Raw genomic sequence first — 57,671 nt, 5'->3', positions numbered from 1 at the left:
ATAGACTCTCTGGTTCTTTATTCATGAGCAGAGCTTATCCAGAATCACGTCCACCACATCTGAAGCCATGCACTGAAGTTCGGCGTCGCTGTAGGATTTGCCTACTCCTGCCAAAAGGCGGTCCAGAACATCTCCGGTCAACGAATCGTGAAGAATTACTGCCATCCTCTCTATCGAAACGCTGGTTCGGCACACTTCTTTTCGATGATTTTCCAGCAAGGTTCGTACGATGGAGATTGTCTTTGCTGGTCCGTGGACATACCATGCTTCCCCGAGTTCCGGGCAGTTTGCCGCTTCACCGATCACGAGACGGTGTAGTTCAACAGATCGTTTATCTGTGATCTTTTTCAGGATATGGAAGGCGAGCTTCTTCAGGCTTTGTTCGAACGTGAGTCCGGCGTAATCGATTTTTGACAGAGGCTCATTGAACTCCCGGCAAAGCTTCGCGATGCTGCTGATGAACAGGCCGCATTTCCCGCCAAATTCGATATAGACAGTGCTCTTCGATCCTCCGGCCACTTGTACGATCTGATCGACCGTGACTCCCTCGTAGCCCTTCTTTAAAAAGAGGTTAGCTGCTACTTTTTGTAATTTGTCATTGCGAACCTCACCGCGTGAGCGCTTTTCAGGCATTCCTCTCCATTCCCTAAAAATCCATAAGCATATTTTAGAAAATTACATCAGGGCTGCTGGATTAAATCTATTATGATGTACTGTACATTACAGTACTAGTACGATGGAACGTGACGCACAGTGAAACCGCTGACGAGTATATGAGAAATTATCTGCAGTAACCCATCCTCATGTAAGTCTACGTAATTAGATCAATTGGAGCTGAAGAGATATGAGAGTTACACCGATTCTGCAGGTCTTGCTGGCAATCGCCCCCGCATTTCTTCCTTCCGCACAGGCACAGCAGGTCGTCACAGGTCAGGCTGCCTTCGGCGACTGGAATCAACAGCAGCCTGGTACCCGTCGCAAGATTACGGTCGCCGATCTGCCCGCACCCAAGCCTCAGGAGGCTGTTAATAATACGCCTCACTTGATTCCGCGTCCAAAGGATGCCTGGCCAATTGCGCCTGCGGGTTTCAAGGTGACGCTTTATGCCGGAGGCGATGCCGTTCCCATGCAACGTGCTGACAATAAGGAGCACATGCAGCTGAGTGGGGGAACATTCACCATGCCTCGCCTGCTCAGAACAGCGCCCAACGGCGATATCTTTGTCGCTGATTCAGGCGCAGGCGCCATCCTGATCCTTCGCGGCGTAGGCGCCGATGGCAAAGCGGCGCACATCGAAAAGTTTGCTACGGGCCTCGATCATCCGTTTGGCCTCGCCTTTTATCCTGCCAGAAACCCCCAGTATCTTTACGTCGGCAATGCCACGACCATACAACGATTTCCCTATCACACCGGAGACCTGCACGCGACCGGCACTCCTGAAACGATCGTTCCCGATATTCCTGGATATGCCCAGTTGATGGGCGGGGGTCATTGGACTCGCGATGTGGTCTTCACCAAAGACGGCAAAAGCATGCTGGTTTCAGTAGGTTCAGGATCGAATGCTGACGATCCTGACACGCATCCTAAAGAGTTTCACCGGGCCGATGTCCTGGAATATACGCCGGAAGGGAAATTCGTTAAAGTGTATGCCTCCGGTATCCGCAACTGCGTCGGCGAGGCGATCAACCCCATCACCGGACAGCTGTGGTGCTCGACCAACGAACGCGACAATCTCGGCAACCATCTTGTTCCCGACTATGTGACTTCGGTCAAGGAAGGCGGTTTCTACGGCTGGCCCTGGTACTATATCGGCAATCACCAGGACCCGCGTCTTCCTCAGCCATGCGCAAATGGCACCGGACCCAATCCACAGGCGCAAGCATTGACTCCGGAACAGGCCAACAATTGCAAGCGGGTAGACATCGGCTCCAAAGTGATTGTGCCGGATGTTCTCGTTCAGCCGCACATGGCTTCGTTGGAGGTGCTGTTTTATCCACCTGGGGGCAATTTCCCCCACGAGTTTGATGGCGATGCCTTTGCTGCGGAACACGGCTCCTGGAACCGTGCGAACCGCGCTGGCTATGAAATCATCAGAATCCCGATGCACAATGGCCACGCATCGGATGGCAGCTATGAAGATTTCCTTTCTGGCTTCGTCACCCAGGACGGACAGGTGTGGGGCCGGCCTGTAGGAGTGGCAGTAGGCAGTGACGGCGCACTATACGTCAGCGACGACGGTTCGCGCAGCATATGGCGCGTGGCCTACACCGGCAAGTGACTCAAGATCGGCCTTCGCCAAAGGAGTAACTATGAACTTGAAACGTCGTAGCGTGGGGATAGCCGCCATGCTGGCAGGAGTTTCCTTGATGGCCGTGCTTGCTCAAAACAACGCAGGCAACGTTGCAACGGGTCATCGCGAAATCCTGCTGGAGACTACCAAATCGTGGAATGGCAAGCCATATGAGCACTATCCGGCGGGCCAGCCGCAACTCACCACAATCAGACTGACAATCGCACCGCATACTGCTTTACCCTGGCACACTCATCCATTTCCGAATTCGGTCTATGTGCTTTCCGGCACTCTCACGCTCCATGACCGGGACAGCGGCAAGATTCAAGTGGTTCACCAGGGACAAGCATTTGGAGAGTCGGTCGACGATGTCCATCGCGGCGAGTCAGGTGACGAGCCAACTGTGCTTCTGATCACATATGCCGGCACTCCTGGTGTTCCGACTTCGATCCCTGCGAAGGGCGAGAAACCGGAATATTGAGAGTAGAGACGGTTGTGGTCATAACTACAGAAGATATCTACGCTTTGTCCTGCGTCCGCTTGCTGCATCCGCACCGTGTTGGTTGGAGCGATGCAGCAAGCTAAATGAAATGAGTTAGAAGAGGAGTTTCAACGCAAGCTGTCCAACCCTCTGGTTCGCTTTTGCGCTGGTGATGACGCCAAAGGTTGATGCCGTATCGACACTGGCGGCCGGGTTATTGAAAGAGGGCGTATTCGTTGCGTTGTAGAATTCACCGCGTTCCTGAAGTTTGAACCGTTCTCCAATGCTGAATTCGCGGAACAGCGAAAAGTCGTATTGCTTAAAGCTGGGCCCGCGAATCGAGCTTGTTCCCGCATTCCCGAACTGATTTGCCGGTGGCGCAGTGTAGGAAGCGGGATCGAACCAGCGATTGCCTGATCCAATGCCATGCAGGTAGTGGATAGGCGCTACCTGCTGCGCAAACTGGCTGTTGCCCGGGCAGTTGCAGCTTGTTGCAACTGCTGTAGGGGTAAAAGGCATTCCGGAGTGGAATCGAAATACTCCGTTCGTCTGCCATCCGCCGACCAGGAGCGACACAAGTCCTCCCTTGTTCAGGAATGGCTTCCCTTTTCCAAAAGGCAGTTCGTAGACATGGCCGATGGATAGATTGTGCGTTGTATCGAAACTCGACGGCCCATAGTTCCGCGAGAGAGTGATGTTGTCCATGACTCCGGCTTGATTGCTTTCAATGGCCAGGGCTTTCGAGTAGGCGTAGCCAACATGGAGAAAAAGCCCGTTTGCAAAGTGCCGCGACAGATTCGCCTGCAGCGCGTTGTAGTTGGTGTCGTTAATCTGGCCACGAAGAGTAGTGGTAGCAGTTCAACCGAATGCTGCATTCAGGAGCTGCCCCGCGGCGCCTGTACCCGGAGGGGCCGCGTTGAGTGCGAGATTCAAGGGACCGTGCTTGCCTACGTTGCCAACATATCCGACGTTAAAAGTGAACCCCGACTGAATAGACCTCTCATAGAAGAGATTCCAGGATTCTACGTACGGTATCTTGGGGTTCTTATCCATTGTAATGAACACAAGATTGGGAGCAGGGTTCATGATGCCACTGTCAGGAATCTGCGGCGATGGCGCTGCGGGAATGCCGGTAAAGTCCCCGGTATATCCATAGCCGCTCACCACACCTTCCTGCACACTCGTCAGCGTAGGGAAATTGCCCGTCAACTGTGCTCCTGTGAAGCCATACTCCCCTGTCCATGCACTCATCGCAAAGCCGCTGCGGATCACCGAATCCTTATCAAGCATGTAAGAGAGGCCTACACGGGGTTCAACAAGAGACTGGCTCGAAACATTTGCTGCGAGATTGTTAGCGCCGTATCCAGCAACATACAGGCTGTCTGTGTTCCAGTCATAGCGGGCCATGCCTCCCTTACTCTTCGTAACCCCGGGCCCATAGTATTCTTCGCGAATTCCCAGGTCCAGCGTGAGCTTCGGAGTTGGATGCCATATGTCCTCAAAAAATGCCTGAATCTGATTCTGACGGGCTCGCTGTGACTGATTCAGCAATGCGCGCGCCCGCTCCTGCGGAGTCCCGAGGAGATACGCTGCGAAGGCATTGATGTAGGCTCCATCCGCGCCATAGCTCGGTGCAGCACCCGAAGTCACTTTCAGTTCCGTAGTGGCTGGTTCAAAGTAAAATGCACCCCTGCCTCCGAAACCAGTGGTATAGGCTTCCGCAATAATCAACGAATACCTATGGAATTCAGCACCCCACTTGAGGGTCTGATTAGGAAGCTCCTTAGTCCAGGTATCGATGATCTGAGACAGGTGCGTGATGATATCGCAAGGAGAATTCTGAGCTCCTCCGATCGTGATCCCCGCGACAATATAGGCCAATCCTGTATCGGAGTAGGGATTTGGCGTCGGATCCACAATACCGACGCTTGCATTCGACGCCTGAGTAGTATTCCGGTCTTTCCAATGAATTCCATAGTAGTCATATGCAAGCCGAAGTTCAGTCAGCAAATGCGGGTTGAAGCTGTGCGTCAGATTGACGATCGGCGCTACCACCGTGTCGTGTGCTGTTTGGCCCGAGCCCAACGGCTGGGGCAGCGCGCCACTTGTCAGGAAGTCAGTTTTCTGGACGCCTGTCTCGGCGAATAACTTGGTAGATTCAGTGAAGTTATAGTCTCCACGCCCGAAATAAGTATTTGCCGTATAATTACTCGGCGCATTCCATACGTAGTTGTTTTCAATTCCGGAGTTAGTCGGCGTCGGAAAATATTGGTTGATCGCCTTGGCTTGCGGGACAATCAGGTTACTCGGAATCTTGTTGCCGAACGCGGTGCGTCCAGTACCGTCTGGATTCCCGGTGAAGGGGTTATAGATCAGCGCACCTGGAACATTGCTGAAGTCGCCAGTGAAAAACTCGGGCCTGGGCACTGTCGTCGTCGTGAGCGTCGACTGCGCGTTTCGCTGCCCACGATAGGACCCCGTAAAAAAGGCCTTGTTTCTCAGGATCGGTCCGTCAACAACCACACCAAAGTCGTTGTACACAAGCGGGGGCACTGCCAGCTTTCCCGAGAAGTAGTTCTTCGCCCCGAATGCAGCATTCCTGTTGTATTCCCATAAGCTGCCGTGAAAGTCATTCGTTCCCTGACGTGTAGAGATATTGATGACTCCCCCCGCAACGCGGCCAAATTCAGCGCTGTAATTGCTTGTAGCTATATGGACTTGTTCAATCAATTCCGGCGCAGGCACGTAAGCGGTGCCGCCATCCGCCGGGTCTCGAGTATCGACACCGTCAATCACAGTACTGTTGCCGGAAACACTCTGCCCATTCGCGTTGTACCAGATCGTGCCCGCCGGATCCCCGTTGCTAGGTGTGCCTCCCGAGTCAATATTGACTCCAGCCGATAGCTCCACAAGGCCTTCAGCCTGCCGGTACTCCAGGGGAATATCGTTGATCTCGCGTCTCTCGAGGTTCACATTGACCTCGGCACTTTCTGTTTGGATCGGCGGAGGAGCTGCCGTGACCCGAACTTCTCCCTTAGTGCTTTCAGGAGTAAGAACCGCGTCCACGCGAGCCACAGTCTCTACAGAGATCGTTATGTTTTCCTGGATTAAGGTTGCGAACCCGGGCGCAGAAATTTTGACCTGATAGTTGCCCGGAGATAGATACGGGAAGTTGAAATAACCTTGTGAAGTAGTAGTACCCGTGCGCTGCACATTCGTGGATGTCTGGATTGCTACAACCGCGGCATTGGGTATAACCGCACCGCTCGAATCCTTAACGACACCCACCAATGTACCCGTTACTACTTGAGCCAAGCAGCTGGTTGCTGCAAAAAGGCCCAGAAAAAGAGCTACAAAATTTAGAGCAAGACTCTTTCGTGACATCAATGACCCCTCAGGAAAGCAAAAAATTTATCTGGAGACAGTTCAGCGAGAACATTACGAGCGGCCATTGATGATGGCCGCGACGACACAAAGGTTCCTCGTCTGTATGTGTTCCTGAAGGTATAGAGCCGCTATTTTTGACGCCTTGACAGGAAAATTATTAAGGGACAATAAAAAGTTTGGCCGAGGGCTCGCAGCAAATACGCACAAATCTTGCGTCGCTACAAAAAGCGCTAAACTTGGTCTCTCGCATACAAGTTTTGGGATGAATGTTACAGGACACTACGAATTTGCTGAATACGTGCGTCAAACGCTGCCTCGTCCTGACCGGTAGAAGCTGAAAAGAGATCTTCCAGCGCCTTATCCAGATCTCGTGCCTCCGCAAGATGCAATGGCCGTAAAGGCGAATTCGAAACCGAACCGATCAACGGCTCCAGCGAGTGATACAAGTCCCCTTGTAGACCAGATAACGCCTGCTTTTCACTACGGACGAGCTCAGAGAGGTCTCCTGCGCAGGAACAATGCTTCAATGCGAGTTGCCGCTGTTGAAGCTTGCTGACAAAGAATGCGCGCCCAACAATCTGTTGGGAAAGATGCAGCGCATTGTTACTGAATCTCGCCCGAACATCGTCCTCCGGAAATTGTTGCTCCAGCCATTGTTCAGCCAGCCCAGGCTCATTTCCTGCTGGACGGGCTCGATCGGGCAGAATGTCCTCGTAGGAGGACTTATCTGTCAAAAGATGGACCTCTAACCCGATGTCATGGTTTGCCGCAAAACCTTTTAATAGCTGCTGCCTTCGCTCTTCATCGTTTACTACTGCTTTGACTTGTACCTGGGGGCCGTTGCGGAACACGATGGCTTCCCATCCGGAGTCGGCATTCAGTTGGCGCAATGTCATCCATGCCTGGACCTCCAGGAGATCGCCAGGATCTTCGATGTGCTGGGGCGTCGCTGGTTCTCTCCTGGTGGTGATGTCGGCAACCGGAGCAGGCGATGGCTCTGCATCTTCCGATATGCTGATTTCCTCATCGCCGGAGAAGTCAAGCGTCAACTTTGTTGTGTGATAGTCGGTGGTGCGCAACTGGAGAGTCGCTTCACGAATTGCATCTTCGTCCGTCGTGGTCCTGATTTCGTAAGACGCTTCCCGTTTCGTCACTTGGTCATGATGTCGACGCAAGGAGTTCCGCCACTTCACATATGTTTTCGCGGAAAGAGGATTTCCGTGCCCCCATGGAGACTTCTGTATTTGTTGTAGTACCCGGCTGCAGCGAACAGAATTCTCGAAGGACACCATCTTTTCGCTCTGTTGTCCTCCCGCACAGGTTTCCCCACTTACCTGGACTCTAAAGGCTCTGGCAGCGCCGATACTGTCTTCGTACTGCACTGCATTCGATAGCAGTTCGGTCGCACTCACCGTTGGAATTGTTCGAGGATAGAAGAGGAAGGCAAACACGCAAACACAGCCCAGTGCGATTGCGACAATCGGCTTCCAGGGAAATGCAGATGCTCTCGGAGACGGCACAACAAACTCTGACTCCGAAGTTCTCATTGCCTCCTTAAGGCCGACTTTAGCCACACTGAGAAAGGCTGAGGATGCGAATGCAACTTGCTCATGACGTTCACGGCAAAACCCACATTCCTCGAGATGTGCCTCTACAGCAAGCTGATCGCGATGAGACAGTCTTCCTGTAACCAGTTCGAACAGCGCTTCCTCAGTCAAATGTACGGGCTTCGTCACTATCGCGGTCGATTCATCCGGGCTTGAAATCGATGGAACGCCTTTAGTGTAAGCCTGCGCGCCCGCCAGTGCGGAGTCCTCAGCGCTGATCCTATCTGCTGAAAGCTGTATCCGCTCAAGTACATCAGGATGCACTCCCGATCACATTCAGAAAACTCCGACAGCACCTTTGCTGTCAGCCGAAGTACGCTCTGGTCGATAATGCGTTTTTCGGGAAGAGACCGGGTATCTGCCAATTCACTTGGAACACGATCCGTATCGTGTTCCAGTGCATCCAGAGATATATGCAAATCCGGGCGCAACCTGCGATATCGACGATAGGCCAGGTGCTTAGTGACCGTATACATCCAGGCGCTGAACTGCTCGACCGGGCGACCCGCTTTCTGCTCACGAAATAACACTACAAATGTTTCCTGCGTCAGGTCTTCCGCTTCTGTCCAGTCATGTACCAGGGAGTAAGCATAAAGGAGGACCTTCTTCCACGACGCTGAATCTATACTCTTCGCAATGGATTCGATATCACTTTTCGGTTCGTCATCGCCCGCCTCAAACGGGACTGCCCGACTCACCGCGGCACTGCCGTCCATCAAGAATCTCCAGTCTGATTCATCAAAAAAAGTGAATATATCAGCTTGATAACGCAAGATGATTAACAGCAATTCACAAATAGAAATCAACCTTTATTCATAAACTGGAGGGAGGATACTGACAATAATGGCTCTCATGACCTGGGCCATTAGTATCAATAAAATCCTTTATTTCATGGTGCCTGGAAGAGGTCGAAACCCCACGACCACAAGGGTCGACGGATTTTGAGTTTATATTGCGCGCGTCACGAGTTGAATCAGGCTTTCCGTCGTGCCGGTCTTTATTTCGAGCGAGCGGCTCATTCCGTCACAGTTTGTGCGGAGTGAGTCCCATTTTTTATGGGCTAATCTATATGGCTCCCTTGACCCAGTTGATTGTGCAACCAGGTGAGTATTTTTCCTTCTTGCGCAGCTGTTCTTTTATAGTTCTCTACCGTGTCATATTGCACAAACTGGGCATCGATTGGAAGAACTGTGCGAATACGCCGTTTCGCAACCTCTGGTGTTATCGGATCGAAAGCAGTCTCCTGCACCCGTAAAGTACGGTGGTCTAATTGTGGCAACAATTTGAGAGGGTCAAGGTCGGCAATACGCGCTTGAAACTCTGAAGTCAGATATTGAGAGCGTTGTGAATCCTCAATGATTGGTGACAGCGTAAACCAATCACGCCAGTCTCCCCAGGGATCGAGCACGTCTACGGCTCTTAGGCGTGGATCTGCCACTGCGGCAAGAAGAGCAATCGTCCCTCCCGACCCTTGGCCGAACATACCGACGCGGTTCATGTCTATATCATCCCGCATGCTCAGGTGGTTCAGGATCATTTGCACATCGTGCACAGATGTTACTAAGGATTCCTGTAGTTCACTTATGAACCATTGCTTCCAGGGGCGGTCATGATAGCGCTGGCCTGTAAGTGCAGAAACAAAGCCAACAGCAGTGAAGCCATATTTTGTAACTGTTCTGCAATACAGATCATCACGGAAGCGGTCTGTATCTGCCGGATAACCATATAAAAAAAGCATAACTGGAGATTTCTTCACATTGGGAGGCTTGATGATATAGAGATCGATGGGATCGTCACCACGCCACTGGACCTGCCATAGTTCGCGTGTGAATTCGGGCAAGGTGGTTTTTTCTAACAGGAGAGGCTGTTTGGGTTTCAGCTCCGAACCCTGGAGAGACGACACGTCATAACGCTCGCTAAGCCCGGAGGTCCCGCTATGGAGATCGGCGAAGGGTGTTCCCAAGGATGAATCAACCGCGCTGTTATTCGCACTGGTCTTCTCTTGTGCGTAAGTTGTGCCTAAAAGAAAGACAACCCAGATGACAAAGATGGACAAGTTACGAGTCATACGTTAGTCCCTGAAGCCCTTTACAGGACAAAGGCAGACCAGATAACACCGGTCTGCCTTTGCAGTTAAGACATTGCTTTATTGATGTCCGCCGACGTGTGTCGAAGGCACTGGAAGAGGCGATGATTGCGGAGGAGTATAGATGATTGTGCCGCCTACGTCGCCGCCGGATTCGTTTTCTGTTGTGCTGAATCCGCCATAGGTGCGAGCGGTGAGAGTACGCGCACCACCAGTAGTGCAGTGAACCTGTGCCGGAGTTGGTCCATCATTTTCTGTGGAAGAAACAAGCCGGCCATCGGTCCAGGTTTCGAAGTGCTCACGATAAACGCTCAAACCCGGATCGTCATGGAGCGGGCTGCTGCTGCAGATCGCGCCAAAGGGAACGAAGTCCGGAAGTGTGGTAAAGGCCACCCTATCCGCCTGGCTAACAAGCGTCTGTGCATTGGCAAAGTCGCTGCCGTTTCCATCGCTGATGACGCGATAGACTGACCAGGAACGGTAGGTGCCAGCACGCAAGGTATAGAACGAACCTGAAGTGATGCTGCTGTTGGCTCCGGTCAGGGTTGGCGTGATCGGGCAGCTGAAAGCTGCGCTCGATCCGCAGGCCGGCAAGTTTCCAGTGTAGGTGGAAGAAGCGGATGTGGCTAGCGGATCAACGCCATCCAGTTTCAGATATTTCACATTGGCTGCATTATTTCCAGTTCCAGGAATGAGTGCTTCATAGCTAAAGAAGACATAGCCGAGAGAATCCGTATTGCCGTTGACGCCTTTCACGACATCGCCGGTGCCGATGCCGCGAATGCGCTTGCCGCCGCCCGAAGAGCAGAACATGTTGAGTGGGTTAAAGCTTCCGCTGGTTCCATTCACTCCTTTTTCCTGCGAGTCGGCTGGAGTTCCAGCGAGACGGATATTCGTAAATTCAAAGGTGTTCATTGTGCCTGAGAGCGGCTCGCGTTGAATCACGGTAACCGGCACGCTGAAGGTGCCACCCACAAGGTCGGCATCGCATTGAGTGCCGTCAAAGAGCCTGGCGAGATTGGCATGAGTTACATTGTTGACCGAACTGTTGCCCAAATGCCCAGTAGCTGTGTTCGAGCGATTCGCGATGATGATGATTGGTGCAGCTCCGGCAGGAATTGTCCGGAATTGATTAGCTGCAGGAATGGCTTGGTGGCTGCAGGGATCCGTTCCAGAAAGGGCAAAATTCACAGGAGTAGCCGTCGGACCATTCGAGGTTGACACTTCGCTCAGATAGCTGACGCCTGGGCAACCGCTATTGGGGCCGGCATAGCCGAGACCATCGTAGTTCGAGGTATTGAGAGCAGCCAGAGCACGTTCTGTCGCACCGAGAGCATCTTCAGGGCGAATGTCTGTATTGGCGGCCGTCAAAGGATGCCCTTGAAGAACCGAATAGAGATTGGGATCCAATGCGCTATCACTCGATTTGTCATCCCAGACCGCCAGAGCATTCGATCCGGCAGACGGCAATGCGCTTTGGGCGACGAACCCTAGTCTAGCGCGTGGAAAAGCACTGAAGGCGCGAACGCCAACCGTGGAATCGACACTGATATAGGCCCATGCCCGACCTGAGGTTGCACTCCAGACAATCCAGATATTGCCGGACTCGTCAAGGATATTGCTGGTGCGCGTGTCATGAAGAAAGACACAGCCGCCATTGCCGGTTGAGCCGCAAGTTTTAGCGCCGCCTTTGATGGTGTAGTGATGAGCATTTCCATCGGCTTTCGCAAGCTCATATGCAGCTTCGGCGAAGACGCCCCACTGAGCTGATGAGCCGGCAGTAACAACCTGAGGGTTATACGTAACCGCGTACATTGGCGCCACGGCAACAACTGCAACTGCAAGCAGCCGTGTGAACGCCTGTGCAAAGTTCATTTTCAACATTGCAAGCTCCTAAGTACTACCGGGGTAGTACACAGGTGAGGGCAAGGAGTAATCCTTGCTGCGTTGATGTCGCTATGCGCCGCATTGCGCACAGACGGGCACGCGTCCTCAAAGAAAGGACAAAGTGTGTGAAGGAATTCAAGCCGTAATCAACGTAGTGTTCGATGAGTCGAGGGCGTCGCGCGCCCGCGCCAAAAACCAGCACTCGATGTGGTACCGGCGAAACGGACTATGAGCTTGGAGGGGGAGTGAAAACATCAAACGAAAATGAAGTTTGCATGAATTACATATCAAATAATCATCCGTAAATTTTCAGTTTTCCAATGTGGGATGAAGCCAACTCAGTGCACATTTAGGATGCAGCAAAAAACAAATATCACGACTACTCCTCATGCACCCACTTCCTTTTCCAGATCGCGCGGCCACGACGCCTGAATCTGTCTACGCCTCCAAGTATGACTGGTTATTTCGCTGGGCGATGCATTTCTGCGGCAATGACCACCACGAAGCTGAAGACCTGGTGCAGGACGTATTTATGCAGTTGCTGGTGTCGTGGATGTCTGTGCGCGATATCGAGCACCCGGAAAAATTTCTCTATACGTATCTGAAATATGCCTATCTCATGAGCTGCCGGCGCAAGCGCCGCTATTCATTTCAGACACTTTCAATAGTAGATTTTGAGTCTTTCCACTTGAGCCTGCGCTTCGGAAAAGATTCTGACCCGGCGGAAATGCAAGATCAGTTGTACCGCATCGCGGCCTATTTGAACTGGAGAAAACTATCCACAAAATCTGCGAGCATTCTTCTTCTTCGCTTCTTTCACGGATTCTTTCCTACAGAAATCATGCAGATCGGCCAGCTTACCAGAAAGGCTGTAGACAGGAGTCTGGCACAGGCGCGGGATGAGGTGAGGGGCTACCTTGCAACTCCTGACCGTCTGCACATTATGCATCACGGAGCCCCGCCTGCATCGCGTTCGATTCGCGTTGCATTGCCTACCGTTGAATTTGAACAAGCGCTACGCGATTCAATTTTCCAGGCTCGCGTTGGAGAATGTCTGCCAATAGATGCGCTGAAAGCTCGCTACGGAACAGGCACGCCAATCGAGTGTGAGTTGCTCGCACACATTGTCAGCTGTGAGAGATGTCTCGATCTCATCTGCAAGCGGACAGGGCTGTCGTCGTATTCGGAGCGGTCTTTGTATGAGGCTTCCGGGTTTTCGCAGAGGGAAAAGCCAAAGCAGTGGTCAAACACTTATTCAGCAAAACACGATCCACAGAGCGAAATTTCCATGCGGAAAGGGCACGGCCGCTTCCGTGAGGCCTATGAACATCGCCCGAAAGCATTGGTGGTAGCGGTGGATGGCGAAGTACTGGCTGCAAGGGATGTGAACTCAAAGATCAGCGAACTAAAAGTGGGGATGAATCGCGCGATTCCTACCGAACTCATCGAGATTATGAGCGAGCAGGAGCTGCCGCTGTTGACTCTTCCCATTCCTGGATTGCCGCCAGAAATTCCTCCCTCATTGAGGCAGGAAGCGACTCTGGCTGATGGGCGGTCTATCACTCTAGTGGTCACGTTCACTGCCTCTGGAGCGCTGCTTGAGATCACCTATGTTGATCCTCAGTTTGAGACAGACAATGAGCCGGCGTATAACAACTCGCAATCAGGACAGGTCGCTGAGGCCACGCAGACTCATTCCAGTGAAAGGCCCCCTCGAAAAGCACTGGATGCGAAGATGCCCTGGTGGAGACGCACCAGGGCCCGGCTCTCCAGTCTGCTGGAAAGGGCCCGGCGGCCAAAGTTTTTTGCAGCGGTAATGACTGCTGCACTGACGGTTGCTGGCGTGCTGTTCTTCATTCATCGGCCAAATTCAATTAAGCCAGACAGATTGTTACAGCAAGCAATTGCCGCAGAAAACCCCGTCCCAGAGAAGTCAGCTGATGTCATTCACCAGAAAGTAAAGATCACATCCAAGCATCGCACTATTGAGCGCGACATTTACCGTGATCAGGCACACCGAGCACGCCCTCGACACAAACATCTCAACACTGACGAAAACCAATTAGAAGCAACGCTGGCTGTTGCCAACATGAATTGGGACGATCCACTTTCATCAGTGAGTTATCGCGACTGGCGTGATCATGCTGTTGTAGTGCATGACACTGTGGAGCGTACAAAGGATAATCTTCTCACTCTAACGACAACTGTACGGGGCAGTGCGATTGCCCAGGAAACTCTTACCCTGCGTCCATCTGATTTCCATCCTGTAGAACGGACTGTTCAGTTCCGGGATGATGAACATATCGAAGTAGCAGAGCTGGAATACGAGGTGATGCCCTGGTCCAAAGCCAACCCGGATTGGTTTGAACCCTCAGTAGCAGGCATATCAGTAAGCGTGCATTCCGTCATACCGGCGCCGCACAGCCTAACCATTCTATTGACCGAAGCAGAACTCAATGAAACCGAGTTGCACACACGCTTTGTTTTGAGAAGCCTGAATGATGACATAACCCAACGGCTCGAAATCGAGCGAACATTAAGCGGAATGCAAGTGAAAGGTATTGTCGCAAATGAGGCGCAGAGAAAAACTCTACTGGCGCAGCTCTCCGGGATCGCCCATATCACAACAGCTGTGCGCACGTTTGACGAATTAGCAACAGAGCCAGCTCCGATTGAGCACCCCCGCAGCCTCGTCGTCACAAACAAAGGACCGGATCCAAGTCCGCTCGACATCCTGTTTGAATCCAAAGGCACGTCTGCTCAGATCGCAGGCCGGATAGCCCATCAGATTTTCGAGAGCAGCTCTGCAATTGAGCAGAGCTGTCGTGTGCTGGATGAGCTCGAACATCGTTTCCGTTCGTCCTCTTTAACACCGGAAGGGAAGCAACTCCTGCAAGCGTTTGAGCAACAGGAGCGCGAGCGACTGAACGCAGCCATTGCCCTGGAAAATCAATCACTGGCACAAGCATTTCATGAGAGTGGGATTTCCAACTCACCTATGGAAAGTAAAACTCAGGTATCTGACGGCCTGGCACAAGTAGCTCACGCAAATGCCGATTTCTGCCGTGAACTCCTTTCACAGAAGGACAGGAATCCACGGTCTGCCGTCGATATTTTGAAGGACATCTCCGCGTCTGTAGCGCGGCTTGAGCAAACAATAAACCAAAGTGATCCAACTGCTGCACTTGTAAGACCTTCTCTTTCGTCGGGGATCCAAGACCACAAATAAACGGAAGGTACATGTGCGTTCTCTACTCCTAAGACTATTCGCGGTCATGGTGTGCCTCCTTGCATGCCCCGCGGCGCACGCACAGACGGCTCGCTTCTCCGGACAGGTCACGGACCCGCAAGGCGCTGCTATACGCCGTGCGCAGGTACAGGTGCTGAATCTCGATACACAGGCCAAGCTTGCAGTGGAGACAAACGATTCAGGACAGTTTTCTGTTCCGTATCTTCCCGCAGGGCATTACGCAATCGAGGTGCAGGCGCCTGATTTCAACACCGCAGTAAGTAACACCATTGATCTCAACGTAGGGCAGGCATATGTCTACAACGTGCAGCTGAGCGTAGGGGCTCAGGCAACGCAAGTCAACGTAACGGCGAGCACAGTCACTGAAGTCCAGACAGAAAATGCTGAAGTTACGGGCACCGTCACGGGCAAAGAGGTCACGAGCATAGGTCTAAATGGCCGGAACTTTACACAATTCATCGACCTCGTAGCCGGAGTTAGCAACCAGACTCAACAGGATGAAGCCAAGGTAGGGATGGCCGGAAGTGTGGCCTACAGCGTCAACGGCGGGCGCACCGAATACAACAGCTTTTCCATAGATGGCTCCGACGTGCTGAATACCGGGCTCAACAGAGACCACAGTACCCTTGTCGTTTATCCAAGCCTCGATGCAATTCAGGAGATTAAGGTACTCACTTCCAATTACGGCGCCATGTACCCCAGCACCGGCAATGCAACAACGATTGTCACGACGAAGTCAGGAACCGACAGTTTTCATGGAGTGTTGTATGAATTTCTGCGCAATGAGGCATTCAATTCGAAGGGATATTTTGACGTAACCAAGGGAGCGCCTCTCTATCGCCGCAACGATTTTGGCGGAACGATTGGAGGGCCCATCCGCATTCCTCACATCTACGACGGGCGCGGCAAAACACACTTCTTTTTTTCTGAAGAGGCGCGCATTGAGAAAACACCAACTGCGTACCGACAACCGGTGCCTTCATTGGCTGAGCGGAATGGCGATTTCAGTGATGTGTGCCCTGCCAGCCAAGGCAATGGGACCGGCAGTGGCTTCGACAGAACGCAGTTCCCTGACTGTCCAGGTGGCGGAACTCCTGTACAAGGCTTCACCGGCAACTTTGTGCCCGAGAACCGCAATGCGATAGCCATTCTCAACACAGGTGTTATTCCCTATCCAAATGCTACGTCCGGATGCAATTCGCGTGTCGGATCCTGCTACAACGTGGATGTGTCGCTGCCCACATATTGGAGAGAAGAGTTGTTCCGCATTGACCACTCACTCAACGATAAATGGCAGGCGAGCTTCCGCTATATCCACGATGAATGGGACCAGACAACGCCTGTTCCTCCGTATGCTTTTGTGCAAAACAGCTTTCCTACGATTAATTCTCGCTATTATGGACCCGGTCTTAGTCTCGTGGCGCGTCTTACAGGAGCGTTTTCCTCAACATGGTTGAATGAATTCGTTGCGAGCTACACAAATTCACATATTCGCCTGACGAATATTGCGGGGACTGGAGTAAGCATTCAGCGTCCTGCAGACCTTGATGCTCCCTGCTCAAGTGACGGCCAATGTCCTCTGACAACCATCTTTAATAACGGCAGTAAGGGACTGGATGGAGTGCCAAAGCTGCCCGGCGTCGTAATCGGGGGAAACAACGCCGAGTATGGCGGTAATGGGTTTGCGGTAGATCCGGGCTATATCCCATGGTCACACACCAACCCTACTTATAGTCTTAGCGACAATGTAAACAAGATATTCCAGCGGCATAACTTGCAGTTTGGCCTGCAATGGATTATCTACCAGCGGAACCAGGACAACACTCCTATTGGCGCAGCTACAGGCGATGCCCAGGGAATCCTTAGCTTCAACAATGTCAAATGTGCGAGTTATACGGGGAACGCCTTCGCCGATTTCCTGTACTTCAACCCCGGTAACCCGAGCGCAGGAGACATTTGCAGTTTTCAGCAAGACAGTGGACAGTCCCGTTACAGGCAGCGATATCAAGTTGTCGAACCCTACATTCAGGATGACTGGAAAGTCACGCCGCATCTTACCCTGAATGCCGGCCTTCGTTTAAGCTTTCTGGGGACCTTCCACACTGTCGACAACAACATCTACAACTGGACAGGAAGCCAATATCAGAAGGGCAATGCTCTCGCCGTCGATCCAGGTAGCGGGCAGTTGCTCGATCCTTCCACACTGAACCCTATTCAGATCAATCCTAACAATCCACAGCAGGGCCTGGATCCGCGCATTCTTAATGGTATTGAGCAGTGCGGCAAGAATGGCGTCCCTTCAAGCTGCATGTCAAGCCATCTCTTCAATCCATCGCCGAGGGTTGGCCTAGCCTGGGATATTTTCGGTAATGGCAAGACCGCGCTGCGCGCAGGCTACGGTATTTTCTTCGAGCATGGAACAGCGGATGAAGCAAACTCAGGATCGCTGGAAGGCAGTTCGCCTATAGTGCTGGACATGACTGCGCTCTATCCAGGGGGATGGAGCAGCATAGGCAATGGAATTGCTTACCCAATCAATGTCACAGCCATCCCAACCAAAGCTGTCTGGCCCTATGTGCAGCAATGGAGCACAAGCATCGAACACGAATTGCCGAAGAACATCCTGGCTTCCTTCGCCTATGTCGGCAGCAAAGGAACACACCTGGCAACCGAGCGTCAGATCAACCAGCTAAAACCTCTCGACCCTGCGGCCAACCCTTTCGGTCTGCACCAGCCACTGATCCGGGTTTATGGTGCGGGGAACTATACAGGCGACTGTACGTACACCACTGTTAACAACACCAGCTTTTATACATTATCTACTGGGGCGACAGTTGCATCGGATGCACCTGTTTTTGTCAATATGCAGGCCGCATGTTTTGGCACAAATGCTCAATCAGCAGATAACTTTAATCCGAACAGTCTTCGCCAGTTCGCGCCCGGCATTGGAGAAATATACTCTCTCGAAAATATCGCTACCTCTTCCTACAATGGCTTTCAGGCAACCCTGCGGAGGGTGCAAGGCCCGCTTAGTCTCGGGGTAGCTTATACATACAGCCATTCTTTCGACGATGCTTCCGATCGCTCAGACACGACGTTTGTTAATTCCTTTGATCTGAGGGCGAATCGCGCCAGTTCTAATTTTGATCAGAGACACTTACTACACATCAGCTACATCTATCAGCTGCCTCTAATACATATATTCGATAGCTTTCTTCATTTTACTGATAGTGACCCATCCAACTTAGCTAGCCATCCGAGTGGCGAACCCTATGACCCGAACAAATGGGCCAGCTTAAGATCCGTGCGGACGATTTTAGGTGGATGGGAGCTTTCGGGAATCACGTTGTTTGAGACTGGCATTCCCTTCACGGTGATCAACAACGGAAGTCCGGCCGGCATTTCTACTCTGGACAATGCGGGAGTTGCAAATGGTCAGGGATCGGGCTCTTATCCTGATGTCATTGGTGATCCGCACAGACATATTCCCGGCAACGGCACAACAACATTTGGCAGTGTTGGCCCTCTTCTGCTGAATCCTGGAGCGTTTGTTGCTCCTCGCGGCCTGACTTTCGGCAACGCCGGACGCAATGTTCTGAATAATCCCAAGCGCCTGAACTGGGATGTGGGGCTGCTGAAGACCTTCTCAGTATGGGAATCGATCAGCCTGCAATTTCGCGCGGAGGCCTTCAACGTATTCAATGTCACCCAATTCCGCATTTATGACCCGACTTTAGGAAGCCAGGCCCAGAACACGTTGAGCTGTTATGGCGGATATGCTTCTGGTTACTCAGCTGCCGGAGGTGACGGTGTGGATTGTCTGACAAGCTCGTCATTCCTGCATCCGGTAGATGCTCATCGCCCGCGCACTCTGCAGTTTGCTTTGAAGCTGACGTTCTAAATGAGAAACAAGATAGCCATGTGGAGCTACATGACCAAGAGGGCAAAAACCAAACGGCTTAGTTACGCGCTGGGTATATTGCTTATCGTGTCCGGGTGCTCGAGCACACATTTCTCGAACCCGCCGGTTGTGCAACCATCTCTGCCTGGAGGAGGACAGCCAACCACCAGCAATGCGTACATCGGCACCCAGAATCCTGGCTATTGGTCACTTACTCTGGATAACTCGCAAAAGGTCTTCAGCTATCAGCCAGTCACTTATGCTCCGTCTCCCAATCCCCCAACACAAGGAAGTTTCGTAAACCAGAACAACATCCTCAACTTTGGAACAGTGAATGGAAATTCTGCGGGGATGGCAGTCGAGATGCCCAGCCAGGTCACAACTCTTCGCCCAGGGGACAATACGACTGCCCCCATATCGATGGTGCAAGCACCAGATTGCTTCGCCATTACGGGCAATGTCCGCTTTATCTTCACAGGCATCATCTCGCAGCAACCGCAGCCCAGTGATAGTGATACGACCTATCCAGCTTATGGGGCGATGGTCGCAAGCACTAGCCCGGATGGGAAGACGTGGCAATTCGGCGATGTACGTGGATATCAGCTTCCAGATATTGCAACTGCGGCCGGCATCCCGGTGAGCCTGGCAGACCCTGTCAGCCTCGCAAATGACCCATTAACCTACACTGCCACATGCGCTGCTGCGAATGGCCAGGCTGTAATCACGGCTGACACAGACCCAGCTTTCACTGTACTGCCAACCTTCGCATTTCACCCAGCTGGGTACTTCGTAAAAGACCGCTCTCCCTCGGATACTTCCAGTGTTATTGCTGTAGGTTACTCATTCGGGTGGGCCGGTGTGATTATGCCGAGTTCACCTCTGCAACCTTCTGATATCGCCTCGGTGAGCTATCGTGGGTTTGTTTACGAGCCTGTACCGAACATTACTACTGTTACACAGCCGATTGCTCTTGCGCCGTCACCCGCCAGCAATGGAACCCTTGTGGGCGGAACCTATCCGAATGATGATCCTACCCAGTCGCCGGGCGCGCAGTACACCATCAATCTTGGCAAGCAGGATGCCACGCTGAACGGAGTATTCCCAAACGCGACCCTGGTAATGTCTGATCCTCAACGCATTTGTGGCCTTGTCAACCAAAACGGTTCGGGCATTGTGAGTCCTGGTTTTGACGCTAATGGAAACTCGATTTGCACAACCAAGGGTGTCGTTGTAGCAGGGAAACCCGAAGACAAGTACGTCATTTATTTCACCGCTCTCGATGGAACAGCAGATGTAAATGAGGTTCTGGGAGCAAATCAAGCCTACACACTACAGATGTATCTCTACCAGCAATGAGAAGAAGCTATGACAAATGCAGAGGTTCTGGTCAGAATGAACGGCAGGAGATCGGGAACTATCCGTGAACTTATGTCGCATCGCGCCTTGTTTGCTGTTATCGCTGCGATGTTCATTACGCTAAGTTTGCCTGTACTCGGCCAGAATACGACAAGCATTGGAGTCGGTAAGATCAATATCTTTGCCGGGCAAACGCCTACCGACACCGGCAGTCCATTCTGCCCCTCCGGCAGCAGTTACGGTTACGACAATGTACCTTTAAGCCTGTCTTGTATACCTGCTGGCGCAAGCGGAACCATAATGGATAGCGCTGGCAATATATATTTCGCAAGTATTACCGACAACAATATTTATGTCATCTATTCCGGAACCAGCGAGCCGTCCTTATTAAAGCTGAGGACAGATGTCTCGCCGCAGGCTGGCTACGTTTATCGCATCGCCGGTACTACCAGTGATCTCTCATGTAATCCGAATGAAGATATCACCTGCGGCGACGGCGGATTGGCCGTGAATGCCAAATTCAATTTCAGTGGCTTATTGAATGTGAGTCTGGCCTTTGATACGAACGGAAATCTTTATATTGCAGATTACGGCGATAATGCCATTCGCAAGATTGACGCTTCATCAGGAATTATCTCGACTGTTGTTGGCGACAACACACACCAGTATGCCGGCTATGGCGCGTATTCTTCGGCTGTCATCAGTTTGTTATACGGTCCAGATGGAATCGCTTTTGATTCTTCAGGCAATCTCTATATCTCGGATTCCAACAACTTCATCATCAGCGAAGTCAATCTTCAGTCTCAGACAATTACTGTTGTTGCAGGAACTCCGCCTACCCCCTGGAATGGGCTTGCCAGTAATGGTCCGACCAGCACTGGTGCACCCTGCTTGGGTGGATCTTGCGGGGACGGAGGAAACGCAACAAGCGCGCAGTTATGCTACGCGTTTGGAGTTTCCGTCAACAGCGCTGGCGACATTCTCATCGCGGACTGTTCCGCGGTCCGCAAGGTAAATAGCGCGTCAGCAAAAACCGGCGCTGGAACTATCAATACCGTTGCCGGTCAGTTGACAGCGTCCGATGGCTCGTTCCCAGCTGTATGCGACTCGAGCAAAATACCGAACTGCAACGATGGGCAGCCAGCAACAAGCGCTTTTTTGGGTTCACCTACATTCGTCTATCAGGACCCCGGCGGGAACCTGCTCATAGCGGACAGCGGTGCAAGCTCTCTTCGCGTGGTAGATACCTCTGGCATTATCAATGCCGCAGTAGGTCAAACGGGAATGGCCGGTTATGCTGGTGATGGCGGAACAGCAAATCAGGCGCTTCTCAATGGACCTGCAAGCTTCACATTCGACAGCAGTGGGAACCTGTATGTTGCTGATAGCCTAAATGGTCTGATACGCGAGGTAACTGCACCTCCACCGCTCAAGCAGCAGACAATCACTTACTCCGGGCCGACGTCTGTTACATATGGGAGCGCAGCGCTTGATCTCAGCCAGGATTTCGTTCCCACAGATCCTTCTACCGGCAACCCAAACGGACTGTCTATCTCTTCGTTCACACTAGGATCCGGCAGCCCTGGAACTTTGAATGGCTTCCTCCTCACGACTACCGGAACGGGGACTATCTCGGTAACTGCAACACAAGATGGGGACTCAACCTGGTCCCCAGCCACGCTAAAGCAAAGTATCAGCGTGACGCCTGCAACCTTGACAGCCACAGCTTCCAATCTGACTCTACAGGACGGCCAGCCCATCCCTGCGAATCTTCCCTACGCTTTTAGTGGTTTTGCTTCAGGAGACACGCAGTCCTCAGTGGTTAAGGGCACGCCAATTGTTGAGGTCATAGATGCAAAGGGCTCCCCTATACCTGCGGGGACTGTACCTGCCCCAGGAGCTTATACAATTCGAATTGCAAAAGGCACGTTATCGGTAAACCAGAACTACACACTGAACTTTGTAAACGGTTCCCTGCTGGTGACTCAGGGTCAATCGCAGACGGTCAATATAACCGGATTTACACCGCCAGCTACCTACGGCGACGCCAACTCCTCTTTCAGCTTTAATGCGACTGCAAGCTCCGGCCAGCCAGTCGATGTAGCATTTACCGGCACGGCTCCTGTCAAAACCCAACAGACCAGTTCCGGATGGTCGGTCACTGTAGCCGGAGCGGGAACGGTAGTCATTACAGCCACGCAGGCGGGAAACACGCAATACGCTCCGGCGACGGCGACAAAGTCCTTTACCGTAAATCCAGCACCGCTGACTGTCACAGTCAATAACCTGCAGACTTCTTTCGGTACAATTCCTGCCTTTACCTGCAGTGCGCGGACTTTTGCTGACTGTACTCTGTCAGGATTTGTCGGGGGCGACACTACGGCAGTGATCAGCGGCGGGGCAACGATAAAGACAACTGCAACAACATCCTCTGACCCTGGACAATATCCCATCACTTTGACTCAGGGGACACTCTTCAGCCAGAACTATACCTTCAAATTTCTCAATGGCACGCTGACAGTGAATCCAGCGTCACAGCAGATCAATAATTTTGCCGCGCCCGCTTCGGTTCAGTACCCAACTCCGGGCACTGTGAGTGCCTATCCTTTAACAGCATCGACAAACTCAGGACTCCTCATACAGTATTCAGCGACCGGCGCTGTCGCCATCAATCCCGACGGCGCCAGTTTTGCCGCAATCGGCGTAGGCCCGGCGAGCATAACCGCTATGGCATCCGGCGATACGGACTACGCACCTACTTCGGCAACCATTAACTTCACTGTAGGCATGGGCGTTCTCGAAATACATGCGCTCGATACGTCCCGCCCTTATGGAGCTGACAATCCTCAGTTCGGCTATGATTTCGGACCAGGCAATCCGGCCCCGCCGGCAAACTTGTTGTCCGGAGCGCCTGTATTCTCAACGCCTGCTGCTTCAGACTCACCGACCGGGATGTATCCAATCATCCCAGCTATTGGGACGCTCTCTTCTCCTGTATATAGCTTTAACTTTGTCAACGGAACACTTACAATCACTCAGCCTTCCACTTATACCTTGACCGTAAGTCCCGCAGCTGTCACGGTCCCGCGCGGCCAGAGCCGCCAGGTCACGATTACTCTCACTCCCATTAACAATTATTCCGGTTCGGTCACCATTGGCTGCAGCGGCTTGCCGGTTGGAGTTACATGCACTGCAAGCCCCGCGCAGCTAACGCCTCCAGTGAGCTCCGCAACAGGAAATGCAAATTCCATCAATGGAACCTTGACCATCTCTGCCGGGCAAGCAGTAGCTTCAACAGTTCCTGTTTCATCGCAAAATAACATGCTTGCTGCCAGCTTTTTTTATCTGCCCGGTACATTGTCCGGGTTGATTCTTATCTTCCGGCGCAAGCAACTTAGGAAGTCGCCACTACTGTTCGGCATCTTCCTGGTGCTTGTGCTTATGACCACCACTACTAGTTTTTTGGCTTGCGGCGGAGGAAGTTCGTCAACAGGCACAGTAGCTGCTGGCACAACACAGATCATGATTACCGGCTCCGGAACGGAGAGTGCGGGAACAGGCAATGTCAGTGCAACCGTGGGCCTGACGGTCACAATTCAGTAAAACTTCGGACTCGAGTGGCCCATAGGGTAGTAGTTCATGTGGGTCGAGGTTTCTCGATGATGGAAACTTTGCCATCGCCTCGGACCACCAAAGTTAATGAAAGCGCGTGTGATTTCGCGGCAGCACTGGAAAACCGCTCCAGTTTCAGTGCGCGAATAACAAGAATGAGCATTTCGGTATTCTTGAGAGCCGGATCTCTCTGGTTCTTGTTACCAACTGTCGCCATTGCTCGTGAAGGCGACTCACGAAATGCGGCTAAGCATTTACGTAAGAGGTGGTGAAATGCATATGCAAATCATGAAAACCCTTGCTGCAGCCACGCTGGCATTTGCCACGCTGGCATCGTTTGCACAGACAATTAAGACACGGATCAGCTTTTCGCAGCCCATCGCTGGAATTGCTGCCAACCCCATCACGAACAAGATTTATGTTGTTGCTCCGTCTTTTGGCGGCGCCACAGATAACCTTGCTGTCATCGACAGCAAAACCGATACGGTCGTCGAGAATATTCCAGTGCCTGTTGGCGCGTATCTTCCAGCTGTGAATTTCATTACAGACCGCATCTACATTGCAAGCTGCAATTTCAACATTGATCCAACTCCATGCTTTGTGACCGTAGTCAATGGGAAAAATCACAAAGTGATCGCACAGATTCCTGTAACAACGACATCGGGCAATGGCCTCCAGGGTATTACCGTTGATCCGATTACAGACAAAGTGTACGTCGCCGACAGCGACAACAACGTCGTTGACATTATCGAGGGCTGGAATAATAAAATCGCCGGCACGATTCCGGTAAGCGGAGGCGCCCCCAATGGGCTTACGATCAATCCATTGAATAATCGCCTGTATGTTCCTCTCGGGAATAACGAAGTGGAGGTGATTGATGCCCGCACCAGGACAGCACTGGCAACTACAACGTTTGGCAGCAACACAGCCTTTGCTGCTGTTAATTGGCAGACTGGCCATGTTTTTGTCACAAATTCTGTCTTCGGTCCTTCTACCACAGGAGTGTTAGATAAAAAAGGAGCCATATTAGCATCAGTATCCGTCGGTGACACGCCGTTTGGTCTGGATGTCGATCAGTTCACCAACCTGGTTTTTGTGGCCAGCACTGCTCTGAACAATGTTACGGTGATTGATGGCTCCAACAACACAGTCAAGGCTACGGTTCCTGGGGTTCCGGCAAGTTTCGTCGCTGTTAACTTCTCTGCTGGAAAAGCATATGTCGCTGGCAATAATGTAGTCAGCGTTCTCACAGAAAAGTAAGCCCTTGCATAGATAGCGTGGCTTGTCTGCATGCTATCTCTGTATTTACAGAGGCTTAATGGGAGGTTCTATGGTGCCGGGAGGGGGGGTCGAACCCCCACGACCGCAAGGGTCGGCGGATTTTGAGTCCGCTGCGTCTGCCAGTTCCGCCATCCCGGCTTTTTGGGTGGGCTTTCAACAGACTAAATGATGCTTGCAGCAAAAGAAAGAGGAGCCTCAACGGCTCCTCTTTTTCGCCTGTGATTGCAGTTCAATTCGATGATGAGAGCGCGCCTTCCGGCACTTCTTCTTCTTCGCACTCTTCCGGCTTGCGGCGCGTGCGCTTGAACTTGCTCAGAATGGTGCTGAGGATCACGTACAGCACAGGAATGAAGATCAGGTTCAGGAAGGTCGACACCACCATGCCGCCGACAATCGCTGTACCGACTGAGTTGCGTCCCTTTGCGCCTGCGCCCGTCGCGAAGTAGAGCGGGAACACGCCGAGGATAAACGCGATGGAAGTCATCAGAATCGGCCGCAGGCGGAGCTCGGCTGCTTCAATCGCGGCATCGACGATCGAACGTCCATGCAGGCGGAGCTGCTCGGCAAATTCGACGATCAGAATCGCGTTCTTAGCGGCGAGTCCGATCAGCATCAGCAGTCCGATCTGTACGTATGCATCGTTAGAAAATCCGCGCAGTGAAACCAGCTCGAGTGCACCGAGTACAGCCATGGGGACGGAGAGGAGAATGATGAAAGGCAGCGCGAAGCTTTCATACAGAGCGGCCAGCGTGAGGTAAACCACGATGATGCCGAGACTGAAGATGATGATTGCCTTGCCCTGCGATTCGACTTCTTCGAGCGCCAGTCCGCTCCAGGTGTAGGTCATGCCCTGTATCTTGTTTTGCTGGAAGAGTTCTTCCATCGCCTTAAGGCCCTGCTCAGAACTGAAGCCTGGCGCAGCGGAGCCGTCGATTTCCGCCGAACGGAACAGGTTGAAGTGATTGATCACCTGCGGTCCGGCTGCATCGCTGATCCTTACGAGGTTGTCCAGCGGGACCATGCCTCCGCCATTGGAGCGCACGTAGTACTGGCGCAGGTCACTCTCCTTCATGCGGAAAGGATGGTCAGCCTGGATGTAGACACGATAGGAGCGATTATTAAAGTCGAAGTCGTTGATATACTCCGATCCCATATAGACGCCGAGCGCGTTCGTGACCTCGCTGATGGGCACGTTCATCGCTTTGGTCTTTTCGCGGTCGATCTGAAGCAGCAGCTGCGGATCATTGGCCGTATAACTGGTGAAGAGATTCATCAGGTCCTTGCGCTGACGGCTTCCCGCTACGATCTTATGCGCGACTGTATCGAGATCCTGCAGCGTGTTCCGGCCAAGGTCCTGCAACTGGAACTCAAAACCGCCGAAGCTGCCAAGACCCTGCACTGCCGGCGGCTCGAAGACAGCAATGATTCCGCCCGGAAGCCCGAATAGTTGTGGCGTCAGGCGCTGGACGATGTCGCCCGCGCCATGTCCTTTGCCGCTCCGTTCGTCAATCGGCTTAAGCGGAACGAAGATCAATCCATAATTGGGGGCGCTGCCGCCGGAAAGGCTGAATCCAGGCACAGCAAACGTTCCGAACACATCGCGATCTTTCAGGATCAGGTCTTCCGCTCGATGTGACAACTCGGTTGTGTAATTCAGCGATGCGCCGGGAGGTGTCTGCACCACGCAGATCAGGTAGTTCTGGTCTTCCTGCGGAATGAATCCGGTTGGAACATGGGTGTATACGAAGACCGTTGCTGCAAGTCCGGCAAAAAAGATGAGCAGCATCAGGTACCGCAGACGCAGCGTGATGTGGATGATGCGTGCATAGGTCTTACCCATCCACAGAATCACCGCTTCCACGCCGTGAGCAAATGCGGAATAGCCGCGCGCAATGAACTTGATGCGCGTCCAGTCCAGCATCTTGTACTTCTCTTCTTCGCCGCGCAGGAAGAGTGCCGCGAGCGCCGGAGAAAGCGTCAGAGCATTGAAGGCCGAGATGGCGATGGAGAAGGCGATCGTCATCGCGAACTGCTTGTACAGAATGCCCGTCGTGCCGGGGAAGAACGACACGGGAATAAACACCGAGATGAGCACAAGCGACGTCGCGATGACAGCGCTGGTCACCTCGCCCATGGCCTCGGATGTGGCCTTGTGCGGATCGCAGTGTTCGAGCGAGATATGCCGCTGTACGTTCTCGATGACGACGATGGCGTCGTCGACGACGAGGCCTGTCGCCAGAATGATGCCGAACATGGTCAGCGAGTTGATTGAGAAGCCAAACGCCTTGATAAAGGCGAAGGTTCCAATCAGCGATACCGGGATTGTGATCGCAGGAATGACCGTCGCGCGCCAGTCGAGCAGAAAGAGGAAGATGACCGCGATGACGATGACAATCGCTTCTTCGAGCGTCGAGATCACTTCCTTGATCGAATCGCCTACGACCGTTGTCGTGTCAAAAGCGATGACATACTTAATGCCCGGCGGAAAGGATTTCGACAATTCAGCCAGCTGCGCCTTTGCGGCTTTGTCCACATCCAATGCATTCGCATCTGACAGCTGCTGTACACCGACGCCGATGGCCTCGTGCCCGCTGTATTCGAGATTCGTGTCGTAAGTTTCAGCGCCCAGCTCGGCATGGCCTACATCTTTCAACTGCACGATGCCATTTGGCGTGTTCTTGAGAATGATCTGCTCAAATTCTCTTGGATCGGAAAGACGCCCGACTACGCGCAGAGTAATCTGAAAATTCTGTGTGGCCGGAGCCGGCGGGCGTCCCAGCTGTCCGGAAGGTATTTCAATGTTCTGCTCCTGGATGGCATTGATGACGTCTGTTGCCGTGAGATTGCGCGCGGCCAGCTTGGTCGGGTCGAGCCAGATGCGCATTGCATACTTGCGCTCGCCGAAGATCACTACATCGCCGACGCCTTTGATTCTCTTCAGCGTGTCCTTGACATAAACATCAAGATAATTCGAGATGTATTGGTTTGAGACGCTCCCGTCCGGCGAAAAGAAGCCGGCTGCGAAAACGAAGTTCGGGTTGGCCTTCGTAATCGTAATACCGGTGTTCTTGATTTCCTGCGGCAAGCGGCCTTGTGCCGTGGACACGCGGTTCTGTACGTCGACAGCAGCAATATTGAGGTCGTATCCGGTATTAAACGTTACGGTAATGGCGCTGGTGCCGTCATTCGAACTGGTCGAGGTCATGTAATGCATGCCCTCGACGCCGTTGATCTGCTGTTCTAGCGGAATGGTAACTGCCGATTCGACAACCTGCGCGTTGGCGCCGACATAGTTGCTCGTCACCTGAACCTGCGGAGGCGCCAACTGCGGATAAAGCGAAATCGGCAATGTTGGGATTACTGCCGCGCCCGCAAGAATAATAAGCAGCGCGCAAACGGTCGCAAATACGGGACGGTGAATGAAGAAATCTACCACGCGAAAACCCTCTTCTCGCCAGTGGGCGTCACGAGCCCTGAATCGTATCTCTTTGTCAATCTTGAGCGGGTGATGCAGTTTCTTAAAACTTGTCTTTCCTGAACGAAGGACCTGCTTTCACCCGCATTGCCACTTTAGGCGTCATCCCTGGTGGCTATATTTACCCCATAGGCTGCACCGGCGCGCCATCTACAAGCATCTGCGTGCCGGAGACGATCACCTTGTCGCCAGAAGTGAGGCCAGACTCGACTGCATAGTTGTTGCCAATCGTATCGCCGAGTTTTACCGAGCGCTGTTTGGCGACAAACTTTCCGTTATCGCCCTGAGCCACGTAAACAAAAGTCTGTCCGCCGAGACGCGTCACAGCCAGCACCGGCACCGTTGGAAGCGGCTCAGTTGACCAGATGACCTTGGCTTTCAATAGCTGCGATGTCCGCAATTGAGGCGAACGCACAGGAGCCTTGGCCAGGATGCCTTGCAGCTGGTCATCGACCTGCGGCGAAATGAAGTTGATCGCAGTGCGCTCGATCTTATTGCCGCTGTTGTCCTGAATATCCACAGGAAGCCCCAGATGCACTTCGCTTGCACGCTCAGAAGGAATATAGATGTAGGCTTCGAGATCGCGATTCTCATCAACCGTGGTCAGCATGGTTGTCGTGGATACATAATCGCCCACGTGCACTGGAACGTCACCGATAATACCGTCGAACGGCGCGCGAATCCGGTAGTAGGCCAGCTCTTTTTCCTGCGTCTGGCGAGCGGCTACTGACGATTCATAATCGGCCTTCGAATTTTTGAAGGACTGCTCCGCCTGGTCGAGCGTATCGCGGCTGGTCACGCCTGCGGCATAAAGCTTGCGCTGGCGCTCGACTTCTACCTGATTATATTGATACACAGCCAGCTTCTGCTGCTCGGTTGCCTTCTGCGATTCGACCGTCGCTTCCTGCTTCAGCGGATCGATCACCATCACCAATTGGCCCGCCTTCACATGATCACCCGAACGCACGCTGATGCTGATCAGGTTGCCGGCTACTTGCGGGGTAATGGTTGCCGAACGGCGCGATTTAATGGTGGATACGTATTCATCAGCGCGCGGCACGGGCTGCGGCGAAACCAGCACCGTCTGCACAGGCAATGCCTGTGCCCCCGCCGCGCCTGCACCGGCCTGTTGCGCCGGTTTGCTGCAGGCGGTAAGAAGAGAAGCTAAAAATAACGTGCTAAGTATGATTTTGCCTTTACTTTCCACGACTGGGCCTCAAACTATCTCTCTGGAATTCCCCGGACGAAAAAATCGCAACAGGACTGTTTACTCTGAAATCAACTCAAAAATACCACTGTCTGGCCTCGGGCATGAAGATGAAAACACGCAGGCAAAAAACATATTCCACGCCGAGTGATTCTTGGATGAGACAGAATTCCCGCTAGCTTCAAACAATTTATCAATATCTTAGAGACGAGCCGCAGCCCAGGCCCTGGCTCCGGGAGTTAGAGCCAAACACTTGAAATGGATAGACTTGCAGACAACTACGGGCAGGCGTATCCCGCATCATGGCAGATTAAGGAAAAATATCCTTCCTAGAAAGCCTTTGTTGTCGCGGTCGCAATCGTTGGAATCACACCATTCGCCTTTACAGCATTAGCTGCATTCTTCAGGTGGATTTTGTTGTTCAGCGAATAGAGGGCCAGCTCAAGACGGTCAGAGACACCCAGCTTGTCATATATCTTGCGCAGGTAGTTCTTGATGACCTGCTCGCTGGTCCCCAGTTCATGTGCGATTTCCTTGTTGCGCTTACCCTGCGTGATGCAATTAATGATGGCCAGCTCTTTTGGCGAGAGCCTGGGATGGTTTCTTGAATTAGATAGAACCGTAGCCTGTGAACGATATGCCTCGATCACCCAGGACACTGCCTTGTTATCGATCCACATTTCTCCCTGAGAGACTTTGCGCACACACTTCACCAGCATTTCGGGAGGAATCGAGCGAGGGATAATACCGCGCGCACCATTACGGTAGAGCTCAACGGTGCGGGTTTCATCGGCCGCTGCTGCCTCTACAATGATCTTCAGTTCGGGCGCCTGCCGCTGCAGCTCGGCAACGATGTCGACATGGCCGGAAATCAGGCTGCCTTCGATGATCAGCACATCTGCCTGCTGGTCGGAAATCGAGAGCTGCAGATCATTCAGGTTGTCAAACTGAGCAATGACGCGAATATCGTTCTCAGCGGCAAAAATCTTGCGCACGCCTACGCGATAGATGACCTGGGAATCCACGAGAATGACTCGAATGGGCTGCTTGACTGTTTCCAGCCTCGCAGTGTCTGCGGGAACAACTTTTGCTTCCGATGCCATGGTTCTGCTCTTCCTATCCAAACTTATTTATTGGAAGCGGTACTCGTCGATGCTCGCAGCTGCAAAATAGCTTGAGTCTTCTTTATAGGAGCGCACCACCCGCCCAGTACAATGCACCGCAGCCGTGTTATCGTCACATAACACTTCAGCAGGAATCTCCAGCAGAAATTCAACCGGCGCGCCTTCTGGCAAATCTTCGCTCAGGCGAAACAAAATGCCATTTGCGGAGATATTCTCTGTCGTTCCTGATAATTCGCGATTTTCAGAGAGAATACGCACCGGCAGGTGCAGAGGAAACCGGACGGAGAAACGCGATCCGTTTTTGTCAGCTTCGAAAGAAATCGACTGTTCCGCCGTCATTTTCTTATGACCACTCTGGATTTCGCTTCCTGCTAGCTTCGATGCAATCGGGAAATCCAGAACTATCCTGAATTACTAAAGTGTACATCGAAAACGTAACCAAAGGCCGTAAAAATTTGCTTGCTTCCGTTATCGTATGTGAAGCCAGCCAGCCTTAAACATGAAAAACTGGTTTTAAAGATGTAAATTATTCACGAACTACCCTGCCTGACGATCCCGATCGACCTTGCCTGCAGTCCGCATTGGGAGATTGCCTGAGGTATTTACTACCCCGACAACCGACCTAAGTGTCATAGTGGCAAAGACGGGATAGCCGTTTCATTTCCCTCACGGCCAGGTATTCCGGGGCGAAAAATTAGACATTCAAAATTGCAGATAACAGTATTCGTGTAAAAATTACGCATTTTACTGCAGTTATTGGTGAACCTGGAGCGAACTGCTGGCTAATAGCGCGGCAGAGCTACTCCTTTAGATGTCCATTCGTGGAATTGTCTGTCTGGATGCGGACGTTTCGGTCTTACCAAAAGCATCTTTCCAATGCCGCTTCCGGCGGTGTACTATGCTCGGCGATTTCACCTGTACATCCTGGAGGCCGCTGTGTTGAAGCCATTGCTCGCATCTTCAGCGCTGCTGCTGGTTGCTTTGCTCTCTGCCGCTCAAAACCAGCCAACGACGCCATCATCCCAAGTGAACCCCGTTAAAGCCACTCCCGAATCACAAGCCCACGCCAAAAAAATCTACAGCTATGACTGCTCCATGTGCCATGGCGAGAAGGGCGACGGTAAAGGAGACGTCGCCGACTCCATGAAACTGACCCTGCGCGATTACACCAAGCCCGATGCCCTCAAGGACATGACTGATGCCCAAATCTTCGACGTAATCAAAAACGGTAAAGGCCAGATGCCAAGCGAAGGCGACCGTTGCAAGCCCGACGATATCTGGAACCTGGTGATCTACCTTCGCTCCATATCGAAGAAGTCGATTACCTAGTTCTATCGATGGCTGGGCAGCACGTTCCAGATGGATGGATCTTCCTGCCCCAGCACCCATGAGCAGAAAACCCCGAAGCCCGCGCTCACGCACGAGGTTGTAGCGCTCGCGGGAAGGTCCGTTCATCGGTAAAGAAAATCCATTCGCGCATGTCATCGCGATAGAACCAGGTCCACGCCGTGCGGTCGACCGGGTCCCACTCGATCTTGAACCAAGGCCAAAAACAACACAAACTTTTTCATATAGGTGTAACAATATCGTCTGATGAAAAGGCCCTCCATGAGAGGGCCTATGTACTTAAAATGGTTGATGCTTAGTTCTTGAGAAACTCTTCGATCCGCGCGCTTTCTTCTTCGCTCAGACGGAAGGTCGCGGCTGGCAGCACGCCATCCACCTGGTCTGGACGACGCGCGCCGACAATGGCCGCGGTAATGGCTGGATGCCGCAGCGTCCACGCGATGGCAACCACTCCGGGCTCCACGTTGTGCGCCTTGCCGATCTCGCGCAGCAGCTCTACCAGTTTCAGATTGCGGGAGAGCTTTGGCTCAGTAAAGTTCGTGCTGCGCTTGCGCCAGTCATCTTCCGGAAGGCTCTTGATGCGCTCGGCTGTCATCTTGCCCGTCAACAGGCCCGAGACCATAGGCGAGTAATTGATGACGCCTATATTGTTCTGCTGACAGAAGGGCAGGATTTCCGCTTCAATGTCGCGCCGCAGCATCGAATACGGTGGCTGCAGCGACGCGATGGGCGCAATCTTCTGAGCGCGCTTCATCTGTTCGACGCTGAAATTCGAAACTCCGATGTAGCGCACTTTTCCCTGCTCCTTGAACTTCGCGAGCGTTTCCCATCCTTCTTCAATTTCACTTTCGGGATCGGGCCAGTGAATCTGATAGAGGTCGATGGTGTCGACTTGCAGGCGCCGCAGAGAATTCTCAATCTCTTCCTGAAGCGAAGCGGCCTTCAGACTGCGATAGATCTGCCGCTTGTCGTCCCAGCGCATCGAGCACTTGGTGAAGACATAAGGTTTCACACTTACATTCGACAGCGCCTTTGCGACCACTTCTTCTGAGTGCCCCAGACCGTAAACCGCAGCCGTATCGATCCAGTTGATGCCACAGTCGATGGCGCGTTCGATGGTCTTGATGGACTCATCATCATCCTGTGCGCCCCAGCCATATTCCCAGTTACCCCCGCCAATGGCCCAGGCTCCGTAACCGATGGGCGTGAGCTGCAGGTCGGAATTGCCGAGCTGACGCGTCTTAAACTCTGTCACTGTAGGATTGCTGATAGACATGTCCTTATGATGCGCCGGGCATGTCCAGAGCTTCAATACACTGGAAATTCATAGCCGGTTCATTTTAAGGAGCAGCTACATTGCCATATCGCCTGATGTGCCTCACCGCGCACCCCGACGACGAGAGCGGAGCATTCGGAGGAGCGCTGCTCATGACGCACGATCTGGGCATTGAAACCAGCGTCCTATGCCTTACCCAGGGTGACGCCGGGAGCTTTCGCGGCAGCGCCAAAAGCGCAGAGGAGCTGGCGCAGATGCGCCGCGCCGAACTTGATGCCGCATCAAAAATCCTCGGCATTACAAGCACGGAAGTTCTGGACTACCCCGACGGCGCGCTCGATCAGCAGAACTTTTATGAACTTGTGCGCGTGCTGATTGCCCGTATCCGCGCGCAGCGCCCGCAGGTCATTCTCACCTTCGGCCCCGATGGAGGCGTCAATCTTCATCGCGACCACACCGTTGTTTCGCTCGCGGCGACGGCAGCCTTCCACTGGGCGGGACGCGCACAGTTCTTTCCTGATGCAGGCAAACCGTATGCCCCACAGAAGCTCTACTACTCGAGCACGCCCTTCATTTCCGTTTACAACTCAAATGAGGGTGCTGATGCTGCGCGTGTACCCTACTCGCTGACACTTGAATTGGGCAAATGGAAAGAGCAGAAGATCGAGGCCTTCAAACAGCACATCACCCAGCATGGAGTGATGGAGCGTGTCCGCGATTTTATTGACCGGCATTTTGACTATGAGCAGTACCTGCTTGTTGCCTCGCGCGATCCCCGGCCGCTTGCTCAGGATGATGCACTCTTCGCCGGAGTCACCGAAGACTGATCGCTATTCCGTATTTCACGGCGAGAAATTCCTGAAGGTCATCTGGAATAGCGCTCGCGAGTTCCTGCCATGTGAGCAGCTTGAGCCGGCAGCGAAGATCGAAGAGGCGGACTGCCCGCATGACTCGGTACCATGCCTCGATCAGATCAGGACGGCGGGCATCACAGAAGACGCAGAAAGAACAGCCAGTCGCATAAGCCGCCAGCGTTCCTCGTATGAGTTGATAGCTGCAGTATCTGCCATCCCGGGAAGGCAGCTCAGAAAGATCGAAAACGGTTTCGAGGTTGCTATAGCGGGAGATCAGATCGAACCTTGCGAATTGGAAATCCGATTCCGTCAGCTTGGCTTCGACCAGAAGATGATCGAGCTTCATATCGATCTCTGTATTGTCAGCCTTGCTGTTATGAAAGGGCGTGCGCGGTTTGAACCCGAACTCCGGCGCCGCATCTGATCCAATTCCAAGCATCGCCTGAACACCTGCCGAAGCCATTACGCCTGGATGGCAGAAGATGTTCATGAGCAATGCATCGGAACTGTGCGCGCAATCCAGTTCCTTCCATTGCCAGTCTGCGCGCACTCTGGATCGTTTGAAAGCCGTATGCACCTTGAGGAGCCGCTTCGCCCATTGCGGATTCGCGGAAATCCTGTCGTAGGCGCGCGGATGAAAGTTTCCATTTCGTGGAAAAAGCACGCCCGGAATCTCACCATCCGTCTGCTCACAGGAAAATCCACGATCCTTCGCAAAGGCCAGCGCGCGAAGACTCAGCTCCGTTCGCAGACTGATACCGTCCGGCATGGATTCCATCATAGGACGGCAGGCCTATGGGGCGTTCGCCGCGCGTTCAGGCGCATGAATGAACACGTCCACCTGCTGGCCCACATACACCGGGAACCGTGGCGGATCGAAGCGGAACTCCAGCTGCAGCACGCGCACATCGACGCGCTCGGAATTCGAGCCGGTCAGGTTTTCCTTGGGCACCATGTAGGGCACGATGCGCACGAACTGCATTGGAAACTGCCGTGAAGAATCGCCCTTGAGCATGGCAGTAGCCGTTGAGCCGGGAAGCACATGCGATGCGTTGATCTCATCGACATCCACGCGCACCATCAGCGAATCGGTATCGCCAAAAAGAACAGGCGATGTGCCGGCGGTGCTCGAAAGATATTCGCCCACGCGATTGTTTATCTGAAGAATTTTTCCATCCGCAGGAGCACGCACCGTCATCTTGTCGAGAAGGACTTTCTGCTGATCACGGGTCGCAACCATGGACTGCAGATTGGCCCGCTGTTCGGCAAGCGAGGCCTCGGCATTATGCAGTTGCGCTTCTGCCTGGCGCACCTGCGCCTCAGCCTGCTGCCAGCGCGCCTTGTCGGCATCGCGCGTCTTCGCAGCAGTGATGTTCGCCTGGTCGGAGATAATGCCGTCCTTGTGCATTCCCTCATTGCGCTCGGCAATCTGCTCGGCATCGTCGTAAGTCGCTTTCGCCGTCTCCACCGCGGCCTTCGCGCTGTTCAGGTTGGCCTGCTGCGTCAGGATGTCGGCCTGCGCAGTCTGCACCGTGGCCTGCGCCTTGGCAACGTTCGCATCCGCCTGCTCCACGATCGTGCGTTGCTCACGGTCGTCAATCGAATACAATTTATCGCCGCGATGCACGATGTCATTCTCCTTCACATACAACGCAGTCAACTGGCCGGAGACTGGAGGTGCAAGGTTATAGTTACGGTCCGATGCTTCCACCAGCCCAGTTGCCGCAATCGCATTCTGGTATGGCGCGGCGGGCGGAGCAGCGATCGGCTTCTCATGCGGCACGCGACGCGCTGAAACTGTGACCCACACTGCGATCAGCACAACTCCCAGCAGCGGTACAAAAATGCTCAACCGTTTCGTCATCACGCCATCTCCTCGTAAGGCGGGGCATTGATTTTTTATGAATGGACCCGCAGTTCGTTCTTGTGAATGGATAAGACGCGCCCGTCCAGCATCTCTGCAATGCGGTCGCCATAAGGAAAGATTCGGTTGTCGTGCGTCACTACCACGATGGCGCGATCATCGGTGAGCGCAGTTGACCGGAACATCTCAAGAACCATCTTCCCTGTTTCGCCATCGAGCGCCGCCGTAGGCTCATCGCATACGATCAGGCGCGGTTCTGTAATCAAGGCACGCGCAATAGCCACACGCTGCTGCTGCCCTCCGGAGAGTTGTGCGGGCAGAAAGTTCGCGCGATCTGCGAGCCCCACTTTTTCGAGATACAGCTTTGCCTTTGCGACTGCTTCCTCATAGTCCGTGCGATGAATCAGCAGCGGCACCGCAACATTCTCCGCGGCTGTCAGCGTTGGCAGAAGGTTGTATTGCTGAAAGATGAAGCCGATGTTGTCACGGCGGAAGGCCGTCTTCTCCGCCTGGTCAAGCTGGTCGATGCGCGTGCCGAATACATTCACTTCTCCTTCGGACGCGTCGAGAATTCCGGCAAGCACGCTGAGCAGCGTTGTCTTGCCGCAACCCGAAGGCCCGACCAGCAACAGCAGCTCGCCCGTATGCACGTTAAAGTCGACATCCTTCAGCGCGCGCACTTCGGTTGCGCCTTCTCCGAATGCCTTGGTCACATTGCGCAGGCAGGCTGCATGTGTGCCATTCGCTGTATCGCACTCGCTCACGTTAGCCACGGAACACCACCGCCGGTTCAAGCTTCACTACTTTGCGGATGCTGATCAGAGCCGATAGCAGACAGATCACAATGATTGCAACGAAGCTGATCACCACCATCGGCCATGGCGTTGCAAAAGCAACTTTGCTGTCCTGGCCGCCGGCAAGCAGACCAAAGATGCCGCCCAGTCCGGCTCCTCCGCCGAATCCAACAAGACCTACTAATAACGCCTGCAGCAGAATCATCTTCGTCAACGTTACGGAACTTGTGCCCATCGCCTTCAGTGCGCCGAAGTAGCGCTCATTCTGCAATGCAAACTGGTAGAACGTTTGCCCTACGATCGACATGCCCACCAGGAACACCATCGCCAGCGAAAGCCCGATGCTGATAGGAATGCCCGTGTTCTTGAGGTAATAGTCCATCGTCACCCAGTGGAATTCCTGCTCGGTATAAGCTGCCAGCCCAGTTGCCTTCTTGATTCGCTGTGTTACTTCATTGATCGGAACTCCGTCCGCCGGGGCGGCCAGTACATAGTTCAACTGCTTACGCTGCTGCGGCGCGTATTGCAGTGCGCGGTCATACGAGGCATACACAAATGGGTTTGAGAAGAAATCACGCGGCACATCCGCGATACCCACCACGCGCGCCTGATTATCATTCATCTCAAACGTATCGCCCGGCTTCGGATCTCCCAGCTTCTCAGACTCTGCCCTGCCGATAATCACAGCTTCATCCTGTGTCAGCAGCTGGCTTGTTCCGGCAATCATGTGCGGGCGGCCGAAGAAAGTATCGTTGTCGAGACCATACAGACGCACTGTTTGGAAATTCCCATCCGGCATATGCGCGGACACCGTCTGCAGCAGCAATGGAACTGCCCACTTCACTCCGGGAACACTGCGCACGCGCTGCAAGTCTGTGTCGAGAAGCGGCTTGCTCTCGTCAACGCTGCGCAATTGTGGATCGCACACCCAGATGGGCGCGCCGACTACTTCCACTGGCCGGGCGGTCCGTAGAATGAGCCCGCAAAAGATAGACCCCTGCTGCAGAAAGAGAAACGAAACAACAATCAGGCTGCTCACCAGCGTGAAGTATTTGCTGCGGTCGCCCATGAGCATCTTGATCGCGATCTGCCACATATTTACCTCGCCTGTTGCTCACGCTCAAGACCGCGCAGTCCGAGCGCGACAAAGTGCGCTATATGCTCTGAAATTTTCTCGATGTACTCAGGGCTATGCGAATCAACGCCCCCGATGACCCGATACGTCGCACGCGCCTTATAGGCGTGCAAACACTGCCCGATGATCCCCGAAATCACCATAAACCCTCGTTCCTGCGAAATTCCCGGGGTGAGCATCAGGATGAGCTGCTGAAAAATATTTCCGATAGGCAGAAAAAATTCGCGCACGACCTCTTCAAATTGCGGACTGCCTGCGGACTGCTCACGCATAATCAGCTGCGAATGTTTGTGGTCCGGATGCATCAGCTCTTCAAGGAAAACCTTTATGCAGGCACGTAAAGCCTCTTCCGCCGCGTTACGCGCCTTTGATCTCTGCGCCACTTCCAGATACTCCTGCATCCGCTCGCGCATTGTGCCGGCCGGAGCGAGACATGACCGCAGGCATTCGCGATAGAGCGCGTCCTTGCTGCCGAAGTGGTAATTCACCGCTGCCACGTTCACGCCCGCTGCCGCAGCCAGATCGCGAACACTTGTCTGCGAGTATCCTTTTTCGCCAAACAATTCCATAGCTGCACCAATCAGACGCACACGTGCATCGTCTGCTTCCCGGGGCTTGTTTTTCTGCATAAAGGCGGACTGGCGCCGCTTAAGTTTTGTCTTCTTAGAGGTAGCAACCATGATTCAAACAATCGTTTGAAACGATTGTTTGAATACTACGCCTGAAAAGCTCAGGGCACAAGAGTACTGTGCATGGAAAAGAGTGGAATTTCCGTCAAGAATTGTTAAGGAGCTTTGGGAAATTAAAGGTGGTGGCCTCCCGCCCTTTCGCAAAAACCGCGAAAGGATGGGGCACCTATTTTATTTGTGGCGGGAGAAGGGAAAAGCAGGTCCTGCCCCTTCACTTCATTCAGGGGCAGGATGACAACCTTTTTATGCAGGTTAAGAGCAGGTGCAATCTTCCTGCCCGCAATAAGAGCAGCAGGTGCAGGTGCCGTTTGGCGCGAAGCGCGTTTGCCTGTGCGGCGAGCACCCGCCGGCGATCGACGGGATCACCAGCACCTCATCGCCATCCTGAAAGGAGTACTTCTCATTGCCGAGGAAGCGGATATCTTCCTCGTTGACATAGAAGTTGATGAAGCGCCGTACATTGCCTGTCTCGTCGCGCAGATGTGTCTTGAGGGCGGGAAAGTTTGTCTCGATGTCATCGATCAGCGCGGGCAGATTTTGTGCGCTTGACTGAATCTCCTTTGCGCCATTGGTGTGCTTCTGAAATGCATTGGGCAGCAATACTCTAACGGACATCTACGCCTCCTGATACCAGCTCGTTCAATTCCTTAATTTCGTTGATGTAGTTCTCAAAGTCGGTCAGGCGCGGACGAATCGCGGCTTCCTGTTCGTATGCACCGTTGAGCACGTCTGTCGTCTTCAAGCCATTGCCCGTGATGCAGGTGACAGTCAGCTCGTCTGGCTTGATACGGCCATGCGCATAGAGCCGCGCTGTGACGGCAGTCGTCACGCCGCCGGCGGTTTCGGTAAAGACGCCTTCCGTCTCGGCCAGCTCCTGGATCGCTGAGACGATCTCGACATCGGAAACATCCTCGGCCCATCCACCGCTCTGGCGAATCGCGCGTGCGGCATACACACCGTCTGCCGGATTGCCAATCGCCAGCGAGCGCGCAATCGTTGAAGGCCGCTGCGGCTCAATGTGATCGGCACCCGTCTTCACTGCCTTGGCGATGGGCGAGCAGCCTGTGGCCTGCGCTCCGAAGAAGCGCACTTCCTTCGGCTCGACGAGTCCGAGCGTGATCAATTCCTTGAAGGCCTTGCGAATTTTTGTGATGAGCGAGCCGCCCGCCATGGGGACAACCACGTTGTCCGGCAAACGCCAGCCGAGCTGCTCGGCGATCTCAAAGCCGACGGTCTTCGAGCCTTCCGCATAATAAGGGCGCAGGTTCACGTTCACGAAGCCCCAGTTGAAGCGGTCGGCAATCTGCGAGCACAGGCGGTTCACGTGATCATAGTTGCCGTCGATGCGGATCAGGTTCGCGCCATAAACCTGGGTGTTGAGAATCTTCGCCGCTTCGAGGTCCGCGGGAACCAGAATGTAGGTCTTGAGGCCAAGGCGCGCTGCCTGTGCTGCGACTGCGTTTGCGAGGTTGCCAGTCGAGGAGCAGCCCACCGTATCAAAGCCGAAGCCCTGTGCCGCCGCGAGCGCTACCGCTACCACACGGTCCTTGAAGCTCAGCGTAGGCAGGCACACTGCGTCGTTCTTGATGTAAAGATTCTTTGCGCCAATCCGCTCGGCCAGACGCGGGGCCTTGAGCAGCGGCGTCCATCCCGCGGGCGTCTGCGGGACATAATTTTCAGGGACCGGCAGGAGCGCCTGGTAGCGCCACATATTGGTGGGGCCCTGCGCAATCGACTCGCGCGTTACTGTCTTCTTCGCGGCGTCGAGATCCACCTGCACTTCCAGCGGCGAGAAACACTCGTCACAAATCGAGAGCGGCGCGTTTTGATAACGCTTGCCGCACTCCCGACAACATAATTCGTAAGACGTAGACATTCAGCCCTCGCATCCGAGAGCGGCGTCGTGGAAGCCTCGTCGGGATACGCCCCGTCGAGGTGCAGTTATGCACGGGCAAGTGACTAAAACTCTGGTACTGCCTACTGCTTTACTACCGGTACTGCTAACACCTGGGATTTAGCGAGATGCGATACAGCCTGCACCCCGAATCTCATGTACCCCACCACTTAAGGTGAGCGAGAGTTGACACCGATGTCTCAAATTGCTTGAGCCGGTTGTCGTGGCGTCACAGGGCCCGTCCCTCAGCCACTCTGCATGAAATTCAGGCTCGCTCACAAGGAGCAAACTTGAATGTTTAGTTTGTATCACAGGGATTTTGGGAATGCAAGCAGCAGCGATTTCAAGAAAATAACAACCGAGCAGGTTAAAAGAGAATTAACAATTAAGGTTACCAAAGTGCAACCCAAAGATTTGAGGGCTTCATCGTAGTTTCATGATGTTAAGTCCCTGACGTGCGCGGAAATGGCATGTCAATAACTCATGTTATGAGGGTAACTTAGTGAAAATCCTGGTAATCGCTACTCTTTTCGCTTTCCCGATAACAAGCCTTGCAACCACAGCCACCATCAACCAAGGAAATACTAACGATCCTGGTTCCGACAATTCAGCATACGAGTCAGGAGGGGCCGCACAAGACACTGCTCCAGCTCCAGGTGCAGAGAGCAAGTATAGCGGCAGCATCTCCTACACTGGCATATTCACCTACGAGAGCATCAATCAAGGTATTCTCAACGGCACAAGTCAGAAGATGGCAGGATGGGGCATCACCCCGGAGCTGAATTTCACAAAACATATAGGCCTTCAAGGGGATTTTGTCACCACCTATGCGGACACACATCCCAGCATCACTCAGTTCACAATTGCAGCGGGTCCGCGTTATACCTTGAATCCTTTTTGGAAAGGCACTCCTTTTTTCTTTGGAGAAGCTGGTGAAACACGCGTAGCTCTTGGCACTTATGGCGGCTTATATCATCCAGGGACAACCTGGGAGCCAACCGCCTCGGCTGGAATTGGTTTTGATTTCAATCTGACGCCGCGTTTTGGTCTACAGTTTGTTCCTGGCGAATGGATGGGCCAACGATTCGATTACAACGGCTCATGGCAAAACAGCTACATGGCACGGTTTGGTATCGTCTTTAATTTTCGCCGGAAATAATTTCTCTGAACACAGGCTGTAACCGGTCATAGTGCAGCCTGTGCTCGCATGGGCAGGCGGGCCTACTTCAAGCCTTCTATTGGCTCTGGCAGTATTTTGCGCTCAGACTCCCGCTCACGAGTCTTTCGATTTGCTCAGGATAAATTCCAAATAGCTGAGCGTATGCTCGGGTTGCGCTCCTTATTCTTTTACGTATTCTGTGGATCGATGCTTTTGAAACCGTAGGTCTCATACCGCGTTGAGAGCTTGCCGTCTTTCACGTCCACAACAGTAAAGCCTTCGGGAGTGCCCATGCGGGTGCCGCGCCACCAGTTGCCGCTCACTGCGCCGCTGGTGATGTAAGGCACGCCTTTCCAGACCACCGTTTCGTTGATGTGCGTGTGACCCTGCAGCACGCCGAGCACATTATGGCCTTCGAGAAGAGCAATCACTTCGCTCGAATTCGCCACGCTCATCCCATGATGCTTGGGCGGTTCGGCAGGCACAGGAACGTAGGAGTCGAATGCTGTCACCAGAGGAATGTGCGCTGCGACGATCACCGGAGCTGTCGCGGGTAAAGCCTTCAGGTCGGCAGCAAGCCACTGCAGCTGGCCGGCATCGACGCGTCCTTCATAGGCGCGATCTTCAGTGATGCCGATCGTGTCGAGCACGATGAAATGCACTCCCTTGTGGTCGAAGGCGTAGTACGTTTTGCCGAAGCGCTCTTCGTACATCTTCTTTCCGTAGAGCGGGTCTGTGGGAGATGCTCCGCTTGCCGTATAAACGCCGAAGCAATCGTGGTTGCCGATGGTGTGATAGAGCTTCAGGCCCAGATCCTGCTCGGTTTTCCCGTAGAGATCAAAGAGGCCGGCAGCACGATCGCGGCTCACGCCCAACGAATCGAAAACATGGTCGCCGCCTTGGATGGCGAAGTCGCTCCTGATAGTGCGTGCCTTTTTGAAGCACATATCGCATCCCTTGGCGGCATCAAGCTCAGGCTGCAGGTGGGTGTCTGTCAGGAAGAGGAAAGTGAAATCAGCGTGATCTGCGGCGCCGGCTTTTCCAAAGAGCTCGGAAGGAGCCATTGCCGCAACGCCAGCCGCGCCTGCCAACTCCAGAAATTTTCTGCGATTCATAGTCATTGTTTTGGGAAATGGATGTTAATAGCCTAATGAAGGTTCATTAAAGCATATTGAAAATTGCTTCAGCCGCAGCAGTCCGCTATTAAGAAGCGTTTATTTTCTCTCCTTGACAACTTAGGAAAGTTCCTCTTATATTCCTAATTAATTTAGGAGACGCTGTGCCGGAACCTACCCAGATCCTCCCCGGAACCCTTGACCTGCTCATCTTGAGAGCTGTCTCCCTCGGCCCCTTGCACGGCTATGGCATCCTGCTGCGCATCGGGCAGATCTCCGGACAGGCGCTGCTCATCGAGCAGGGTGCGCTCTACCCTGGCCTTTTTCGTCTTGTGCGCCAGGGACTCCTCAAAACAAAGTGGGGCATCTCTGAGAACAACCGCCGCGCCAAGTACTACGAGCTGACCGCTGCGGGCCGCAAACGCCTGCGCGAAGAAACCGAGAATTGGAACCGCCTCGTCTCCGCCATCGCCACCGCTCTCGCCCCGCAGCCGGAGGAAATATGAGCTGGAAGACCGAACTCGACGAAGAACTGCGCTCCCACATCGAGCACCGCGCCGCCGATCTCGAACGCTCCGGCCTTTCGCGCGCCGAAGCCGCACGCCGGGCACGCATCGAGTTTGGCGGCTTCGAGAAATACAGAGAGGAGAGCTACGAAGCCTCCGGCAGAAGCTTTTTCGAAACCCTGGGGCAAGACATTCGTTACGGCCTGCGCATGCTGCGCAAATCTCCCGGCTTTACCGCCGTTGCCGTTCTGACATTAGCGTTGGGTATTGGTGCCAACACGGCCATCTTTTCTGTCGTCAACGCTGTCCTTCTTCGCCCGCTGCCCTTTCCGCGCCCCCAGGAGCTGGTCGTCCTCACCGAAGCCAACCCGCAGCAAGGCGGCGGCACCGACACCGGTTCTTCCTATGTGAACTTTGCCGCGTGGCGCGCGCAAAACCGCACCTTCACGGAAATGGCCGGCTACCAGTTCCACGATCTCACGCTGACCGGCGCAGGCGACCCAACTTCTCTCGATACCGTCATTGTGACCCCAAGCCTCTTCTCCGTGCTCGAAGTCAAACCGCTTGCCGGCCGCCTTTTCCGCGAAGAAGACGGCCAGGAGGGCGCGGCTCCCGTCGTTCTGTTGAGCGAAAAGCTGTGGCGCAGCCGCTTCGGCAGCGACCAAAACATCGTGGGCAAATCGATCAACCTCGACAAGCGCCCCTTCACTGTTGCCGGGATCATGCCCGCAGCGTTTCATTTCCCGGTGAGCATGCCGAATGAGGATATCTGGATTCCGCTGGTGCAAGACCCGCTTTTTGGCAAGTGGATGACGCGGCGTGGAGGCCACTGGCTGCGCGTTGTCGGCCGGCTGCGGCCCGGCCTCTCTCTCGATCAGGCACGCACCGGGATGGCCACGATCGCCGCGCGCATAGCGAAAGACTCCCCGGCCGAAGATTCCGGCTGGACTGCGCATGTTACCCCGTTGCAGCAGATGGTGGTGGGCCAGGTAAAATCCCCGCTGCTGGTCCTGCTCTGCGCGGTCGGCTTCGTGCTGCTGATTGCCTGCGTCAACATCGCCAATTTGCTTCTGACCCGCGCCACCGCCCGCGCAAAGGAGATTTCCGTCCGCATCGCTCTCGGCGCGGACAAGCGCCGCATCGCCCGCCAGTTGCTCACTGAATGCGCTATCCTCGGGCTTCTCGGCGGTCTCGCCGGAGTAGTGCTGGCCTATCTCGGCGTATCGAGCCTTGCCTCGCTCCTGCCTCCGGGCCTGCCGCAGGCTCAGTCCATCCGGGTCGATGGCTTCGTACTCGGCTTTGCGCTCCTGCTCTCACTCGCTGCCAGCCTGGGCTTCGGACTCGCGCCTGTTTTGTTTACCGCCAGCTCCGACCCACAAGCAAACCTCAGAGAAGGCGCACGCACCGGAGAAAGCCGGAGCAATCAGCGCGTGCGCAGCTTTCTCGCCATCGCCGAAGTGGCGCTGGCCATGGTCCTGCTGGTTGCTGCCGGACTGCTCATCCGCAGCTTCTCCATGCTCACCGCCGTCCATCCGGGCTTCGAGCCGAAAAACGTAGTCACGGCCGATATCTCTCTCCCGCAGTTCCAGTATTCCACGCCGCAGCAATGGACTGCCTTCACCAATGAACTGCTGAGGCGACTGCAATCCGAACCGGGCATGAAAAATGCAGCAATGACTGCTCCCCTGCCTCTCACAGATGGCTTCATCAATCTTGGGTTCACCATCGCCGGCGATCCGCCTCCGTCTCCTGGAACAAGCCTTTTAGCTGACTATGTAGCGGCCTCTCCCGGCTACTTCTCCGTGATGGGCATTCCGCTGATGCAGGGCCGCCTCTTTTCTGACAGCGATTCATCCACGATGCCGCCCGTCGCTCTAATCAGCGAAACTCTGGCGAGACGCTACTTCCCCAACAAAAATCCGCTGGGAAGGCAAATCATGATCGGGTTTCCGCCAAATGGCACGATTGCACGCGAAGTCGTCGGCATCGTGGGTGATGTACGCGATGTCTCCTTAGGCGAGAACCCAGGGCCTATGGTGTATGTGCCCTTTGCGCAGGCGCCTTTCTGGGGAGGCAAGGTCGTCGTCAAAAGCACGCTGGGCGTTCCTGAAGTTGCCGGCACACTCCGCCGCGTCACACGCGATATCGATAAAGACCTGCCGGTAACAGAAGTTGCCGCTCTCACCGATGCAATGAGTGAATCCGTGGCCGAGCCCCGTTTCCGCACTTTGATCCTTGGATTGTTCAGCGCCATCGCGCTCTCACTCGCCGCCGTGGGAATCTTCGGCGTCGTTTCATTTTCTGTATCGCGCCGCACGCAGGAGATCGGTGTGCGCATGGCGCTCGGCGCCAGCCCTGAAAACGTCCGCCGCCTGGTCATGGGAGAATCGGCGAAGCTCGTGCTCTTCGGCCTGGCCATCGGCATCCCCGTGGCCGCGATGCTGACGCGCTTTCTCAAAAACCTGCTCTTCGCGGTGCGTGCTACGGACCCGCTGACATTTATCAGCGTTTCGCTCCTGCTCATCGTCGTCGCGCTCGTCGCCGCCTGGATTCCGGCACGCCGCGCCATGCGCGTCAACCCAGTGGTTGCCCTCCGCTATGAGTAGAGTTGGAATTATTTGCCGCTAAAGTACTCCGGCCATCGTTGAGCGCCGTGCATCACCGCAAGAATCTGCACAACCTCGCTGACAATCCGATAAGCAACAACATAGTTTGTTGCTGTAACTACCATTTCACGGGTTCCAGCAACCCTGCCTGAACGTCCGGCATGAGGAAAATGAACTAGAGCTCCGACTGCTTCATAAATCTGATTTACCACGCGGTCCGCTCCAGCGGGACTGCGCTCATAGAGGTAAGCATCCAGGCTCAGCAGATGGGCCTTTGCAGTCTCAGTCCACTCAATTTTCAACGGGCTCGGTTGGTCCTTCTTGAAGCTCGCTGCGCATCCAGCTCACGCCCTACCTCTTCGTGAGAGACAAGCCGCCCTTCCTTTGCGTCGCGCAACCCTTTCTGAACGAGGCTGGCATGATAGTCCTGCATATCCAGATAGTGATCGATAGCTTCGTTGAGGATGAAGGTACGGTCCCGATGCTGGACACCCGCCAGCTCGTCAATTTTTTTGAGTCTACGGACTGTGGTCCTAAAACTGACAGCCTTCATTTCGTCGATAGCAGTCATAATATTGGAAATTATACGAAATGATGATGTCTTATCAGGTGGCCGTTGAGGCCAAAATTTTCTGCAGCCCTACCTCTCGATGAAAGGCAGCATCGCCGCCCCCAACAACCCCGAGTCCGGCCCCAGCCGCGCCGCTACTACGTTAGTCTTCGACTTCTCTACAACACCCGGATCAGCCGGCCTGGACAACCGATAGATATAGCTGTCTGCATCGAGCGCTGCAAACATCGCCGGAGCGAACAAGTCCCACGCTGCTGCTACGCCGCCGCCAACCACATAGAGCGGCAGGTTCAGCGTGCTCACCAGGCTCGCCAGCCCGATGCCCAGCGCCTTGCCCACGCTGTCATAAATCTCCTGGGATTCGCGGTCACCCGCCTGCGCAGCCTCCGCGATAGAACGCGCAGTGACTGTATCTGAACCGTTTTGCGAGGCACTGGTCGTAACCAGCTTTTTCCCGATCCGCGCAATTGCCGTAGCCGAAGCATACTGCTCGAGGCACCCCTTGCTGCCGCAGCCGCAGAGCAGTCCATCATGATAGACAGGCACATGTCCGAATTCGCCCGCCATTCCGGCAAAGCCATGCCACACATGGCCATTCAGGATGATCCCGTTGCCCACGCCCGTCCCCAGCGTAAGCATGCAGAGCGAATTGAATTCCGTGTCCTTCCCTGCCCCGGCATAGCACTCGGCCAGCGCCGCAGCATTGGCGTCACATTCCACTACCACTGGCACTTCGAGCCGCTGCTCTAATTCTGTCTTCAGCTCCAGCCCTTCAAACCCAGGAAGGTTCGGCGGAGTCAGCACGCGCCCCGAAGGCAGCTCCAGCGGTCCGGGGCAGCCAATGCCGACCCCCACAAACTCCCGGCCTGCGCCATGTTCGGCCACCAGCTGCTTCACCGCCACGCACATATCGTCGAGCACAGCTTCGGGCCCATCGCCCACGCGGGTCGGAGTGGAAACTGCTGCTCCCAACCGCTCCCATTCAGGAGTAAACGCGGCGATACGCAGGTTCGTGCCACCAAGGTCAATGCCAATTGAGAATGTGCTCATGACAGGTATGTTCCAGTCTACATGGTAACGTTATCTATCTTTTGCGAAAGAAAAAGAAATTTCTTGCCGCATTTTCATATGCGAAAAAATAATCGCCCCACAAAAACATTCTCTCAATTTTATTTAATCAATCAATTGATTGACAAATAATCAATTGATTGATTAAATATCGCTTATGGAAACTCTCCCTATCCCCGACTGGTGCCGCGCTTTCCTGGAGCCGCAGGATGAACACGCCAAACGGAGACTGCTGTTATTGCGGGCAGCCTTTGACGTAGTTGCTGAAGCAGGCTTTGAAGGTCTTCGCACGCGCGCGGTTGCCGAGCTTGCCGGGGTCAATATCGCTACCCTTCATTATTACTTTCCCACCAAGCAGGACCTGATTGAGGGTCTGGCGCAGTTTCTGCGAGCGAAGTTTGTTGTCCTTCATGGGCCGCAGCCCGCACCGTCGGGATATCCGCCGCTCGACCACCTGCGGCAGGAATTTTCCGACGTGCAGCATTACTTCATTCAGGAGCCGACGATGCTCCTGGTCATGCAGGAGTTCGGAATGCGCGGCAGGCGCGATCCGGAGGTGCAGAAGGTTGTAGATCAGATGCATTTCTACTGGCGTCAGGGACTGGAGTTGATGGTATCGGCAGGCGTGGCCGATGGCGTTTTTCGCTCCGATATAGATCCCGGAGAAATGCTCGCCATGCTTATGTCGATCCTCTCAGGCATATCGGCCACTGGCGGCGACAGAATTGGTGAAATTGAGCGAATCACCGAGTCATGGATTCTCTCCGACAAGGTCAAAAAGCAACTCAGGCAGGCAGAATCAAAGAAATGAGCAGACCGCATTTCACGTAGCCATTATCGGCGGCCTCTGCCTATGCATAGGGACTGAAGAAGACCGGGCGGTCTACGAGCGTGACGAAATACCCGCATCGCGGCCGCAGGGATTTCGCATCCATATTCACAGCAGTTGAAGCCTCGAGAAAATCCATGGAGCTGGCCGTCAGCGAAAGAAGGCCTTCGGCATCGCGAAGACGGCCATGCGGGTCATCAAACGCCGTGCCTCCGCTGTAAAGAAAATTATTTTCAGCCTGGACTCCCCTGCCACTGCTCTCCCGTGCGCGATGGCGCCTGAAAGGCGCCGCCCCGCTGGACGCGCAGTCCTGTTTTCTTCCGAGGTTCATCCTGGCAAACTTCCGACTATCCACAGCACCCTGCGCGATATAGTGAGGCTGGCGACTCTCACGACTCGGCTCGGGCGTGGCGAAAATCAGTTCCTATCAAAACGGCCCCGCGGTTGCGGAAGAAGAACTGTCTGACGAGTTTCTCCGTCCGGCAGCAAAATCCCGCACGCGGCCTCCGCGTCCTCTGCCCCGCGAAGAAGAGGATGGCGGCGAAGATGAAGTTTTTCTTCGCGCGCGCAAGCGTGTCCCTGTGCGCAAGGGCCTTTTGCCCCCTTTTCTTACCCGGACCCCGATCGGCCGGGCCATTCTCGGCATCTCGGCGCTCGCTCTTGTTGCTCTATGTGCATTTGTGGTGCTGGCGATCAGGAATTTCTTCGATCATGACCCGCGTTTCCGCATCGAGTCCGCCTCCTCCATTCAGATTGACGGCAACAGCCAGCTGACCCGCCCCGGGCTGCTCTCCGTTTTCGGCGCCGACATCGGCCGCAACCTCTTCTTCGTCCCGCTCTCCGATCGCCGCAAGCAGCTCGAGCAGCTTCCCTGGGTAGCGCATGCCACTGTCATGCGCGTGCTTCCCGACCAGCTTCACGTCGCCATCATCGAGCGCACGCCTACGGCCTTCGTTCGCGTAGGCAATAAGATCAAGCTCGTCGATGCCGAGGGCGTCATCCTTGATATGGCCCCCGCTGCGCTCGCTGCCAAACATTATTCGTTCCCGGTCGTGACCGGCATCAATCCAGATGACCCGCTCTCCGTGCGCCGCCCCCGCATGCGGATTTATCAGAAGTTCATGGATGAAATCGACACTGGCAGCGAGAAGGTCTCGCAGCAGATGAGCGAAATCGACATCTCCGATCCTGAAGACCTTCAGGGCCTCGTCTCGGAAAAGGGCTCCGATATCCTGCTGCATTTCGGGCAGGACAATTTTCTCAATCGTTGGAATTCCTACAAGGCGCACCTGGCTGAGTGGAAGCAGCAGTATCCAAACCTTGCCTCCGTAGACCTGCGCTATGACCGCCAGGTCGTCCTCAAAATGACGAAAGACACGGAGACGAACCAGGCACAGAATTCTCCAGTAGCAGCCCCTGTTCCCCAGAAACCCGCAGCCAATACGGCAATCGCAAAAGCGCCGGTAAAGCCGCATCACGCAGCTCATCTCCACAGGAAGAAAGCATGAGCCAGAAGACAGAAAATCTCCTGACGGTGCTCGATGTGGGAAGCGCGAAGACGCGCGTGCTTGTCGCCGAGCTGCATGAAGGAGCGCTGCGTTACCGCGCCCACGGCATAGCCGACTCAAAAGGCATGCGCAAGGGCGTGATCGCTGACTTGAAGCAGGCCACTGAGTGCGTCAACCAGGCAGCCAGCGCGGCTGAAGCCATGGCACAGGCCACGGCTCCGGCAACCATCGATAGCTGCATCATCGGCGTAGGCGGAGCGCATGTTCGAGGCGTCAACAGCCGCGGAGGCATCAGCCTGGGCACGCGCCTGCGCGAGATCACCCGCGACGATGTCCGCGCCGCCGTTGATCGTGCCCGCTCTGTATCGCTGCCCGCCGACCGCGAAACGCTCCATCTTCTGCCGCAGGAATTCATCCTCGACGAGCAGCCCGGCATTCACGACCCCGTCGGCATGATCGGCAACCGTCTTGAAGTGAACCTGCACATCTCGACCGCCTCGGCCAGCGCCTTGCAAAGCATCGTCACCTGCGCCAACAAGGCAGGACTCGAAGCGACTGAATCTGTCTTTGAAGGCATCGCCGCCGCTGAATCCACCGTCTCCGCTGACGAGCGCGAGCTGGGCGTCTGCCTCATCGACATCGGCGCCGGATCGTCAGAATTAGTCGTCTTCTTTGAAGGCTCGGTCGCGCACACCGCCGTCATTCCCGTTGGCGGTGACCACTTCACCAATGATCTCGCCGTCGGCCTGCACGTCTCCGTCGAAGAAGCCGAGTGGATCAAATGCAACTATGGCCACACGGTCGTCACCACCGTGCCTTCGTCAAATGAGATCGAGCTCCACGGCATGCCCGGACACTCTTCGCGCACCGTGCGCCAGCGCTATGTAAGTGAAATCCTCGAGCCCCGCTCGCGCGAGCTGTTCCATCTGCTGCGCGACAACCTCCGCCAGGGCGGCGTGCTCGAAGCTCTGGGCGCAGGCTGCGTGCTCACTGGCGGCGGAGCGCGCCTTCCCGGCCTGCTCGACGACGCCGAAAGCCTTCTCCGCGTGCCCGCGCGCATCGGAGCTCCAGTGCCGCTCTCGCGTATGCCCGAAGAATTGATCGTGCCCGAGAACGCCGCTCTCGTAGGAATGCTTTTGTATGCCCACCGCACCAGCGTGACCCGTGCGGCGGAAGACCAGGGACTGCGCGCCAAGCTGCGCGCCATTTTCGCAGGAAGCCTTTAGGAGCCGAAGCCTATGAACTCAGAAGAAATCCGCATTCAATATGACGAACAGATCCCGCGCGGCGCCAAGATCAAGGTCATCGGCGTCGGCGGAGGAGGCGGCAACGCCGTCAACCGTATGATCGCCGCCCGCGTCGAAGGCGTGGACTTCATTGCCGCCAACACCGACGCGCAGGCCCTGCAATTGTCGCAGGCCCCGGTCAAGCTGCAGCTCGGCATGAAGCTGACCAGCGGCCTCGGCGCCGGCGCCAACCCTGACGTGGGCCGCCGCGCCGCGCTGGAAGACTCCGAGAAGATCATCGAAGCTCTCGAAGGCGCCGACATGGTCTTCATCACCACCGGACTTGGCGGCGGCACCGGAACCGGTGCTGCTCCCGTCATCGCTTCGCTGGCCAGCGAAATGGGCGCTCTCACCGTCGCCGTTGTGACCCGTCCATTTGGCTTTGAAGGCAAGCGCCGCATGCTGCAGGCCGAGCGCGGCATGGAAGAGCTGCTCGAAAGCGTTGACACCATGATCGTGATCCCCAACGAGAAGCTGCTCGCTGTCGCGAAGGATGCCGGCTTTTTCGAATCCTTCCGCATTGCCGACGACGTGCTGCGCCAGGGCGTGCAGGGAATTTCTGACATCATCACCATCCCCGGCATCATTAACCGCGACTTCGCCGACGTGAAGACCACCATGGCCGGCATGGGTTATGCCGTCATGGGCACGGCCGTGCGCAATGGCGCCAACCGCGCACTTGAAGCCGCGCAGGCCGCCATGTCATCGCCGCTGCTTGAATCCGGAGCGATCGACGGAGCCAAGGGCATCCTCATCAACATCACCGGATCGAGCACCCTCAAGCTCAACGAAGTCAACGAGGCCTCCTCGCTCATTCAGAATGCAGCGCATGAAGACGCCAACATCATCTTCGGCGCCGTTCTCGATGAAAACATGGGCGACGACCTCAAGATCACTGTTATCGCCACTGGCTTCCGTCAGGAAGCAGCCGAGCGCCGCGATCGCATGCTGAATGCAGCGCTGCGTGGTCCTTCTGTACCGCAGGTCAACATGCAGCCGGCCCAGCCCGCCACTCCGCGCTTCATGAGCGAAGAAGAAGAGGTCGAAATGCCCGCGCCGCGCCGCCAGGTTCCCATCGTCGCCCCGGCAGCCGCTGCGCCTGCATCCGCGCCAACTCCGCAGACACAACCTGTCGTTGTAGCTGAACCGGAGCCTGTCGCCGTTGCTGTTGCAGAGTCTGCGCCGCAGAGCAATATCTTCGTTGAAGAGCGTGACAATGGTCACAGCGATGAGCTCGATATCCCTGCTTTTATGAGGCGCGGGGGTTTATAAATCAGGCTCCGATGGGTATAGTTAAAATATTCGCTTGATACAAAACCCCTTTGAAAGACACAAAATTAAAAGTACGGGGCACTTTTTCGTGCATCCATAAAAGGTAGCCCCGTCCAGGATTTTGCAGGGCACAGCTTGTTTGAAGGGTAGAAGCACCGGACTTTAGTCGGGGTCCCCATCACACGCGGTGTTCGTGTAATGGGGTGATTGAGTCCGGTGAACACCAGTGGCAAATACAAGGGGCTTTAGCCCCGGCTGTCATTCAAACAGCCAACATTCTGGTAGGCCAAGGCTCTGCGGTTCACGAAATGAGCCAATTGTTTTGAAGGGGCACGGCTTCAGCCGTGCCGTAAGACAATGCACAGAAATGCGGCTTTAGCCGCTGAGGGATTGTAGATTTTCTTTTGTCTCCCGAGGCTGCTGGCTGAGCCGATATATAGAATGCAGGGCATCAGAGGACATTCGCTCCCTGATGCTCGAGATTTCCGAAACGGGAACTCACCCATTTCGGAACAGACGCCGATTTCGGCAAGTATTTTTTGAAAGTTCCAGGCTGTTGCAGTGCGTACGATGCAGTTCAGTATCTGGGCCCGGGGTGAACATTGATGAAACGCATCGCATACTTCTTACTGCTGGGACTCATGGCGCTCCCTGTATCTCTCGTGGCCGGCACCACGACCACGCGCCATACCGTACGTCGCTCGCGTACGCGTGTTCAGGAATCAGCCAGCGCCGAGCAGCACGCTACGCGTCTGCAGCATAGCCGGCGCGCTGCTCGTATTGAGACCGTCTCGCTCACAACAACTCGCCGTCGCGGACGCCGCTCCAGCCTCCGGGTTCGCCGCGGTTCTTACGAGCGCTTCACCGGCAACTCCTTTGCCGACGCTGATCTGACCACAGGCGATGTCACCACCGGCGAAGATCCCGTTGTACGCCAGGCCGCCATGGACGCGCTCGGCAACATGAACGGAACCGTCGTCGCCATCGATCCGAGCAATGGCCGCGTCCTCGCCATGGTGAACCAGAAGCTCGCGCTGTCGAGTGGCGCTGAGCCCTGTTCGACCATCAAGCTTTCCGTCGCGCTCGCTGCTCTGCAGGAAGGCCTCATCACCAGAGACACTCCGGTCAATCTTGGCGGCCACTACCACATGAACCTCACCGAGGCGCTGGCCCACTCGAACAACCTCTACTTTGAAACCCTCGGCCGCAATCTCGGCTTCGAGCGCGTGCGCCACTACGCCAATGAATTCGGCCTCGGCGAGCTTGCCGGCTATAACATCCCGCATGAGCAGCTGGGCATTTATCCCGACGAGCCTCTGCCCGACAGCCAGGGCGGCGTAGGCCGCATGTGCTCCTTCGGCGAAAGCGTGTCGATGACCCCGCTGCAGCTCGGCGCTCTGGTCTCAGCCATCGCCAACGGCGGAACGCTCTACTACCTTCAGCACCCGACCTCGCCCGATGAGATTCTCAACTTCCAGCCGCGCGTCAAGCGCACGCTGGACATCGGCAAGCTCATCCCCGAGATGAAGGACGGCATGCAGGCCGCCGTGCAGTACGGAACCGCGCGCTCCCTCAAGGCCAATTTCAACCAGTTCCCCATTCTCGGCAAGACCGGCACCTGTTCGAACAATGGGACCCGTTACGGCTGGTTCGCTTCTTATGCTGATACACAATATGGCCGCATCGTGACCGTCTTCTTCCTCGAAGGCGGAAGGCCCACCTTCGGTCCCAAAGCAGCGGAGCTGACCGGCGTCTTCTACCGCAATCTCTGGGACAAGAACTACTTCATCAGCAAGCCTGCCACGGAAACAGCCAGCACCAGGACTGCTGCCGGCCAATCGCAATAAGGGAACTTAGGAACTCTACACAGCTTGTCGCTTTTTCATAAATTGTCATCCCGACCGGACCCTGAGCAACGCGAAGGGGTAGCGGAGGAACCTGCAGTTTTCTTCATCAAGCGTTCATTCTGACCCTGAACTTGTTTAAGGAGAAGGGTCTCAGCGTTCTTCGGCTGGATTACATCAGAAATCAGGTTGTAACAATACCCATCATCATCCGTGCTTTATCATTGAAAACAAGGGATTTGCCCATAACCATTTTTATTTTCAATACCTTACTCCGGCATACGATCGGAGCCTATATTTTTCAAAGACTTGAATCCCCTCCCCACTGTCTGCGATCCATTCACTTCAGGTAGGATGACATCAAATGAAAATCCTGACTGCCGGCGAAATGAACGCCGCCGATCGCCTCACCAGCGATCGCTATGGTGTCCCTTCTCTCGAACTGATGGAGCACGCCGGGCAGGCCGTCGCCCGCTTCGTGCTGCGCGAATTTCCTCAGGCCAAGCGCATCACAGTTTTCTGTGGTAAAGGCAACAATGGCGGCGACGGCTTCGTGGCGGCTCGTGCTCTAGGCAAAGCAGGACGCGAAGTCAAAGTACTGCTTCTTGGTGATCCCTCCGATCTCAAGGGCGACGCCGCAGCCATGTTCCGGAAGCTCGAAATCGCTCCCGTACTGGCTCCGACGGAAGCCTCCTTCCCATCTCCGGAGATCAACAAGCTGCTGGCGGATTCCGATCTTCTCCTCGATGCTGTTGTCGGCACAGGCTTCAAGCCGCCGCTCAGAGATGCAGCCGCGGCCTTGCGTGACCGCGTCAACGCACTCACCACCCCTGTCGTCGCCGTCGATCTTCCCTCAGGATGGGATGCCGACTCACGCGACTATTTTTTTGAGGGCGCATACCGCGCCGATGCTGTCGTCACCTTTACAGCACCGAAGATCGCTCACGTCTGCGGCAACCTCACCAACAGCGCCCATAAGCCAATCGTTGTCGCCGGCATCGGCTCGCCCGACGAAGCCATCCAGTCCGAGCTTGCACTTGCCTGGGCCGGCACCTCAAAGAAAATTGCTGAAACCCCACGTCCTGCCGAAAGCAACAAAGGCCGCTTTGGGCATGTCCTCGTAATCGGCGGCTCTTATGGAAAGGCCGGAGCTGCCGCTATGGCCTCACTCGCAGCCTTGCGCACTGGAACAGGCCTGGTCACCGCCGCCGTGCCCCAGCCCATTCTTGAAGCTGTGGCAGCAGTCACCCCGGAGCTGATGACCATGCCCCTCCATGCCGGAGCGCGCGGTGAAATCAGCAGCGCCAATCTCGACAAGGAGATACTGGACGAGCTGCTCGAAAGAAAGACCGTGCTCGCCATAGGCCCCGGACTGGGCCAGGCCCAGGAAACCGAGCAGTTCCTCTTCGGACTGCTCGCCGAAACTACTCATCTCCCCGCAATCCTCGATGCAGATGCGCTCAATATCCTCGCCCGCCACATCGGCAAGCTCAATCCCCGCAATCGCCTGCTGGTTCTTACTCCGCATCCCGGTGAAATGGCCCGCCTTACCGGACTGAGCGTTCAGGAGGTACAGGCTAACCGCGAGTCACTGGCGCAGGAATTCGCCATGAAACATCACGTCGTTCTCGTCCTGAAAGGCTGGCGGACGCTCATCGCTCATCCTGACGGAAGTATCTTCATCAACACTACCGGCAATCCCGGTATGGCCAAAGGGGGCAGCGGAGATATCCTGACCGGCATCATAGCCGCTATGGTGGCGCAACATCCGCATCTCGCAGGCGACGCCGTCAACGCAGCCGTCTATCTTCACGGACTGGCCGCCGACATCGCCGTCCGCGAGCAGGATGAGCACACCCTGCTCGCCACCGATACTGTTTCTCATCTTTCATCTGCTTTTCGCTTTCGTTCACAGGACGAAGGCGGGTATGTTTGGATACAGGGGATGCCGCGATGACACAAGCGACAGGAATCAAAGCCCACGAATTCGAGACCAACAGCGCAGCTGACACCATCCGCGTCGGCCATGAAATCGTGAAACTGCTCACACCGCCAAAGTTCCTGATCCTTAAGGGCGACCTGGGCGCTGGCAAGACTACCCTCGTTAAAGGCATCGCCGAAGCCCTCGACGCCGCGGAGCCCGACGAGGTCACCAGCCCAACCTTCACCCTCATCCACGAATACGAAGGCACGCGCCACGAAGACGGCAAGGACGAGCCTGTGATGCTCTATCACCTCGACCTCTACCGCATTGAGCAGGAGCGCCAGCTCGACTCCCTCGGCCTCGACGAAATCTCCACCCCTGACAGCATCGTCCTCGTCGAATGGGGAGACAAATTCCCTTCGGTCGTCAAACGCTCGAATGGGGAAATTGTCATGAAAGCCGCCGGCGGCGACTCCCGCAAAATCACCGTCACGCTGAAAGATTGACCCTTTACAAAATCAGCAGATGATTGTCCTGCTCTAAACCAAACAACTGATAGCTTTGGGGGCGGAGCAATCTCATATCTGAGCGACTCGAACTGGATGCACTAGTCGAGTTGAAGGACGATAGCATTCCCGAAGGGTTTTGGTCGAATATATATCCAATACGAAAGATTTCGTTGACATCTACGAATATCTTCGTATATACCTGTCCAGTAGTTTATTAAAGCGGCTGGCGCAGAATTCTCTGAGGCGCGATATGCTTTCTGCCCGTGCAAGCCGAGATATGTGGGGGTTTGGGCGATGAGAGTTCTGCTGCAGGACCTGGGTTATGCATTCCGCCAATTGCGCAAGACTCCGGGCTTTACCGTCACTGTTTTGCTGACGCTGGCCCTGGGCATCGGAGCCAATTCGGCCATCTTCACGCTGGTCAACTCCATATTGCTGCATAACCTGCCGGTAGTCGATCCCAACACCCTTGTGCGCATTGGCGACAAGGATGACTGCTGCGTCAATGGCGGATGGAATGACAATGGCGATTACTCGCTCTTCGCTACCGATACCTACTACATGTTCAAAAAGAATCTGCCCGAGTTCGAAGAGCTGGCCGCAATGGAGTCTGGCTACGCCTGGCGGCCCATTACCATCCGGCGCGCCGGACCGCAGACAGTGGCGAAGTCCGTCAT

The 57,671-nt window shown here is 54.7% G+C and carries 42 protein-coding genes, 1 tRNA gene, 1 pseudogene and 1 riboswitch (1 of these 45 only partly in view); of the genes and pseudogenes, 20 read left to right on the top strand and 24 right to left on the bottom strand.

Annotation, left to right across the window (positions count from 1 at the left end; genetic code table 11):
- Positions 1-21 precede the first annotated feature (21 nt).
- The gene (locus AC5S16_RS12220) at positions 22-633 is read right to left on the bottom strand and encodes a TetR/AcrR family transcriptional regulator (protein WP_493930354.1); all 612 of its coding nucleotides are present in this window, start codon (positions 631-633) and stop codon (positions 22-24) included.
- A 211-nt stretch (positions 634-844) separates the two neighbouring features.
- On the opposite strand from AC5S16_RS12220, the gene AC5S16_RS12215 reads away from it, so the two are divergent.
- Together AC5S16_RS12215 and AC5S16_RS12210 are read left to right on the top strand one after the other, a co-directional pair.
- Complete coding sequence (locus tag AC5S16_RS12215; RefSeq protein WP_493930353.1) at positions 845-2,278, top strand: PQQ-dependent sugar dehydrogenase; 1,434 nt, start codon at positions 845-847, stop codon at positions 2,276-2,278.
- Between the two features lie 31 nt (positions 2,279-2,309).
- Positions 2,310-2,771, top strand: coding sequence for a cupin domain-containing protein (locus AC5S16_RS12210; RefSeq protein ID WP_493930352.1), 462 nt, complete (start codon positions 2,310-2,312; stop codon positions 2,769-2,771).
- A 114-nt stretch (positions 2,772-2,885) separates the two neighbouring features.
- On the opposite strand, the pseudogene AC5S16_RS12205 reads toward AC5S16_RS12210, so the two are convergent.
- From AC5S16_RS12205 to AC5S16_RS12185, 5 genes and pseudogenes are all read right to left on the bottom strand, one after another.
- Positions 2,886-6,059, bottom strand: a pseudogene (locus AC5S16_RS12205) (outer membrane beta-barrel protein).
- A 368-nt stretch (positions 6,060-6,427) separates the two neighbouring features.
- On the bottom strand, positions 6,428-7,894 hold the full coding sequence (locus tag AC5S16_RS12200; RefSeq protein WP_493930351.1) for a zf-HC2 domain-containing protein: 1,467 nt from the start codon (positions 7,892-7,894) through the stop codon (positions 6,428-6,430).
- A complete protein-coding gene (locus AC5S16_RS12195; RefSeq protein ID WP_493930350.1) occupies positions 7,894-8,481 on the bottom strand; it encodes an RNA polymerase sigma factor in 588 nt (195 codons plus the stop codon). The genes AC5S16_RS12200 and AC5S16_RS12195 overlap by 1 nt, the downstream gene beginning before the upstream one ends.
- A gap of 344 nt (positions 8,482-8,825) precedes the next feature.
- On the bottom strand, positions 8,826-9,821 hold the full coding sequence (locus AC5S16_RS12190; RefSeq protein WP_493930349.1) for an alpha/beta hydrolase family protein: 996 nt from the start codon (positions 9,819-9,821) through the stop codon (positions 8,826-8,828).
- A 90-nt stretch (positions 9,822-9,911) separates the two neighbouring features.
- A complete protein-coding gene (locus AC5S16_RS12185) occupies positions 9,912-11,735 on the bottom strand; it encodes a hypothetical protein (RefSeq protein ID WP_493930348.1) in 1,824 nt (607 codons plus the stop codon).
- Between the two features lie 391 nt (positions 11,736-12,126).
- Between AC5S16_RS12185 and AC5S16_RS12180 the strand changes: the two genes are divergently transcribed.
- From AC5S16_RS12180 to AC5S16_RS12160, 5 genes are all read left to right on the top strand, one after another.
- The gene (locus tag AC5S16_RS12180) at positions 12,127-14,967 is read left to right on the top strand and encodes an RNA polymerase sigma factor (RefSeq protein ID WP_493930347.1); all 2,841 of its coding nucleotides are present in this window, start codon (positions 12,127-12,129) and stop codon (positions 14,965-14,967) included.
- 46 nt (positions 14,968-15,013) lie between these two features.
- Positions 15,014-18,889: a carboxypeptidase-like regulatory domain-containing protein gene (locus AC5S16_RS12175; RefSeq protein ID WP_493930346.1), complete on the top strand. Its 3,876-nt coding sequence runs from the start codon at positions 15,014-15,016 to the stop codon at positions 18,887-18,889.
- Positions 18,890-20,245, top strand: coding sequence for a hypothetical protein (locus AC5S16_RS12170; protein ID WP_493930345.1), 1,356 nt, complete (start codon positions 18,890-18,892; stop codon positions 20,243-20,245). It begins immediately after the preceding gene.
- Between the two features lie 9 nt (positions 20,246-20,254).
- Positions 20,255-23,848: an MBG domain-containing protein gene (locus AC5S16_RS12165; RefSeq protein WP_493930344.1), complete on the top strand. Its 3,594-nt coding sequence runs from the start codon at positions 20,255-20,257 to the stop codon at positions 23,846-23,848.
- A 297-nt stretch (positions 23,849-24,145) separates the two neighbouring features.
- Positions 24,146-25,117 carry a hypothetical protein gene (locus AC5S16_RS12160; protein ID WP_493930343.1) on the top strand — a complete coding sequence of 324 codons (972 nt, stop codon included), beginning with the start codon at positions 24,146-24,148 and terminating at the stop codon, positions 25,115-25,117.
- 71 nt (positions 25,118-25,188) lie between these two features.
- Here the strand turns inward: AC5S16_RS12160 and AC5S16_RS12155 are convergent.
- From AC5S16_RS12155 to AC5S16_RS12135, 5 genes are all read right to left on the bottom strand, one after another.
- Positions 25,189-25,276 (bottom strand) — tRNA-Leu (locus AC5S16_RS12155).
- Between the two features lie 91 nt (positions 25,277-25,367).
- Positions 25,368-28,574 carry an efflux RND transporter permease subunit gene (locus AC5S16_RS12150; protein ID WP_493930342.1) on the bottom strand — a complete coding sequence of 1,069 codons (3,207 nt, stop codon included), beginning with the start codon at positions 28,572-28,574 and terminating at the stop codon, positions 25,368-25,370.
- Between the two features lie 160 nt (positions 28,575-28,734).
- Positions 28,735-29,820: an efflux RND transporter periplasmic adaptor subunit gene (locus tag AC5S16_RS12145; RefSeq protein WP_493930341.1), complete on the bottom strand. Its 1,086-nt coding sequence runs from the start codon at positions 29,818-29,820 to the stop codon at positions 28,735-28,737.
- Positions 29,821-30,149: 329 nt separating this feature from the next.
- Positions 30,150-30,923 (bottom strand): LuxR C-terminal-related transcriptional regulator, encoded by a 774-nt coding sequence (locus AC5S16_RS12140; protein ID WP_493930340.1) that lies wholly within the window; start codon positions 30,921-30,923, stop codon positions 30,150-30,152.
- A 27-nt stretch (positions 30,924-30,950) separates the two neighbouring features.
- Positions 30,951-31,283 carry a PilZ domain-containing protein gene (locus tag AC5S16_RS12135; protein ID WP_493930339.1) on the bottom strand — a complete coding sequence of 111 codons (333 nt, stop codon included), beginning with the start codon at positions 31,281-31,283 and terminating at the stop codon, positions 30,951-30,953.
- Between the two features lie 597 nt (positions 31,284-31,880).
- On the opposite strand from AC5S16_RS12135, the gene AC5S16_RS12130 reads away from it, so the two are divergent.
- A complete protein-coding gene (locus AC5S16_RS12130; protein ID WP_493930338.1) occupies positions 31,881-32,273 on the top strand; it encodes a c-type cytochrome in 393 nt (130 codons plus the stop codon).
- 313 nt (positions 32,274-32,586) lie between these two features.
- Here AC5S16_RS12130 and AC5S16_RS12125 read toward each other — a convergent pair whose 3' ends face one another.
- Entirely contained in the window at positions 32,587-33,567 is a 981-nt protein-coding gene (locus tag AC5S16_RS12125) for an aldo/keto reductase (protein ID WP_493930337.1), read from the bottom strand.
- Between the two features lie 80 nt (positions 33,568-33,647).
- Here AC5S16_RS12125 and AC5S16_RS12120 point away from each other — a divergent pair, with 80 nt between their 5' ends.
- The gene (locus AC5S16_RS12120) at positions 33,648-34,394 is read left to right on the top strand and encodes a PIG-L deacetylase family protein (RefSeq protein WP_493930336.1); all 747 of its coding nucleotides are present in this window, start codon (positions 33,648-33,650) and stop codon (positions 34,392-34,394) included.
- Here the strand turns inward: AC5S16_RS12120 and AC5S16_RS12115 are convergent.
- The 7 genes from AC5S16_RS12115 to thrC all read right to left on the bottom strand — a co-directional run bounded on the left by AC5S16_RS12115 (position 34,381) and on the right by thrC (position 40,779).
- Entirely contained in the window at positions 34,381-35,190 is an 810-nt protein-coding gene (locus AC5S16_RS12115) for a PGN_0703 family putative restriction endonuclease (protein WP_493930335.1), read from the bottom strand. The two genes, AC5S16_RS12120 and AC5S16_RS12115, sit on opposite strands and share 14 nt — an antisense overlap.
- 24 nt (positions 35,191-35,214) lie before the next feature.
- Complete coding sequence (locus AC5S16_RS12110) at positions 35,215-36,285, bottom strand: HlyD family secretion protein (RefSeq protein WP_493930334.1); 1,071 nt, start codon at positions 36,283-36,285, stop codon at positions 35,215-35,217.
- Positions 36,286-36,320: 35 nt separating this feature from the next.
- Positions 36,321-37,058, bottom strand: a complete 738-nt coding sequence (locus tag AC5S16_RS12105; protein WP_493930333.1) for an ABC transporter ATP-binding protein — start codon at positions 37,056-37,058, stop codon at positions 36,321-36,323.
- Positions 37,051-38,175, bottom strand: coding sequence for an ABC transporter permease (locus AC5S16_RS12100; RefSeq protein WP_493930332.1), 1,125 nt, complete (start codon positions 38,173-38,175; stop codon positions 37,051-37,053). Before AC5S16_RS12100 ends, AC5S16_RS12105 begins: the two co-directional genes overlap by 8 nt.
- 2 nt (positions 38,176-38,177) lie before the next feature.
- Positions 38,178-38,894: a TetR/AcrR family transcriptional regulator gene (locus tag AC5S16_RS12095; protein ID WP_493930331.1), complete on the bottom strand. Its 717-nt coding sequence runs from the start codon at positions 38,892-38,894 to the stop codon at positions 38,178-38,180.
- Between the two features lie 261 nt (positions 38,895-39,155).
- Complete coding sequence (locus AC5S16_RS12090; RefSeq protein ID WP_493930330.1) at positions 39,156-39,518, bottom strand: MoaD/ThiS family protein; 363 nt, start codon at positions 39,516-39,518, stop codon at positions 39,156-39,158.
- Positions 39,508-40,779 carry a threonine synthase gene (gene thrC / locus AC5S16_RS12085; protein ID WP_493930329.1) on the bottom strand — a complete coding sequence of 424 codons (1,272 nt, stop codon included), beginning with the start codon at positions 40,777-40,779 and terminating at the stop codon, positions 39,508-39,510. The genes AC5S16_RS12090 and thrC overlap by 11 nt, the downstream gene beginning before the upstream one ends.
- A gap of 169 nt (positions 40,780-40,948) precedes the next feature.
- Positions 40,949-41,062, bottom strand: a riboswitch (SAM riboswitch).
- A gap of 237 nt (positions 41,063-41,299) precedes the next feature.
- Here thrC and AC5S16_RS12080 point away from each other — a divergent pair.
- Complete coding sequence (locus tag AC5S16_RS12080) at positions 41,300-41,956, top strand: hypothetical protein (RefSeq protein WP_493930328.1); 657 nt, start codon at positions 41,300-41,302, stop codon at positions 41,954-41,956.
- Between the two features lie 188 nt (positions 41,957-42,144).
- On the opposite strand, the gene AC5S16_RS12075 is transcribed toward AC5S16_RS12080, so the two are convergent.
- Positions 42,145-43,071 carry a metallophosphoesterase family protein gene (locus AC5S16_RS12075; protein ID WP_493930327.1) on the bottom strand — a complete coding sequence of 309 codons (927 nt, stop codon included), beginning with the start codon at positions 43,069-43,071 and terminating at the stop codon, positions 42,145-42,147.
- Between the two features lie 164 nt (positions 43,072-43,235).
- On the opposite strand from AC5S16_RS12075, the gene AC5S16_RS12070 reads away from it, so the two are divergent.
- Both AC5S16_RS12070 and AC5S16_RS12065 read left to right on the top strand, forming a co-directional pair.
- On the top strand, positions 43,236-43,577 hold the full coding sequence (locus tag AC5S16_RS12070; protein ID WP_493930326.1) for a PadR family transcriptional regulator: 342 nt from the start codon (positions 43,236-43,238) through the stop codon (positions 43,575-43,577).
- Positions 43,574-46,183: an ABC transporter permease gene (locus AC5S16_RS12065; protein ID WP_493930325.1), complete on the top strand. Its 2,610-nt coding sequence runs from the start codon at positions 43,574-43,576 to the stop codon at positions 46,181-46,183. The genes AC5S16_RS12070 and AC5S16_RS12065 overlap by 4 nt, the downstream gene beginning before the upstream one ends.
- Positions 46,184-46,191: 8 nt before the next feature.
- Here AC5S16_RS12065 and AC5S16_RS12060 read toward each other — a convergent pair whose 3' ends face one another.
- From AC5S16_RS12060 to AC5S16_RS12050, 3 genes are all read right to left on the bottom strand, one after another.
- Positions 46,192-46,485 carry a type II toxin-antitoxin system RelE/ParE family toxin gene (locus AC5S16_RS12060; RefSeq protein ID WP_493930324.1) on the bottom strand — a complete coding sequence of 98 codons (294 nt, stop codon included), beginning with the start codon at positions 46,483-46,485 and terminating at the stop codon, positions 46,192-46,194.
- On the bottom strand, positions 46,482-46,754 hold the full coding sequence (locus tag AC5S16_RS12055) for a CopG family ribbon-helix-helix protein (RefSeq protein WP_493930323.1): 273 nt from the start codon (positions 46,752-46,754) through the stop codon (positions 46,482-46,484). Before AC5S16_RS12055 ends, AC5S16_RS12060 begins: the two co-directional genes overlap by 4 nt.
- 69 nt (positions 46,755-46,823) lie before the next feature.
- On the bottom strand, positions 46,824-47,804 hold the full coding sequence (locus AC5S16_RS12050; RefSeq protein ID WP_493930322.1) for an ROK family protein: 981 nt from the start codon (positions 47,802-47,804) through the stop codon (positions 46,824-46,826).
- Positions 47,805-47,979: 175 nt separating this feature from the next.
- Here AC5S16_RS12050 and AC5S16_RS12045 point away from each other — a divergent pair, with 175 nt between their 5' ends.
- On the top strand, positions 47,980-48,633 hold the full coding sequence (locus tag AC5S16_RS12045; protein ID WP_493930321.1) for a TetR/AcrR family transcriptional regulator: 654 nt from the start codon (positions 47,980-47,982) through the stop codon (positions 48,631-48,633).
- A 40-nt stretch (positions 48,634-48,673) separates the two neighbouring features.
- Here the strand turns inward: AC5S16_RS12045 and AC5S16_RS12040 are convergent, their stop codons facing one another.
- Positions 48,674-48,982 (bottom strand): hypothetical protein, encoded by a 309-nt coding sequence (locus tag AC5S16_RS12040; protein WP_493930320.1) that lies wholly within the window; start codon positions 48,980-48,982, stop codon positions 48,674-48,676.
- 76 nt (positions 48,983-49,058) lie between these two features.
- Between AC5S16_RS12040 and AC5S16_RS12035 the strand changes: the two genes are divergently transcribed.
- The 7 genes from AC5S16_RS12035 to AC5S16_RS12005 form a co-directional block, all read left to right on the top strand.
- Positions 49,059-50,159, top strand: a complete 1,101-nt coding sequence (locus AC5S16_RS12035) for a cell division protein FtsQ/DivIB (protein WP_493930319.1) — start codon at positions 49,059-49,061, stop codon at positions 50,157-50,159.
- Positions 50,156-51,385 carry a cell division protein FtsA gene (ftsA, locus tag AC5S16_RS12030; protein WP_493930318.1) on the top strand — a complete coding sequence of 410 codons (1,230 nt, stop codon included), beginning with the start codon at positions 50,156-50,158 and terminating at the stop codon, positions 51,383-51,385. The genes AC5S16_RS12035 and ftsA overlap by 4 nt, the downstream gene beginning before the upstream one ends.
- A gap of 12 nt (positions 51,386-51,397) precedes the next feature.
- Positions 51,398-52,717 carry a cell division protein FtsZ gene (gene ftsZ, locus AC5S16_RS12025; protein WP_493930317.1) on the top strand — a complete coding sequence of 440 codons (1,320 nt, stop codon included), beginning with the start codon at positions 51,398-51,400 and terminating at the stop codon, positions 52,715-52,717.
- 605 nt (positions 52,718-53,322) lie between these two features.
- Positions 53,323-54,564, top strand: a complete 1,242-nt coding sequence (locus AC5S16_RS12020) for a penicillin-binding transpeptidase domain-containing protein (RefSeq protein WP_493930316.1) — start codon at positions 53,323-53,325, stop codon at positions 54,562-54,564.
- 361 nt (positions 54,565-54,925) lie between these two features.
- Entirely contained in the window at positions 54,926-56,518 is a 1,593-nt protein-coding gene (locus tag AC5S16_RS12015; protein ID WP_493930315.1) for an NAD(P)H-hydrate dehydratase, read from the top strand.
- Positions 56,515-56,991, top strand: coding sequence for a tRNA (adenosine(37)-N6)-threonylcarbamoyltransferase complex ATPase subunit type 1 TsaE (tsaE, locus tag AC5S16_RS12010; protein WP_493930314.1), 477 nt, complete (start codon positions 56,515-56,517; stop codon positions 56,989-56,991). Before AC5S16_RS12015 ends, tsaE begins: the two co-directional genes overlap by 4 nt.
- Positions 56,992-57,288: 297 nt before the next feature.
- Positions 57,289-57,671, top strand: partial view of an ABC transporter permease gene (locus AC5S16_RS12005; RefSeq protein WP_493930313.1) — the 5' portion only. It continues 2,170 nt past the right edge of the window; the window shows 383 of its 2,553 coding nt (coding positions 1-383); it begins with the start codon at positions 57,289-57,291; its stop codon lies off the right edge, out of view.

This window comes from Acidobacterium sp. FHG110202_01, from assembly GCF_059115305.1.
Note: the sequence above shows the minus strand (reverse complement) of the source record. Positions and strands in the feature narration are given on the sequence as shown.

What these genes read in the sequence shown, in the direction of transcription:
- AC5S16_RS12220 (WP_493930354.1), bottom strand. Translation starts at nt 633, where the DNA reads ATGCCTGAAAAGCGCTCACGCGGTGAGGTTCGCAATGACAAATTACAA.
- AC5S16_RS12215 (WP_493930353.1), top strand. Translation starts at nt 845, where the DNA reads ATGAGAGTTACACCGATTCTGCAGGTCTTGCTGGCAATCGCCCCCGCA.
- AC5S16_RS12210 (WP_493930352.1), top strand. Translation starts at nt 2,310, where the DNA reads ATGAACTTGAAACGTCGTAGCGTGGGGATAGCCGCCATGCTGGCAGGA.
- AC5S16_RS12195 (WP_493930350.1), bottom strand. Translation starts at nt 8,481, where the DNA reads ATGGACGGCAGTGCCGCGGTGAGTCGGGCAGTCCCGTTTGAGGCGGGC.
- AC5S16_RS12185 (WP_493930348.1), bottom strand. Translation starts at nt 11,735, where the DNA reads ATGTTGAAAATGAACTTTGCACAGGCGTTCACACGGCTGCTTGCAGTT.
- AC5S16_RS12180 (WP_493930347.1), top strand. Translation starts at nt 12,127, where the DNA reads ATGCACCCACTTCCTTTTCCAGATCGCGCGGCCACGACGCCTGAATCT.
- AC5S16_RS12175 (WP_493930346.1), top strand. Translation starts at nt 15,014, where the DNA reads ATGGTGTGCCTCCTTGCATGCCCCGCGGCGCACGCACAGACGGCTCGC.
- AC5S16_RS12170 (WP_493930345.1), top strand. Translation starts at nt 18,890, where the DNA reads ATGAGAAACAAGATAGCCATGTGGAGCTACATGACCAAGAGGGCAAAA.
- AC5S16_RS12165 (WP_493930344.1), top strand. Translation starts at nt 20,255, where the DNA reads ATGACAAATGCAGAGGTTCTGGTCAGAATGAACGGCAGGAGATCGGGA.
- AC5S16_RS12160 (WP_493930343.1), top strand. Translation starts at nt 24,146, where the DNA reads ATGAAAACCCTTGCTGCAGCCACGCTGGCATTTGCCACGCTGGCATCG.
- AC5S16_RS12140 (WP_493930340.1), bottom strand. Translation starts at nt 30,923, where the DNA reads ATGGCATCGGAAGCAAAAGTTGTTCCCGCAGACACTGCGAGGCTGGAA.
- AC5S16_RS12135 (WP_493930339.1), bottom strand. Translation starts at nt 31,283, where the DNA reads ATGACGGCGGAACAGTCGATTTCTTTCGAAGCTGACAAAAACGGATCG.
- AC5S16_RS12125 (WP_493930337.1), bottom strand. Translation starts at nt 33,567, where the DNA reads ATGTCTATCAGCAATCCTACAGTGACAGAGTTTAAGACGCGTCAGCTC.
- AC5S16_RS12115 (WP_493930335.1), bottom strand. Translation starts at nt 35,190, where the DNA reads ATGCCGGACGGTATCAGTCTGCGAACGGAGCTGAGTCTTCGCGCGCTG.
- AC5S16_RS12110 (WP_493930334.1), bottom strand. Translation starts at nt 36,285, where the DNA reads ATGACGAAACGGTTGAGCATTTTTGTACCGCTGCTGGGAGTTGTGCTG.
- AC5S16_RS12100 (WP_493930332.1), bottom strand. Translation starts at nt 38,175, where the DNA reads ATGTGGCAGATCGCGATCAAGATGCTCATGGGCGACCGCAGCAAATAC.
- AC5S16_RS12095 (WP_493930331.1), bottom strand. Translation starts at nt 38,894, where the DNA reads ATGGTTGCTACCTCTAAGAAGACAAAACTTAAGCGGCGCCAGTCCGCC.
- AC5S16_RS12090 (WP_493930330.1), bottom strand. Translation starts at nt 39,518, where the DNA reads ATGTCCGTTAGAGTATTGCTGCCCAATGCATTTCAGAAGCACACCAAT.
- thrC (WP_493930329.1), bottom strand. Translation starts at nt 40,779, where the DNA reads ATGTCTACGTCTTACGAATTATGTTGTCGGGAGTGCGGCAAGCGTTAT.
- AC5S16_RS12075 (WP_493930327.1), bottom strand. Translation starts at nt 43,071, where the DNA reads ATGAATCGCAGAAAATTTCTGGAGTTGGCAGGCGCGGCTGGCGTTGCG.
- AC5S16_RS12065 (WP_493930325.1), top strand. Translation starts at nt 43,574, where the DNA reads ATGAGCTGGAAGACCGAACTCGACGAAGAACTGCGCTCCCACATCGAG.
- AC5S16_RS12055 (WP_493930323.1), bottom strand. Translation starts at nt 46,754, where the DNA reads ATGACTGCTATCGACGAAATGAAGGCTGTCAGTTTTAGGACCACAGTC.
- AC5S16_RS12050 (WP_493930322.1), bottom strand. Translation starts at nt 47,804, where the DNA reads ATGAGCACATTCTCAATTGGCATTGACCTTGGTGGCACGAACCTGCGT.
- AC5S16_RS12045 (WP_493930321.1), top strand. Translation starts at nt 47,980, where the DNA reads ATGGAAACTCTCCCTATCCCCGACTGGTGCCGCGCTTTCCTGGAGCCG.
- AC5S16_RS12040 (WP_493930320.1), bottom strand. Translation starts at nt 48,982, where the DNA reads ATGAACCTCGGAAGAAAACAGGACTGCGCGTCCAGCGGGGCGGCGCCT.
- ftsA (WP_493930318.1), top strand. Translation starts at nt 50,156, where the DNA reads ATGAGCCAGAAGACAGAAAATCTCCTGACGGTGCTCGATGTGGGAAGC.
- ftsZ (WP_493930317.1), top strand. Translation starts at nt 51,398, where the DNA reads ATGAACTCAGAAGAAATCCGCATTCAATATGACGAACAGATCCCGCGC.
- AC5S16_RS12020 (WP_493930316.1), top strand. Translation starts at nt 53,323, where the DNA reads ATGAAACGCATCGCATACTTCTTACTGCTGGGACTCATGGCGCTCCCT.
- AC5S16_RS12015 (WP_493930315.1), top strand. Translation starts at nt 54,926, where the DNA reads ATGAAAATCCTGACTGCCGGCGAAATGAACGCCGCCGATCGCCTCACC.
- tsaE (WP_493930314.1), top strand. Translation starts at nt 56,515, where the DNA reads ATGACACAAGCGACAGGAATCAAAGCCCACGAATTCGAGACCAACAGC.